Source organism: Cellulomonas sp. P4_H4 (assembly GCF_056400865.1).
This window is the reverse complement of the sequence record NZ_JBFUKL010000006.1, coordinates 57672-115342: the sequence shown is the minus strand read 5'-3', so window position 1 is coordinate 115342 and position 57671 is coordinate 57672. Positions and strand designations below refer to the sequence as shown.

At 68.6% G+C, this 57671-nt stretch carries 49 protein-coding genes and 1 other RNA gene (1 of these 50 only partly in view); 38 read left to right on the top strand and 12 right to left on the bottom strand.

Annotated elements, in window-relative coordinates; translation table 11 throughout:
- The 3 genes from AC1DPN_RS16765 to AC1DPN_RS16755 form a co-directional block, all read left to right on the top strand.
- Positions 1 to 1318, top strand: the 3' portion of a protein-coding gene (locus AC1DPN_RS16765) for a hemolysin family protein (RefSeq protein WP_477085909.1). Its footprint begins 8 nt before the window's first position; only the last 1318 of its 1326 coding nucleotides appear in the window; the start codon falls outside the window, past its left edge; it ends in the stop codon at positions 1316 to 1318.
- A complete protein-coding gene (locus AC1DPN_RS16760) occupies positions 1315 to 2358 on the top strand; it encodes a hemolysin family protein (protein ID WP_477085908.1) in 1044 nt (347 codons plus the stop codon). The genes AC1DPN_RS16765 and AC1DPN_RS16760 overlap by 4 nt, the downstream gene beginning before the upstream one ends.
- Before the next feature lie 179 nt (positions 2359 to 2537).
- Positions 2538 to 4211, top strand: coding sequence for a M15 family metallopeptidase (locus AC1DPN_RS16755; RefSeq protein WP_477085907.1), 1674 nt, complete (start codon positions 2538 to 2540; stop codon positions 4209 to 4211).
- A 69-nt stretch (positions 4212 to 4280) separates the two neighbouring features.
- On the opposite strand, the gene AC1DPN_RS16750 is transcribed toward AC1DPN_RS16755, so the two are convergent.
- Positions 4281 to 5201: an aldose 1-epimerase family protein gene (locus AC1DPN_RS16750; protein ID WP_477085906.1), complete on the bottom strand. Its 921-nt coding sequence runs from the start codon at positions 5199 to 5201 to the stop codon at positions 4281 to 4283.
- A gap of 166 nt (positions 5202 to 5367) precedes the next feature.
- Between AC1DPN_RS16750 and AC1DPN_RS16745 the strand changes: the two genes are divergently transcribed.
- The 9 genes from AC1DPN_RS16745 to AC1DPN_RS16705 all read left to right on the top strand — a co-directional run bounded on the left by AC1DPN_RS16745 (position 5368) and on the right by AC1DPN_RS16705 (position 11835).
- A complete protein-coding gene (locus AC1DPN_RS16745; RefSeq protein ID WP_477085905.1) occupies positions 5368 to 6642 on the top strand; it encodes a CpaF family protein in 1275 nt (424 codons plus the stop codon).
- Positions 6642 to 7505 (top strand): type II secretion system F family protein, encoded by an 864-nt coding sequence (locus tag AC1DPN_RS16740; RefSeq protein ID WP_477085904.1) that lies wholly within the window; start codon positions 6642 to 6644, stop codon positions 7503 to 7505. Before AC1DPN_RS16745 ends, AC1DPN_RS16740 begins: the two co-directional genes overlap by 1 nt.
- The gene (locus tag AC1DPN_RS16735; RefSeq protein WP_477085903.1) at positions 7502 to 8434 is read left to right on the top strand and encodes a type II secretion system F family protein; all 933 of its coding nucleotides are present in this window, start codon (positions 7502 to 7504) and stop codon (positions 8432 to 8434) included. The genes AC1DPN_RS16740 and AC1DPN_RS16735 overlap by 4 nt, the downstream gene beginning before the upstream one ends.
- A gap of 57 nt (positions 8435 to 8491) precedes the next feature.
- Complete coding sequence (locus AC1DPN_RS16730) at positions 8492 to 8716, top strand: hypothetical protein (RefSeq protein WP_477085902.1); 225 nt, start codon at positions 8492 to 8494, stop codon at positions 8714 to 8716.
- Entirely contained in the window at positions 8713 to 9087 is a 375-nt protein-coding gene (locus AC1DPN_RS16725) for a TadE/TadG family type IV pilus assembly protein (RefSeq protein WP_477086003.1), read from the top strand. Before AC1DPN_RS16730 ends, AC1DPN_RS16725 begins: the two co-directional genes overlap by 4 nt.
- A complete protein-coding gene (locus AC1DPN_RS16720) occupies positions 9084 to 9533 on the top strand; it encodes a pilus assembly protein (RefSeq protein WP_477085901.1) in 450 nt (149 codons plus the stop codon). Before AC1DPN_RS16725 ends, AC1DPN_RS16720 begins: the two co-directional genes overlap by 4 nt.
- Positions 9530 to 9988 carry a pilus assembly protein TadG-related protein gene (locus AC1DPN_RS16715; RefSeq protein ID WP_477085900.1) on the top strand — a complete coding sequence of 153 codons (459 nt, stop codon included), beginning with the start codon at positions 9530 to 9532 and terminating at the stop codon, positions 9986 to 9988. The genes AC1DPN_RS16720 and AC1DPN_RS16715 overlap by 4 nt, the downstream gene beginning before the upstream one ends.
- A 375-nt stretch (positions 9989 to 10363) precedes the next feature.
- Positions 10364 to 11440: a hypothetical protein gene (locus AC1DPN_RS16710; RefSeq protein ID WP_477085899.1), complete on the top strand. Its 1077-nt coding sequence runs from the start codon at positions 10364 to 10366 to the stop codon at positions 11438 to 11440.
- Between the two features lie 206 nt (positions 11441 to 11646).
- Positions 11647 to 11835, top strand: coding sequence for a hypothetical protein (locus AC1DPN_RS16705; RefSeq protein WP_477085898.1), 189 nt, complete (start codon positions 11647 to 11649; stop codon positions 11833 to 11835).
- Positions 11836 to 12330: 495 nt separating this feature from the next.
- On the opposite strand, the gene AC1DPN_RS16700 is transcribed toward AC1DPN_RS16705, so the two are convergent.
- On the bottom strand, positions 12331 to 13002 hold the full coding sequence (locus tag AC1DPN_RS16700) for a hypothetical protein (RefSeq protein ID WP_477085897.1): 672 nt from the start codon (positions 13000 to 13002) through the stop codon (positions 12331 to 12333).
- 617 nt (positions 13003 to 13619) lie between these two features.
- Positions 13620 to 14591: an alpha/beta hydrolase gene (locus tag AC1DPN_RS16695; RefSeq protein ID WP_477085896.1), complete on the bottom strand. Its 972-nt coding sequence runs from the start codon at positions 14589 to 14591 to the stop codon at positions 13620 to 13622.
- Between the two features lie 278 nt (positions 14592 to 14869).
- Between AC1DPN_RS16695 and prfB the strand changes: the two genes are divergently transcribed.
- The 12 genes from prfB to AC1DPN_RS16635 all read left to right on the top strand — a co-directional run bounded on the left by prfB (position 14870) and on the right by AC1DPN_RS16635 (position 28256).
- Entirely contained in the window at positions 14870 to 15985 is a 1116-nt protein-coding gene (gene prfB, locus AC1DPN_RS16690) for a peptide chain release factor 2 (protein ID WP_477085895.1), read from the top strand.
- Between the two features lie 295 nt (positions 15986 to 16280).
- Positions 16281 to 17390, top strand: coding sequence for a sugar ABC transporter substrate-binding protein (locus AC1DPN_RS16685; RefSeq protein ID WP_477085894.1), 1110 nt, complete (start codon positions 16281 to 16283; stop codon positions 17388 to 17390).
- Between the two features lie 173 nt (positions 17391 to 17563).
- Positions 17564 to 18409, top strand: a complete 846-nt coding sequence (locus AC1DPN_RS16680) for an ATP-binding cassette domain-containing protein (RefSeq protein ID WP_477085893.1) — start codon at positions 17564 to 17566, stop codon at positions 18407 to 18409.
- Positions 18406 to 19683: a sugar ABC transporter permease gene (locus AC1DPN_RS16675; RefSeq protein ID WP_477085892.1), complete on the top strand. Its 1278-nt coding sequence runs from the start codon at positions 18406 to 18408 to the stop codon at positions 19681 to 19683. The genes AC1DPN_RS16680 and AC1DPN_RS16675 overlap by 4 nt, the downstream gene beginning before the upstream one ends.
- Positions 19684 to 19714: 31 nt before the next feature.
- Positions 19715 to 20992 (top strand): ROK family protein, encoded by a 1278-nt coding sequence (locus AC1DPN_RS16670; protein ID WP_477085891.1) that lies wholly within the window; start codon positions 19715 to 19717, stop codon positions 20990 to 20992.
- A gap of 155 nt (positions 20993 to 21147) precedes the next feature.
- Entirely contained in the window at positions 21148 to 21837 is a 690-nt protein-coding gene (gene ftsE / locus AC1DPN_RS16665) for a cell division ATP-binding protein FtsE (protein WP_477085890.1), read from the top strand.
- Positions 21837 to 22751: a permease-like cell division protein FtsX gene (gene ftsX / locus AC1DPN_RS16660; protein ID WP_477085889.1), complete on the top strand. Its 915-nt coding sequence runs from the start codon at positions 21837 to 21839 to the stop codon at positions 22749 to 22751. Before ftsE ends, ftsX begins: the two co-directional genes overlap by 1 nt.
- Before the next feature lie 2 nt (positions 22752 to 22753).
- Positions 22754 to 24061, top strand: coding sequence for a peptidoglycan DD-metalloendopeptidase family protein (locus AC1DPN_RS16655; protein ID WP_477085888.1), 1308 nt, complete (start codon positions 22754 to 22756; stop codon positions 24059 to 24061).
- Between the two features lie 39 nt (positions 24062 to 24100).
- On the top strand, positions 24101 to 24811 hold the full coding sequence (locus tag AC1DPN_RS16650; RefSeq protein ID WP_477085887.1) for a phosphatase PAP2 family protein: 711 nt from the start codon (positions 24101 to 24103) through the stop codon (positions 24809 to 24811).
- A 57-nt stretch (positions 24812 to 24868) separates the two neighbouring features.
- On the top strand, positions 24869 to 25339 hold the full coding sequence (gene smpB / locus AC1DPN_RS16645; RefSeq protein WP_028047638.1) for an SsrA-binding protein SmpB: 471 nt from the start codon (positions 24869 to 24871) through the stop codon (positions 25337 to 25339).
- A complete protein-coding gene (locus tag AC1DPN_RS16640; RefSeq protein WP_477085886.1) occupies positions 25336 to 27189 on the top strand; it encodes a DUF2207 domain-containing protein in 1854 nt (617 codons plus the stop codon). Before smpB ends, AC1DPN_RS16640 begins: the two co-directional genes overlap by 4 nt.
- Before the next feature lie 11 nt (positions 27190 to 27200).
- Positions 27201 to 28256, top strand: a complete 1056-nt coding sequence (locus tag AC1DPN_RS16635; RefSeq protein ID WP_477085885.1) for an ATP-dependent DNA ligase — start codon at positions 27201 to 27203, stop codon at positions 28254 to 28256.
- Here AC1DPN_RS16635 and AC1DPN_RS16630 read toward each other — a convergent pair.
- Positions 28223 to 28873, bottom strand: a complete 651-nt coding sequence (locus AC1DPN_RS16630; RefSeq protein WP_477085884.1) for a TetR/AcrR family transcriptional regulator — start codon at positions 28871 to 28873, stop codon at positions 28223 to 28225. The two genes, AC1DPN_RS16635 and AC1DPN_RS16630, sit on opposite strands and share 34 nt — an antisense overlap.
- Positions 28874 to 28969: 96 nt before the next feature.
- Between AC1DPN_RS16630 and AC1DPN_RS16625 the strand changes: the two genes are divergently transcribed.
- From AC1DPN_RS16625 to AC1DPN_RS16610, 4 genes are all read left to right on the top strand, one after another.
- Complete coding sequence (locus tag AC1DPN_RS16625) at positions 28970 to 29548, top strand: TIGR03086 family metal-binding protein (protein ID WP_477085883.1); 579 nt, start codon at positions 28970 to 28972, stop codon at positions 29546 to 29548.
- A 104-nt stretch (positions 29549 to 29652) separates the two neighbouring features.
- Complete coding sequence (locus AC1DPN_RS16620) at positions 29653 to 30852, top strand: S1C family serine protease (RefSeq protein WP_477085882.1); 1200 nt, start codon at positions 29653 to 29655, stop codon at positions 30850 to 30852.
- An 82-nt stretch (positions 30853 to 30934) separates the two neighbouring features.
- Positions 30935 to 31302: a transfer-messenger RNA gene (gene ssrA, locus AC1DPN_RS16615) on the top strand.
- A gap of 76 nt (positions 31303 to 31378) precedes the next feature.
- Entirely contained in the window at positions 31379 to 32557 is a 1179-nt protein-coding gene (locus tag AC1DPN_RS16610; protein ID WP_477085881.1) for a tyrosine-type recombinase/integrase, read from the top strand.
- Between the two features lie 400 nt (positions 32558 to 32957).
- Here AC1DPN_RS16610 and AC1DPN_RS16605 read toward each other — a convergent pair whose 3' ends face one another.
- Positions 32958 to 33941 (bottom strand): hypothetical protein, encoded by a 984-nt coding sequence (locus AC1DPN_RS16605; protein ID WP_477085880.1) that lies wholly within the window; start codon positions 33939 to 33941, stop codon positions 32958 to 32960.
- A gap of 246 nt (positions 33942 to 34187) precedes the next feature.
- Between AC1DPN_RS16605 and AC1DPN_RS16600 the strand changes: the two genes are divergently transcribed.
- The 4 genes from AC1DPN_RS16600 to AC1DPN_RS16585 all read left to right on the top strand — a co-directional run bounded on the left by AC1DPN_RS16600 (position 34188) and on the right by AC1DPN_RS16585 (position 35845).
- Positions 34188 to 34940, top strand: a complete 753-nt coding sequence (locus AC1DPN_RS16600) for a pentapeptide repeat-containing protein (RefSeq protein ID WP_477085879.1) — start codon at positions 34188 to 34190, stop codon at positions 34938 to 34940.
- 274 nt (positions 34941 to 35214) lie between these two features.
- Positions 35215 to 35439 (top strand): hypothetical protein, encoded by a 225-nt coding sequence (locus AC1DPN_RS16595; protein WP_477085878.1) that lies wholly within the window; start codon positions 35215 to 35217, stop codon positions 35437 to 35439.
- Positions 35439 to 35672, top strand: coding sequence for a hypothetical protein (locus AC1DPN_RS16590; RefSeq protein WP_477085877.1), 234 nt, complete (start codon positions 35439 to 35441; stop codon positions 35670 to 35672). Before AC1DPN_RS16595 ends, AC1DPN_RS16590 begins: the two co-directional genes overlap by 1 nt.
- Positions 35672 to 35845 (top strand): hypothetical protein, encoded by a 174-nt coding sequence (locus AC1DPN_RS16585; protein WP_477085876.1) that lies wholly within the window; start codon positions 35672 to 35674, stop codon positions 35843 to 35845. Before AC1DPN_RS16590 ends, AC1DPN_RS16585 begins: the two co-directional genes overlap by 1 nt.
- Before the next feature lie 463 nt (positions 35846 to 36308).
- Here the strand turns inward: AC1DPN_RS16585 and AC1DPN_RS16580 are convergent, their stop codons facing one another.
- A complete protein-coding gene (locus AC1DPN_RS16580; RefSeq protein ID WP_477085875.1) occupies positions 36309 to 36983 on the bottom strand; it encodes a hypothetical protein in 675 nt (224 codons plus the stop codon).
- 306 nt (positions 36984 to 37289) lie between these two features.
- Here AC1DPN_RS16580 and AC1DPN_RS16575 point away from each other — a divergent pair, with 306 nt between their 5' ends.
- Positions 37290 to 40310: an ATP-dependent helicase gene (locus AC1DPN_RS16575; protein ID WP_477085874.1), complete on the top strand. Its 3021-nt coding sequence runs from the start codon at positions 37290 to 37292 to the stop codon at positions 40308 to 40310.
- A gap of 27 nt (positions 40311 to 40337) precedes the next feature.
- Here AC1DPN_RS16575 and AC1DPN_RS16570 read toward each other — a convergent pair whose 3' ends face one another.
- From AC1DPN_RS16570 to AC1DPN_RS16555, 4 genes are all read right to left on the bottom strand, one after another.
- Positions 40338 to 42983 carry a DEAD/DEAH box helicase gene (locus AC1DPN_RS16570; RefSeq protein ID WP_477085873.1) on the bottom strand — a complete coding sequence of 882 codons (2646 nt, stop codon included), beginning with the start codon at positions 42981 to 42983 and terminating at the stop codon, positions 40338 to 40340.
- Positions 42980 to 45079 (bottom strand): site-specific DNA-methyltransferase, encoded by a 2100-nt coding sequence (locus AC1DPN_RS16565; RefSeq protein ID WP_477085872.1) that lies wholly within the window; start codon positions 45077 to 45079, stop codon positions 42980 to 42982. Before AC1DPN_RS16565 ends, AC1DPN_RS16570 begins: the two co-directional genes overlap by 4 nt.
- Positions 45080 to 45226: 147 nt before the next feature.
- On the bottom strand, positions 45227 to 46738 hold the full coding sequence (locus tag AC1DPN_RS16560; RefSeq protein WP_477085871.1) for a DEAD/DEAH box helicase family protein: 1512 nt from the start codon (positions 46736 to 46738) through the stop codon (positions 45227 to 45229).
- 2 nt (positions 46739 to 46740) lie between these two features.
- Positions 46741 to 48156 (bottom strand): hypothetical protein, encoded by a 1416-nt coding sequence (locus tag AC1DPN_RS16555; RefSeq protein ID WP_477085870.1) that lies wholly within the window; start codon positions 48154 to 48156, stop codon positions 46741 to 46743.
- A 30-nt stretch (positions 48157 to 48186) separates the two neighbouring features.
- Between AC1DPN_RS16555 and AC1DPN_RS16550 the strand changes: the two genes are divergently transcribed.
- From AC1DPN_RS16550 to AC1DPN_RS16540, 3 genes are all read left to right on the top strand, one after another.
- The gene (locus tag AC1DPN_RS16550; RefSeq protein WP_477085869.1) at positions 48187 to 48735 is read left to right on the top strand and encodes a hypothetical protein; all 549 of its coding nucleotides are present in this window, start codon (positions 48187 to 48189) and stop codon (positions 48733 to 48735) included.
- Between the two features lie 60 nt (positions 48736 to 48795).
- Positions 48796 to 49371, top strand: coding sequence for a hypothetical protein (locus tag AC1DPN_RS16545; protein ID WP_477085868.1), 576 nt, complete (start codon positions 48796 to 48798; stop codon positions 49369 to 49371).
- 1124 nt (positions 49372 to 50495) lie between these two features.
- Positions 50496 to 50717, top strand: a complete 222-nt coding sequence (locus AC1DPN_RS16540; RefSeq protein WP_477085867.1) for a hypothetical protein — start codon at positions 50496 to 50498, stop codon at positions 50715 to 50717.
- 98 nt (positions 50718 to 50815) lie between these two features.
- Here AC1DPN_RS16540 and AC1DPN_RS16535 read toward each other — a convergent pair whose 3' ends face one another.
- Together AC1DPN_RS16535 and AC1DPN_RS16530 are read right to left on the bottom strand one after the other, a co-directional pair.
- Positions 50816 to 52234, bottom strand: coding sequence for a hypothetical protein (locus tag AC1DPN_RS16535; protein WP_477085866.1), 1419 nt, complete (start codon positions 52232 to 52234; stop codon positions 50816 to 50818).
- On the bottom strand, positions 52231 to 52749 hold the full coding sequence (locus AC1DPN_RS16530) for a hypothetical protein (protein WP_477085865.1): 519 nt from the start codon (positions 52747 to 52749) through the stop codon (positions 52231 to 52233). Before AC1DPN_RS16530 ends, AC1DPN_RS16535 begins: the two co-directional genes overlap by 4 nt.
- Positions 52750 to 52939: 190 nt before the next feature.
- On the opposite strand from AC1DPN_RS16530, the gene mobF reads away from it, so the two are divergent.
- Together mobF and AC1DPN_RS16520 are read left to right on the top strand one after the other, a co-directional pair.
- Positions 52940 to 56497 (top strand): MobF family relaxase, encoded by a 3558-nt coding sequence (mobF, locus tag AC1DPN_RS16525; protein WP_477086002.1) that lies wholly within the window; start codon positions 52940 to 52942, stop codon positions 56495 to 56497.
- Positions 56494 to 56889 carry a hypothetical protein gene (locus tag AC1DPN_RS16520; protein WP_477085864.1) on the top strand — a complete coding sequence of 132 codons (396 nt, stop codon included), beginning with the start codon at positions 56494 to 56496 and terminating at the stop codon, positions 56887 to 56889. The genes mobF and AC1DPN_RS16520 overlap by 4 nt, the downstream gene beginning before the upstream one ends.
- Positions 56890 to 57671 lie beyond the last annotated feature (782 nt).

The following is a 57671-nucleotide window of genomic DNA, read 5'->3' as shown; positions in this document are numbered from 1 at the left end:
CGAGTGGCTCCTGGTCGGCCTGGGCATCCTGCTCACCCTGGGCACGGCCGTGTTCGTCGCCAGCGAGTTCTCCCTGGTGACGCTCGACCCCGGCGTCGTCGAGAAGCAGACGTCCCCCGACGACCGCCGCAGCCAGTCCGTGCTCAAGGCGTTGCGACGGTTGTCGACCGAGCTGTCGGGCGCCCAGGTGGGCATCACGCTGACCACGGTCCTGCTCGGCTACACCACCCAGCCGGCCGTGGCACGCCTCCTGCGGCTCCCGCTGCAGGACTCGGCGCTCGGGCAGGCGGTCGGCGGTGTGGTTGCGGCGCTCCTGGCGATCATCGTGGTGAACGGGTTCTCGATGGTCGTCGGCGAGCTGATCCCGAAGAACCTCGCGATCAGCAAGCCGCTCAGCACCGCGCGCGCGGTCGCACCCCTGCAGCGGGCGTTCACGAGCGCGCTGCGGCCGCTCATCACGTTTTTCAACGGCAGCGCCAACGCCCTCCTGCGCCGGGTCGGCGTCGAGCCGCGCGAGGAGCTGTCCGGCGGCAGGTCGCCGCAGGAGCTGGCCGCCCTCGTCCGGCGGTCCGCCGAGGTGGGCACGCTGGACGAGTCGACGGCCACCCTGCTGACCAACTCGATCGACTTCACCACCCTGACCGCCGTCGACGTCATGACCGACCGGCTGCGGCTCGTCGTGGTCGGGCGCGGTGACTCCGCCGCCGACGTGATCGACCTCTCCCGGCGCACGGGTCACTCGCGCTTCCCGGTCATCGGCGACGACAGCGACGACATCGTCGGGCTCGTTCACCTGCGTCGAGCGATCGCGGTGCCGTACGAGCGCCGGGCCGACGTCCCCGCGGGCGCGCTCATGGTCGAGGCGCCCCAGGTCCCCGAGACCGTGCACCTCGGCCCCCTGCTCGTCGGCCTGCGCGAGCAGGGGCTGCAGATGGCCGTCGTGGTCGACGAGTACGGCGGCACGTCGGGAGTCGTCACACTCGAGGACGTCGTCGAGGAGCTCGTCGGCGAGGTCTCGGACGAGCACGACCGGCGCCGGGCCGGCGCCGCTCGCACCGAGGACGGCTCGTGGCTCCTGCCGGGCGTGACGCGACCCGACGAGCTGGCGGAGACCACCGGCTTGGAGGTCCCGGCCGAGGGGCCCTACGAGACGCTCGGCGGGCTGCTGATGTACGTGCTCGGCCGCATCCCCGAGGAGGGCGACGAGATCGTCGTCGACGGCGTGCGGCTCCAGGTCGACGCCATGGCGGGCCGGCGCGTCGAACGCGTCCGCGTCACCGAGGCGGCCCCCGTCGCTGACGAGGAGGACGACCGATGAGCGCCGGGGTGGCCTTCGCGCTCGCGGTCCTGCTCCTGGCGGCCAACGCGTTCTTCGTCGGCGCGGAGTTCGCCATCATCTCCGCGCGACGCTCGTCGATCGAGCCTTTGGCGCGCGCGGGAAACCGCCGTGCGAGCACGGTCCTGTGGGCGATGGAGCACGTGTCGCTCATGCTCGCGTGCGCGCAGCTCGGCATCACCGTCTGCTCGACGAGCCTCGGCGTCGTCGCCGAGCCGGCGATCGCGCACCTCATCGCCGAGCCCCTCGAGTCGTGGGGCGTGAGCCCGGAGATGACCCACGCGATCGCGTTCGTCGTCGCCCTGGGGATCGTCGTCTACCTGCACGTGGTGCTCGGCGAGATGGTGCCGAAGAACCTCGCGGTCGCCGGTCCCGAACGCGCCGTGCTCATGTTCGGCCCGCCGCTGGTGTGGGTCGCCCGTGTGGTCCGGCCCGTCATCGCGGCGCTCAACTGGATCGCGAACCACACCCTGCGCCTCTTCGGCGTCGAGCCCAAGGACGAGGTGTCGTCGGCGTTCACCGCCCAGGAGGTGCACTCGATCGTCGAGCGCTCGCGGGCCGAGGGGCTGCTGGACGACGCGCAGGGGCTGCTCACGGGTGCGATCGAGTTCTCGGACCGGACCGCCGGCGACGTGATGCTCGCGCCTGACGCGCTGATCACCGTGAGCCAGGGGAGCACGCCCGAGGAGATCGAGCGGCTCGTGGCCAAGACGGGGTTCAGCCGGTTCCCGGTGCTCGACCCCGACGGTGTCCCGACCGGGTACGTGCACCTCAAGGACGTCCTGTACGCGCAGGAGGGCGAGCGTTCACTCCCCGTGCCCGGGTGGCGCGTCCGGCCGCTCGCCGTCGTCGCGCCGGGGGACGAGGTGGAGGACGCGCTGACCGCCATGCAGCGTTCGGGCTCGCACGTCGCGCGGGTCGAGGACGACGGCACGACCGTCGGGGTGGTGTTCCTCGAGGACATCCTCGAGGAGCTGGTCGGGGAGGTCCGGGACGCGATGCAGCGTGAGCAGCTCACCTGATCGCAGGCAATTCGGGCGGGTCGCGCAGCGTGTTGCCCGAATTGTCCCGATACCCGGACTGGACGCCCGTCCAGGGACTTGGAAGCCTCGCCTTCACCCGTTATGGTTTCGTGACCGCAAGAGTCCCGGGGTGTCTCCCGCGCGACGGTTCAGCAACGCACGGATGGACGGGAGGTGTCGTGGGATCGCACAGCGCCGAGCCGTCCGCCACCCCGCAGACGCGTCGCCGCATGCGTGAGGTCGAGCGCAGCACGGATCCCACCCCGGAGATCAGCGGTTCCGTTCGAGCCGCCACGAGCGAACCGGTCTCGCGGTACGTGTCACGTCCGACCGCCGAGCCAGCTGTCGCCACCCCGGTCCGGCCGATGGTCGTGCAGCCGTCCGTCGCCCCGCGGACTCCCGCCTCGACGGACGCTCGTCCGGAGTCGACGCCGCCCGGTCACTCGACTCCGGCCGATCCCACGACGAGGCCGACCGGTCGCAGGGCTGCCCGCGCCGCGACGTCCTCCGCGCCGGCACCGTCCGTCGAAGCCCGTCCCGTTGCCGTACCCGCGAAGCAGCCCGTCGACGACGGATCGACCCCGTCGCGTCGGGCAGCGCGCCAGGCGCCGACCGCTGAAGCCTCGTCGTCGCCCGTGCGCCGCGTGCGGCCGCGAGCGCAGTCCACCGTCGCGATCCCGGTTCTGCCGGACCACGTCTCGCCGTCCGCCACCGCGCCGGTCCTCGAGCCGGCGCCACGCCCGACCAGCGTCCTCGTGCGGGCGTCGCCGGCTGCAGCACCCGCCGAGCCCGCGGCCGTGCGGCCCGTGCCGGCGTGGACGGCCGCGGCCCCGGCACCCGGGATCGCCGCTGAGGTACCCGCGGCCGCCGCTTCGGCCGTCCACTCCGCGCCCGTCATCGAGCACGAACCCGAGCTGGTCGTCGAGCCCGTCACGGCCGTCGCCCCGGAGGCGGTCCCGCACCAGCCCGCCCGGGCGATCCGGACGGCACGCGCAAGCGAGTCGACGGCGACGATCTCGGCGCCCGAGGCGAAGCCGTGGGAGCTCGCGGACACCGGCGAGGTCGCCCTGACACCCCGCCCGGAGAGCGCGTCGCACGACAACGTCCCGCACGGAACGTCTCGCAAGCGAGCCGGGCGTTCCACCCGGCTCGTCGCACGTCTGGGCGTGCTCGGGGTGCTCGCCGCCGTCACCGTCGCGGTCCCCGTGACGCAGGGCATCGTCCCCGACTCGGTCGCGTTCGGCTCCGACGCTCTCGCGGACTCCACGCTCCCGAGCACGGTCACGGCGCTCGCCGGGTCGGACCTGTCCGCGCTGCCGCCGGCCTCCCTGGTCTCGGCCGACGGATCGCGCGCCGCACGCGAGGTCGCCAGCGCCAGCCGCAGCGACGCCCGCTCGGCCCTGCCGGGGTGCGAGGGCACGGTGCAGAGCGCGGGCCTGAACGGCCAGCTCACGGCCGCGAACCTGTGCACCCTCTGGGACAACCACACGCAGCTGCGGATCGACGCAGCTCAGTCGCTCGCCGAGTTCAGCCAGGCGTTCGCGGCCCAGTTCGGCGCCGACCTCTGCCTGAGCTCGGGCTACCGCACGCTCGCGCAGCAGCGCGTGCTCAAGGCGACCAAGGGTGGGCTCGCAGCGGCGCCCGGCAAGAGCAACCACGGCTGGGGTCTCGCCGTCGACCTGTGCAGCGACCAGACCTCCGGCGCGAAGTGGACCTGGCTCAACGAGAACGGTCCGGCCTACGGATGGGTCAACCCGGAGTGGGCCAAGCCGGGCGGCAGCGGTCCCCACGAGAAGTGGCACTGGGAGTTCATCAAGGGCGTCATGGCCGACGGCGAGTACTACGACGGCTGACCGGGCCGGACGAGCACGTGCTCGTCGACCCGACGGCCCGCCGTTGCAGCGGGCCGCCGAGCCTCGTCGTCAGACGAGCTGAAGACCCCACACGAGCTCGCGGCTCTCGCCCGGCTCCAGCCGGATCAGGTCGTCGCCGGTGCGGAACGCGTCCGCGATGCAGGTCATGGGCTCGACGGCGACACCGCGGCGCTTGATCGCCTCGACGAAGTCGCCCGTGCACACCTGCCAGGCCCGGAAGCTCTCGTCCGCCCACATCGCGGCGGTGCGTCCGTCGGTGCCCCCGAACCGCACCCACGTGAGGCCGTCCTCGTCGCGGGTCGGCTGGACCCACGCGTCGTCGAGCGCGATCCCGCGCAACGGCGTCACGGTGCGCAGGTCGAACGGGCCGACGAGGGCCTCGTTGCCGGTGGGCAGCAGCCGCGTGTCGACGGTGACGTGCCGTGCCGCGTCGACCTGCAGCGTCGTGTCGTCGACGATCCCGTCGCCGGGCGAGAGCCACGGGTGGAAGCCGAGACCGAACGGCGCGGTCGTCGTCCCGAGGTTGGTCACGTCGGTCTGCACCCGAAGGCCCGTCGCGCTCAGGCTGTAGGTGAGGCGCAGGCGGACCGGCCACGGGTAGCCGTGCGTGGGCACGACGACGTGCTCGAGCGTGACGGAGTCCGTGCTCTCGTCGACCGTGCTGAACGTCGCGTGCGCGACGAGGCCGTGCAGAGCGGTCTGGCGGTCGTGCTCGTTCAGCGGCACGTCGTAGTTGGCGCCCTCGAACCGGAAGGCGCCGTCGCGCAGGCGGTTGGGCCAGGGGGCGAGCACCGTGCCGGAGAACGCGGGGGCCATCTGGTCCTCGCCGTAGGGCAGGACGACGTCGCGCCCGCCGACGGAGTACTGACGCAGGCTGGCACCGACTGCGGCGACGGTGGCGCGCTGGTCGCCGAGCTCCAGGACGTGCTGACGTCCGGTCGGCAAGGGGGTAGGGAGTGTCGAAGTCACCGGACCACGCTAGTGCCCGCGCCGATGTTCGTGGGACGGTCCGTGCTCGACAGGGTGAACCGGTGCCCGTGCGAGGTCCACCGACGGGTGAACGGGCTCGGTCTGTGGACAACGGGCTGCAGATACGTGCCCCATCGCCTATCGTTCCGCGGACACGGATTCGGACATGTCGGACGAATCGCGCATCGTGATGACGAGCTGGGGGGCTGCGCCGTTGGACAGTGTGGCGATCCTGGAGTCCGAGGTCCGGGAGCTGATCCGTCGGCGGGGGATGGACCCCGTGCGGGACCGGCCGGGAGTCGTGGCGCTCGTCGCGGACGTGATCGCGGACTACGACGAGCGGTCGGTGGTCGGCGCCGTCCCACCGCTGATCGACCACGCCGAGGCGCACAAGGCCGTGCTCGACGCGGTCGCCGGCCTGGGTCCGCTGCAGCGGTACCTCGACGACCCCGAGGTCGAGGAGATCTGGATCAACGCGCCGACGCAGGTGTTCGTCGCCCGGCGCGGTGAGCCCGAGCTGACGACCACGATCCTCACGGACGGGCAGGTGCGGGACCTCGTCGAGCAGATGCTCAAGATCTCGGGCCGGCGGCTGGACCTCAGCAGTCCGTTCGTCGACGCCTCGCTGCCCGGTGGCGAGCGGCTTCACGCGGTGATCCCCGACGTCACGCGCCGGCACTGGTCCGTGAACATCCGCAAGTACGTGGTGCGCGCGACGAACCTGGACGACCTGGTCGGTCTGGGGTCGATCACGCCGCACGCCGCGGCGTTCCTGCACGCGGCGGTCCGGGCTGGTCTGAACGTGCTGGTCTCTGGCGCGACTCAGGCGGGAAAGACGACGATGTTGAACGCGCTCGCCGGGGCCATTCCCGCGCGCGAGCGGATCATCACCTGCGAAGAGGTCTTCGAGCTGCAGCTCGTCGCGCGTGACTGGGTGGCCATGCAGTGCCGGCAACCGAGCCTCGAGGGCACCGGCGAGATCCCGCTGCGCAGGCTGGTCAAGGAGGCGCTGCGCATGCGGCCGAGCCGGCTGCTGGTCGGCGAGGTGCGCGAGGCCGAGGCGCTCGACCTGCTGATCGCTCTGAACGCGGGCGTTCCCGCGATGTGCACGATCCACGCGAACACCGCTCGCGAGGCGTTGACCAAGCTCTGCACGCTCCCGTTGCTCGCGGGCGAGAACATCTCCGACCGGTTCGTCGTCCCGACGGTCGCCTCCGCGGTCGACCTGGTGGTGCACTTGGGCGTGGACGTGACCGGACGCCGGCACGTACGCGAGATCGTCGCTGTCCCCGGGCGCGTCGAGCAGGGGATCGTGGAGACGGCGGACGTCTTCGTCGCGCGTGAGGGGCACCTGGTCCGCGCCGACGGGTTCCCGCCTCATGCCGAGCGCTTCGCGCGCACCGGAACCGACCTCGCGGCTCTGCTGCGCGTGCGCGGCTGATGGGCGTCGTCGTCGGGCTCCTGCTGGGCGCCGGGGTCGCGTGCGTCTGGTGGTCGTTCTGGGTGCGGCCGTCGGCGCCCGAGGTGCGCACGCGCGACGGGTGGCACGCCCGGACGCAGGACATGCTCGTGCAGGCCGGGGTCACCGGCGCCACGCCGGGCGGGCTCGTGGCGGCGTGCGTGGTGGTGTCACTGCTCGTCCTCGTCCTAGCGCTGGCGTTCACGCGCACGCCGTCGATCGCCGTGTGCTTCGCGGCGTTCGCCGCAGCCGGCCCGTGGGCGCTCGTCCGGGGCCGGGCTCGTCGGCGCGTCACGCGGCTGCGTCAACTCTGGCCCGAGGTGGTCGACCACCTGGGTTCGGGCATCCGTGCGGGCCTCGCGCTGCCTGAGGCCGTCGCGCAGATCGGGGAGCGTGGGCCGGTCGAGCTGCGCCCGGCGTTCACGGCGTTCGCCGAGGACTACCGCGCGACCGGGCGGTTCGGCGACTGCCTCGACGCGCTCAAGTCACGTCTCGCCGACCCCGTCGCGGACCGGATCGTCGAGGCGTTGCGGCTGACCCGCGACGTCGGAGGTACCGATCTCGGGCGTCTCCTGCGCACGCTCGCGAGCTTCCTGCGCGACGACGTCCGGACGCGCGGCGAGCTGGAGGCGCGGCAGAGCTGGACCGTCAATGCGGCCCGGCTCGCGGTCGCCGCACCGTGGATCGTGCTCGCGCTCCTGTCCACGCGCCCCGAGGCGGCCGCCGCCTACAACACCCCGGCGGGCTTCGTCGTGCTGGTGGGCGGCGGGGTGTGCACCGTCGTCGCCTACCTGCTCATGCTCCGGATCGCCCGGCTCCCCGACGATCCTCGGGTGCTGCGATGAGCCCGGTGCTGCAGGGCGCGCTGATCGGGCTTCTGGGCGGCCTCGGGCTCCTTCTCGTGGTGGCGCGGCTGCGTGCACGGCGCGTCAGCCTCGATCAACGGCTCGCGCCGTACCTCCGGCCGCAGCGGACCTCGTCAGGCCTCCTGCGCTCACCGACAGTCCGAGGCCCGTTCGCGACGATCGAGCGGCTCGTCTCACCTCTGATGTCCGACGCCGTCCGCCTGGTCACCCGGCTCGGGTCGCCCACCTCCGAGCTGCGTCGACGCCTCGTGCGCGCCGGCCGAGCCGAGACCGTGGAGCAGTTCCGCGCCGGACAGGTGGTGTGGGGTGTGCTGTCGCTCGCCGCGGGCCTCGCGCTGGCCCTCCTGATCGCCGCGACGCGTGGCGCCAGCCCGATCGCGCTGGCCCTGCTCGTCGGCCTGTGCGGAGTTGCCGGGGTGCTGGTGCGTGACTGGTTGCTGTCACGCGAGATCACGAAGCGCGAGTCGCGGATGCTGGCCGAGCTGCCGACCGTCGCGGAGCTGCTGGCGCTCGCGGTCGGCGCCGGCGAGGGGGCGATCGGCGCGCTCGAGCGAGTCGTCCGCAGCGCGCACGGGGAACTCACCGGGGAGCTCGCCCAGACGCTCGCGGACGCCCGCGCCGGGATGCCGCTCACGGGTGCTCTCGACGGGCTCGCGGACCGCACCGGGCTCTCCGCGCTCGCACGGTTCGCGGAAGGTGTCGCGGTTGCGGTCGAGCGGGGCACGCCGCTGGCGGACGTGCTTCGCGCACAGGCGCAGGACGTGCGTGAGGAAGGGCGCCGCGAGCTCATGGAGACGGGTGGGCGCAAGGAGGTCGCGATGATGGTTCCGGTGGTGTTTCTCATCTTGCCCATCACCGTCGTCTTCGCCGTCTTCCCGAGCATGGTGGTGCTGCGGGTCGGCCTGTGAGCCGTCCGCACGAGGACAACCGCGACGAGCGGATCGAGTACGACGAGAGGACGACGGATGAGCACCAACGCAGGGGGCGGCTCGGGCGCCTGGCGTCATCGCCTGGTCGGGGCCGTGCTGCAACGGGTCGAGGGTACCGACCGGGAGCGCGGCGACGTGCCCGGCTGGGTGCTCGTCACGCTGATGACGGCGGGTCTGGTCACGGCGCTCTGGCTGGTCGCCGGGCCGGCTCTGAGGGACGTCTTCACCGACGCGATCAAGGGTGTCAAGGGCACACCCTGACGGGGCAGAAGGGGTCAGCGATCGTCGACTTCACCCTGATCGGTGCGCTGGTCACGGTGCTGTTCGTCGGAGTGCTGCAGCTGACGATCGTGCTGCATGTGCGCAACACGCTGATCGACTCCGCGTCCGAGGGTGCCCGCTACGCCGCACTCCTCGGGCATCAGCCCGGGGACGGCGCGGCACGGACGCGGCTGTTGATCGGGCAGTCGCTGTCCGACGGCTACGCCCAGGACGTGAGTGCGCGGACGACCCGCATCGACGGGCTCGACATGATCGAGGTCGAGGTCGTCGCGCCCTTGCCGCTGCTGGGTCTGCTGGGGCCGGCAGGCTCGCTGACGGTGCACGGGCACGCGCTGGTGGAGGCACCATGAGGCGGTTCCGCGACCTCGGCGACGACAGTGGCAACGCGATCGTCGAGTTCCTCGGCCTCGCGCTCGTGCTCCTGGTGCCGCTGATCTACCTGGTCCTCGTGCTCGGACGGCTGGAGGCGGCGACCTTCGCCGCCGAGGGTGCGGCGCGCGAGGCAGCGCGAACGTACGTCGTGGCGGACACGTCGGCGGAGGGCTCTGCGCGGGCGGTGGCGGCTGCGGGAATCGCGCTACGTGACCAGGGCTTCGACGACGACCCGGTGGACGCGCTGACGTTGAGCTGCTCGTCGATGCCCTGCCTGGAGCCGGGCAGCGACGTGGCTGCGCGCGTGGACCTGCGGGTTCCGCTGCCGTTCGTCCCGGGGTTCGTGCGCGACGTCGTGCCGTTGGAGGTCCCGGTGAGCGCGGAGCGCGTGGCGCCGGTCGACGCGTACCGGGTGCACGGATGAGGGCCCGGCTGGACGCGCCCCGGGACGAAGGGCAGATCATGCTCCTGACGCTCGGGTTCGTGGTCGTCGCGTTGCTCCTGATCACGGTCGTCGGGTCGGCAGCGGGCATGCACCTCGAGCGCAAGCGGTTGCTCGCGCTCGCGGACGTCCTGGCCTTGGAGGGGGCCGATGCCGTCGGCGACGACCGCTACTACGCGCGGGGCTCCGGCCAGGAGCAGGGTCTGCCGCTCACGGATGAGGCGGTCCAGCGGGGGATCGCGGAGTACCTGCGTGACAACCCGGACGCTGCGGCGGGGTGGGACCAGTTCACGGTGCTGTCGGCGACGACGCCCGACGGTCGCTCGGCCGAGGTGCGTCTGGGGGCCGTGACCCATCCCGTGCTGATCAGCTGGGTGCTCGCACCATGGCAGGACGGGATCGCGCTCGAGGCGGAGTCGACGGCCCGCGGCTCGTAGACGAACGCCGTCCGCCTGGTCACCCGGCTCGTGTCGCGGACGCCCGCGCCGGGATGCCGTTCACGGGTACGACCGCAACAACGCTGACCGACACCCTGCCGCGCAAGGCCGGGCCGGCCAGACCGCGCAGATCAGGACAATGCGCCCGACCTGCGCAGACGCCGGCCGATGGGCCTCCGCGACCCCCATTCCGGTCATCCCGGACACACCGCCGGAGTGCGGCGTGCAGTTTGACGGGTTCGCCCGCAGTGCACAAGGGCCAAACGAGTGAACGGCGTCGATGTGCCTCAACGTTCTAGGACCGTGTACCGATGACTGATGCGGAACCACATCGGGGCACGAGCTCCGACCCTTCATCGAAAACAAGGATGCTTCGTGAACCGCAGACTTACCGCGTGCGCTACTGCCCTGGCCGTTGCCGGCCTCTCCCTCGTCGGCGTCGCCGCCGCGAACGCCGACACGGTCCCCTCCTTCGCCCCGTACGACGAGGAGAACCCCAACCCGCTGCCGGCCATCGACGGCCTGGTGTTCTTCAAGAACGCTGACCTCGGCTGGGTCGTGAGCACCCCGATCGCCGACGTCGCCGACATCGACTACACGGTCGAGTCGAGCCGGCACTCCGACATCACGCAGACGGCCTACGCCCCGTCGTTCCAGCTCGTGATGAACCGCGTGGCGCCCGGGACGACCAGCAAGTACGCGCGTCTCGTGTGGGAGCCGTACATGCAGAACAGCGGCCTCGACCCCGAGAAGGGCGAGTACACCAACCTGCAGGACGGCCTGTGGTGGACGAGCAAGATCGCCAACCCCGCGCCGGGCTCGCAGAGCTCCCCGCAGCCGCTCTCGTTCTTCGGCGACGGCGCCGGCGCCGGCTGGAGCAACGTCGTGGTCGGTGCGATCGACGTCCACCAGGGCAGCACGTCTGACGTCGCGAGCCTCGTCACCAAGGTGTCCTTCAACGGCCACGACGTCGCGCTCGGCACCCCCGACGCCACGCCGTTCGACCAGGCCGACATCGACGGCGCCACGGCGCCGCTCACCGACGCGAACGCGGCCCTGACCGCTAAGGTCGAGGCTCTGACCGCTCAGGTCGCGACGCTCAATGCGTACAAGAGCACGCACTCCCACACGGACGCCGCCTTCGCGGCGACCGCGGACCAGGTGCTCGCGTTCAAGGCGAGCTTGATGCCCTGGATTTCAGGTACCACCAAGGTCGGCTCGCTGGTCTCGGTCTCCGGCACCAAGTACGCCGCCGTGACCTACCACTACCAGTGGTTCGTTGGCAGCAAGAAGGTTGCAGGCGCCACCAAGTCCACGTACCTGCTCCCGAAGTCGGCGGTGGGTCAGTCTGTCTCCGTCGTGAGCACGCGGTCGTACACGGACTCGAAGGGCGTGGTCCACTCGGTCGAGCGGACCGTCAAGGCCGTCGCGTCGGTGAAGGTCGCCGGGTGATCGACTGATCTCCCCGCGTGACTCCGGTCGCGCAGAACGACGGTCCGGGTGCTTCGGCACCCGGGCCGTCGTGCGTGGTTGCACCGACAACGCGACGCCTGATCAGGGGACCGCCCGGCCTGTCTGACGCGCGATCTGCACAACGCCCGCCCAGGGCCGCAGGGGAAGCCGCCCGGAGCGCGCCCCGCCGTTGGTGGGTTGAGCCCGTGCTGCGACGCCTGGGGTTCATCGGCCCGCCCGGAGCCGAAGATGGCCTGACGACGGTCGAGCAGCGCGTCGACGCGTGGGCCAACCGCCGGCTCGTCGACGCCCCCTCCGGCGGCCCGCGCGCGGTGCTCGCCGCGTTCGTCGTCTTCGCGCTCAAGCAGGGCTGGGCGTGCTGTTCATCGGGTTGATGCTCGGTGCGCTCCTCGCCGCCCGGCTCTGGTACCCCGACGAAGCGTCCTCGGCGCGCAACGAAGGGCTGCTCGCGCTCGCGGACGGCCTGGCGTTGGAGGGAGCGGACGCGGTCGGCGACGACCGGTACTACGCGCGGGGCTCCGACCAGGAGCAGGGTCTGCCGCTCACGGATGCGGCGGTCCAGCGGGGGATCGAGCAGTTCCTGCGTGACAACTCGACGCCGCTGCGGGGTGGGACCAGCTCACGGTGCTGTCGGCGACGACGCCCGACGGACGCTCGGCCGAGGTGCACCTGGGCACCGGGACTATCCCGTGCTGATCAGCTGGGTGCGCGCACCGTGGCAGGGCGGGATCGCGCTCGAGGCGGAGTCGACGGCCCGAGGGAGCTGACGCGACGGGGTTTGTTGGGCGCACCTGGTCCGCATACCTGCGCCTGCTGTACGGCAGCACGTGCGAGCGCGGACGCCGACGCCGCGCATCACGATCCCGTCGTCAGCCCCCGTTCGGACGACAATCCACGCTCATGGAGGCCACCTCGCCGAGGAACTCGTCCGTGAAGGTCGCACTGGGGACAAGTGTTTGCGAGCAGTAGGCGAAGAGATGCTCCACCCAGTTGTCCATGAGGTCGAATACATCCAGGCCGGGCGCCGGCTGCTGGCCGCCGTACGGATCATCCAGACAAGTCCAGATCGCACCGTCGGCGGTGTTCTCGGTCAGGATGCCGCCCAGCTCGGTGCAGGCCTCTTCCAGCGTTGGCACCGTATCGATCGTGAACAGTGCGGTAGCGGTCGCAGTGCCCCCATCGGTCAACGTGAACCTGACGGCGAACACGTGGACACCGTCGGGGAGACCGCTAAGGCTCAGTGCGTACGACGTGAGCTTCTTCGTCGACTCGGTCGCTCTGCCACAGGGAATGGTGACGGTTTCCAGGGTGCACATGACCGACGGGCGCACCTGCTTCAGCGCACGGTTGACCGAATAGTTGATGGTCACCGAGTCGTCCACCGGCTCGCTGGCCGTTGCCGTGGCCACCGGCGCGCGGCTGAACGCGGGGGGTGCCGCATTCGCAGGACCGCCGAATCCGACAATCGCCACAGTGAGGGCCGCGACTGCGCCCCACACCGACATCTTCGACGTTCGTTCTGCTGGTCGCATGGTGCGCACCAATCACCCGTCACTAGTGATCGGCGCGAGGCCCCTAAAGCCCTCGGAACGCTTCACCGCAATCCGATCTGCTCGGACGCTACACCCCACCCCGGCCACCCGACAGGCCCGGATCCCTGGCCGAAAGGGACGATGCGCCGCGCGGAATTGAGTGTCTGGAGCACTACCGAGCGTCATCGCAACCGTCGCCACGGGGAAACTGCGGACGATGGCCGGCGAGCTTTGCACGCACGCTCGCTTAACCCCACAGCCAGCCGCCAGGGTCGCTGCCCCACGCTCTGGCATTCACGCCCGCGAATTCCCTTCGTGCGTTACGCCATGCCTACATCGCATCGCGGGGAGACGTGCCCCGGCGCTGCCACTCGAGCACGCGTAGCTCCGGGGGAACGCGTCCATGTCGATCCGACGCCGCCTCATGGCCGTCCCTCGGAGTACAGGGGTACGGCGGGCTGCGCAGTTGACGCGTCGGGAACTGGGCGGCATACCTGCGTGGCGCCAGACCAACAGTGACTGCCTGGGTACGACGATTGCCTGGTACGACGACGACCGCCTCGCGATGAGCGGCGACCCGATGCGTCACCCGGACGGGCCGACCAGTTCCGACCGGTGGGACCGGGTCAGCCGATCCGGCGGCGCAGAAACGCCGTCATCCGATCGAACGACTCGGCGCCCGCATCGGTGTCGAGTGCGAACTGGTACTCGTGGCCGAGACCCCGCCCGCGCTCGAAGAAGAGCGCGTCGACCTCGACGCCGGCGTCGGTGAGGTGGGCGACGAGCGACGACGAGTGCGGCAGCAGCGGGTCGGCGTCGCCCGCCGAGACGAAGACGGGAGGGAAGTCTGCGGTGAGGTGGTCGACGAGCGAGAAGTGCTCGGCGCCCGGCAACCGGTCCCAGTGCCGCGTGCCCAGGTAGGCGCGCAGGACGGTGGCGATGAACCAGTCGCCGGTGCGCGACGAGCCCCTTGTGAGCGACAGGTCGTACGCACCGCAGAACAGGACCGTGCCGACGACGGGTCCGATGGTCGGTTTGACCCCGACCGCCCGCGCATACGCGGGATCGGCCAGGATGTTCGCGGTCTGAGCGGCGATCTGCGCGCCCGCCGAGTCGCCCGCCAGGACCACCCGGGACAGGTCGATACCGAGCGAGCCGGCATGCTCCGCGAGGTGTCCGAGAGCCGCCATGACCTGACGCACGGGCGTCGGGTACGTGGCCTCGGGAGCACGCGTGTAGTCGACGCCGACGACCGTGTACCCCAGCGAGGCGAGGGTCGTCAGGTACCCCACCAGCTCGTCCTTGCTCCCGGCGACGAACCCGCCGCCGTGCACCCAGACGACGGTCGGCAGGTCCCCGGTCGCAGCCGTCGGCCGGTAGACGTCGAGCCTGGCGTCCCGGTCGCCAGGCGCGTACATGATGTCGGCAGTGCGCGTGACGGTCGACGGAGCCCGTTCACGCAGCCTGGCGTCAGTCTCGCGGCCGCCCTTGGTGAACGCCGCCCGGATCACCAGGGCCGAGGGCCACGGGCTGCGCAGCGCCGCGACGATCGCGCCGACCCCGACGACTGCACCGATCGCCCACCGCCGTCGCGTCACGTCGGCCATTCTGCACGGCTCGTCAGAGGGAACCGCCGCTGACTGGGTCGGGTACCGGCCATTGCCGCGAGCGTCGCCGCCACCTGAGAAACGGGCCCGGAGACTGTCTCCCCAGGCCCGCTTCTCTGGTCGCACTGAGCTAGCCGGTGAAGCGGGGCAGTGACTGAGGTCCGGGTGAGCGCTCGTCCGTACGCGTGGAAGTCGTCGACGACCGCGACGGCGCCCCGGCTGCAGTGGGCGGCTCGACGCCCGGTGCCGCTCCGGTAGCCTGGACGGTTGTGGCCACCACCGACTTCAGCACTGCGATCCACGACCTGCGCACCACGCTCGGCACGATCGAGGCGGTGAGCGACCCGACGGCGCTCCAGGCGAAGGTCGAGACGCTCTCGGAGCAGGCGTCGGCGCCGGACCTGTGGGACGACCCGGACGCGGCGCAGAAGATCACCAGCGCGCTGTCGGCCACGCAGGCCGAGCTGGACCGCATGAGCAAGCTGAGCGGCCGGATCGACGACCTCGAGACGCTGGTCGAGATGGCCGCGGAGGAGAACGACGAGGACACGCTCGCCGAAGCCGAGGCGGACCTGCTCAAGATCAAGAAGGACCTCGGTGAGCTCGAGGTCCGCACGCTGCTGTCGGGGGAGTACGACCAGCGCGAGGCCGTCGTCACCATCCGCTCGGGCGCAGGTGGCGTGGACGCCGCCGACTTCGCCGAGATGCTGCTGCGGATGTACCTGCGCTGGGCGGAGCGGCACGGCTACCCGACGACGGTGCTCGACACCTCCTACGCGGAGGAGGCAGGCCTGAAGTCGGCGACCTTCGAGGTCAAGGTGCCGTACGCGTTCGGGAACCTGTCGGTCGAGGCCGGCACGCACCGCCTGGTCCGCATCTCGCCGTTCGACAACCAGGGCCGACGCCAGACGAGCTTCGCGGCCGTCGAGGTGATCCCGCTGATCGAGTCGAACGACTCCATCGACATCCCCGAGTCCGAGATCAAGGTCGACGTGTTCCGCTCGTCGGGCCCGGGCGGCCAGTCCGTCAACACGACCGACTCCGCGGTGCGCATGACACACATCCCGACGGGCATCGTCGTCTCGATGCAGAACGAGAAGTCGCAGATCCAGAACCGCGCGGCCGCGCTGCGCGTCCTGCAGTCCCGGCTGCTCCTCGTGAAGAAGGCCGAGCAGGACGCCAAGAAGAAGGAGCTCGCCGGCGACGTGAAGGCCAGCTGGGGCGACCAGATGCGCTCGTACGTCCTGCAGCCGTACCAGATGGTCAAGGACCTCCGTACGGAGCACGAGGTGGGCAACCCGGCGGCCGTCTTCGACGGCGACATCGACGACTTCATCGAGGCCGGCATCCGCTGGCGCCGGTCCGCGGAGAAGTCCGCGTCCTGATCTGCCGAGCTCGGTCGCCGCACCGTCGGAGACCGGGAACGGCACGGAACGAGTGCGAGCCCGAATTGTTGTGGGCTCGCACATTTTCCGTCACGGCCGCACAGAACAACCCGTTCGGGCGACCTGTATAGGGCCTAAGGTCACGGTTTGACCACGAATACAGCCGCTGACCTTGTCCTTCGCGGCGCCGGGCTCATATGTTGTGGCCCGCAACATAGTCCGAGCGCCCGTAAGCGCCGGGTGGAGACGAGCGCAACGAGGCGTCGTCACGAAAGGGAGCACAATGCGACGGAGCATGATCCTGGCGTCGGCGGCCGTGATGGCCACCGGACTCCTGCTGGCCGGTTGTGGCAGCAGCGACACGCCCAGCAGCGATGACACGGCGAGCAGCAGCGACAACGCAGCACCCAAGGCGAAGGTCGGCGTGATCCTCCCGGACACCAAGTCCTCCGCCCGGTGGGAGACCGCTGACGCGAAGTACCTGGCGGAGGCCTTCGAGGCCGCCGGCGTGGACTACGACATCCAGAACGCCCAGGGTGACAAGCAGGCGTTCCAGACGATCGCGGACGGCATGATCACGAGCGGCGTCAACGTCCTCATGATCGTCAACCTGGACTCCGGGTCGGGCAAGGCTGTGCTGCAGAAGGCGCAGGCCCAGGGCATCGCCACGATCGACTACGACCGGCTCACGCTGGGCGGGGGCGCGGACTACTACGTCTCGTTCGACAACACCAAGGTCGGCGAGCTCCAGGGTGAGGGCCTCGAGAAGTGCCTCACCGACGCCGGCAAGACGACGGCGAACATCGCGTACCTGAACGGCTCGCCGACCGACAACAACGCCACGCTGTTCAAGGCGGGCGCCGAGAAGGCGCTCAAGGCGAAGGAGGACAGCGGCGACTACACGCGCGTCGCTGACCAGGCCGTTCCGGACTGGGACAACCAGCAGGCCGGCACGATCTTCGAGCAGATGTACACCGAGGCCGGCGGCAAGATCGACGGCGTCCTCGCCGCCAACGACGGTCTCGGCAACGCCGCGATCGCCATCCTGAAGAAGAACGGCGTGAACGGCGTCGTTCCCGTGACCGGTCAGGACGCGACGGACCAGGGCCTGCAGAACATCCTTGCGGGCGACCAGTGCATGACCGTCTACAAGGCCGTCAAGAAGGAGGCGGACGCCGCCGCGGCGCTCGCCATCGCAGCCGCCAACGGCGACGACACCGGCAGCCTGGCGACGGGCGAGGTCGAGGACACCGACACGAAGAAGAAGGTTGCGGCGGTCCTGCTGGACCCGCAGGCGATCTACTTCGACAACGTCAAGGACGTCATCGCCGACGGGTACACCACCAAGGAGAACGTCTGCACCGCCGACTACGCCGCCAAGTGCGCCGAGGCCGGCATCTCCTGATCACGACACCGGGGTGGCCGCAGCACTGGCCACCCCGGTTCCAGGCGGGGCCGGTCCGCGAGAGCGACCGGCCCCGGCCTGGTGCCTGGCGCACGAACGCGCTCGCCCCACGAGCGTGAACGCACAGACCCGCAGTGACGCGGGGTGAACCGAGTGACACGACGAGGTGGACGATGACCCAAGCAGCGCATGCCGCACCCGACCTGGCCCCGCCCCCGACCCTCGAGGTGCGCGGAGGCCGCAAGAACTTCGGCGCGGTGCACGCGCTGCGCGGCGTCGACCTGATCGCCCGGGCCGGTGAGGTGACGGCGCTCGTCGGCGACAACGGCGCCGGCAAGTCGACGATGATCAAGGGCATCGCGGGGATCTTCCCGTTCGACGCCGGCGAGGTCTTCTTCGAGGGCAACCTCACGCACATCGCGTCCCCGGCCGACTCGAACGACCTGGGAATCGAGGTCGTCTACCAGGACCTCGCGCTGTGCGACAACCTGGACATCGTCCACAACATGTTCCTGGGCCGGGAGCTCAAGAAGGGCTTCCGCCTGGACGAGTCGGCCATGGAGACGCGGGCCGCCGAGGTGCTCGCCTCGCTGTCCGTGCGCACCGTGCGGTCGATCCGTCAGCACGTCGCCAGCCTGTCGGGCGGCCAGCGTCAGACGGTCGCCATCGCGCGCGCCGTCCTGTGGAACTCCAAGCTGGTCATCCTCGACGAGCCGACCGCAGCCCTGGGCGTCGCCCAAACCGAGCAGGTCCTGCAGCTCGTCCGCCGCCTGGCCGACGCCGGCCTCGCGGTCGTGCTGGTCTCGCACAACATGAACGACGTCTTCGAGGTCGCGGACTCCATCAACGTCCTCTACCTGGGCCAGACGGCCGCGCAGGTCCGCACCAAGGACGTCACCCGCAGCGAGGTCATCGAGCTGATCACGAGCGGTTCGGCCCCGAACGGGTCCGCCCCAGGGATCGCCCCCGCGCCCGCCACCACCACCACCGACGCATCGAACGGGAGCACCCCCGCATGAGCACGCCCACCGCTTCCCGCAACGACGCGCCCCCGTCGCTCCTGGCCGGTTCGGTCGAGCAGCCGACGTTCAGCGAGGCCGTCAACAACTACGTCAGCAGGGTCCGCGGCGGCGACATGGGGTCGCTCCCGGCCGTCCTGGCGCTGCTCGTCCTGCTCGCGATCTTCGTGATCATGAAGCCTGAGACGTTCCCGTCGACGCTGAACATCGCCAACCTGTTCCAGCAGGGCGCGGTCGTCGCGACGATCGGCATGGGGCTCGTGTTCGTCCTGCTGCTCGGCGAGATCGACCTGTCGGCCGGCTTCACGTCGGGCGTCTGCGGAGCCGTCCTGGCCACCGCGCTCATCTCGTACGGGTGGCCCTGGTACGCCGCACTGGGCGGCGCACTGGTCGCCGGCCTGGTGATCGGTCTGATCAACGGCATCCTCGTGGCCCGGATCGGCATCCCGTCGTTCATCGCGACGCTGGCGGCGTTCCTCGCGCTGCAGGGCGTCGTGCTCCTCATCATCGGGAGTGGCGGCAACATCTCGATCAACGACCCGGTGATCCTCGCGATCCAGAACAAGAACGTCCCGCCGCTGCTCGGCTGGGCGATCGGGATCCTGGCCGTCGTCGCGTACGGCGTGTCAAGCCTTCGCACGTGGCAGCTGCGCCGCAAGCGTGGCCTGCTCGCCGTGCCCATCGGGGTGATCGCCATCAAGATCGGCGCGCTCGCCGTGCTCGTCCTCGGCATGGTCGCGATCCTCAACCAGGAGCGCAGCCTGAACCCGCTGCGGACGTCCATCATCGGCGTCCCGATCGTGGTCCCTGTGATCGTCACGCTCGCACTCGTGCTCGGGTTCGTGCTCACGCGGACGGCGTTCGGACGGCACATCTATGCGGTCGGCGGCAACGCCGAGGCGACCCGCCGGGCCGGTATCAAGGTGGCCAGCGTCCGCATGGCGTGCTTCATGATCTGCTCGTCGATGGCGGCTGTGGCAGGCGTGTTCGCAGCGTCGCGGGCCACGTCCGTCGACCCGAACGCAGGCGGCTCGAACGTGCTGCTGTACGCGGTCGGTGCGGCGGTCATCGGCGGTACGTCGCTGTTCGGTGGTCGCGGTCGGATCATCGACGCCCTCATCGGTGCCGCGGTGATCGCCGTGATCGACAACGGGATGGCACTGCTGGGTTACTCGTCCGGCGTCAAGTACGTTGTCACCGGCGCCGTGCTGGCAGCCGCTGCGGCAGTCGACGCGATCTCTCGGCGACGGGCGCGGTCCACCGGCCGCGGTTAGTCCATCGGCTCGACCATCGAGGGAGGCGCACGTGCGTCTGGGTGCTGGTCCGCCGGTCCGTCGTGCGGACGCGTCGGCACAGGACGACGTCCGGCGCGCCAACCTCTCGGCGATCCTGCGGCTGCTGCACTTCGACGGGCCCGCCACACGGTCCGACCTCGTCGCCAGCACCGGCTTCAACCGCTCGACCGTCGGGTCGCTCACCTCCGAGCTCGTCAAGCTCGGGCTCGTCCGTGAGCGACCCGGCGTCGTGCGTGGCAAGGGCCGCCCGTCCAACGTGGTCGAGCCGGTCAGCACCAGCGCGCACGTCCTGGCGTTCGACGTCACCCCGTCCACGGTCGGAGCCGCGCGGGTGGGTCTCGGCGGCTACATGCTCCAGGTGCGGCGCCGGCTGCACAGCACGTCACCGCACGACGTGCCCGGGGTCGTGGCCCTGATCGCCACCCTCGTCTCGGAGATGCAGGCCCGTGCGACGCCCGGGTCCGTGTGCCTGGGCATCGTCGTGTCGGTGCCCGGAAGCGTGCGCCAGCCCGACGGGCTCGTGCGGCGCTCACCTCCGCTCGGCTGGTACGAGGTGCACCTGGCCGACCTGCTGCGCGAGGCCATCGGCGACGACTACCCGATCGCCGTAGGCAACGACGGCGACCTCGGAGTCGTCGGCGAGTACCTGCGGGGTTCGGCGCGTGGCGAGCTCGACGTCCTCTACGTCCGCGGCGAGGTCGGCGTCGGCGGCGGGGTCGTGGTCGACGGGGAGCTCCTCAAGGGCTCCGGTGGGTACGCCGGCGAGGTCGGGCACCTGCTGGTCAAGCCCGGCGGCCGGGTCTGCTCGTGCGGCGCCCGCGGGTGCTGGGAGGCCGAGATCGGCGACGCCGCGATCATCCGGGCGGTCGGGCGTGACCCTCGGGAGTCGGACATCGAGGACGTCATCAGCGACGTCGCCGTCGGCAACAGGCGCGCGATCGCCGGGGTCCGCAAGACGGGGGAGTGGGTGGGCCTCGGCCTGGCCAGCCTGGTGAACCTGTTCAACCCGCGGGTCGTCGTGCTGGGTGGGACGCTCGGCGCGCTCTTCCCGACGATGGAGGCGACGCTCGTCCAGGCGTACGCCCGCACGCTCGGTCCCAACCGGGAGCAGGCGAGGCTGGTGCGCTCCGAGCTCGCGTCGGACGCGCAGCTCGTGGGGGCGGCGGAGGTCGCGTTCGCGGACGTCCTGGAGGATCCCGCAGGCACCCTGGAGGCGCGACGCGAGCAGCTCGACCCGCGGCCCGTGGAGCTCGGCGAGGTGCACCGGATCCGGGCCCACGGCAGCTGACCGACGGGACACTTGGGGCATACCGCCCACCGGCCCCGGTTCTCACAGGCAACGGTCGGCGTGTCACCACCGGGTAGCACCCGGGTGCCTGCCTACCCTCGACAAGGCCAGCGCTGTACCCCCTCCGTCGTCCCCGAATCCTGGCCGCGAGCACTGTGATCAGATTCGAGAACGTCACCAAGGTCTACGCGCGAGGCGCGCGACCCGCACTCGACCGCGTGTCCCTCGACGTCGAGCGCGGGGAGTTCGTGTTCCTCGTCGGCGCCTCAGGCTCCGGCAAGTCCACCTTCCTGCGCCTCGTGCTGCGCGAGGAGCGGGCGTCGGCGGGCCGGGTGTTCGTCGCGGGCAAGGAGCTGGGCACGCTCTCGTCGTGGAAGGTCCCGCAGCTGCGCCGCCAGATCGGTGCGGTGTTCCAGGACTTCCGGCTGCTGCCCAACAAGACGGTGTTCGAGAACGTGGCGTTCGCGCTGCAGGTCATCGGCAAGCCGCGGCACCACATCCTGACCACCGTGCCGGACACGCTCGAGATGGTCGGCCTGGCCGGCAAGGAGAAGCGTCGCCCGCACGAGCTGTCCGGCGGTGAGCAGCAGCGCGTGGCCATCGCGCGCGCGTTCGTCAACCGGCCCAACATCCTGCTCTGCGACGAGCCGACGGGAAACCTCGACCCGACGACCAGCCTGGGGATCATGCGCCTGCTCGACCGGATCAACCGCACGGGCACCACGGTCGTCATGGCGACGCACGACGACGAGATCGTGGACCAGATGCGCAAGCGCGTCATCGAGCTGTCCACCGGTGAGCTCGTGCGCGACCAGTCCCGCGGCGTCTACGGCTCGGACCGCTGATGCGACTCCAGTTCATCCTCTCCGAGATCGGGCTCGGTCTTCGTCGGAACCTGTCGATGACCATCTCGGTCATTCTCGTGACGTTCGTGTCGCTCACCTTCGTCGGCTCCGCTGCCCTCCTGCAGGTGCAGATCGGCAAGATGAAGGACGACTGGTACGACAAGGTCGAGGTCTCGGTCTTCCTGTGCCCGCGCGGTTCGAGCGAGCCCACCTGCGCCAGCGGTGAGGTGACCGAGGACCAGCGCGCCGACATCGAGGCGGCGCTCGCGTCCCCGGAGATCAAGCCGTACATCGAGCACATCTACACCGAGTCCAAGGAGGACGCCTTCAAGGCGTTCCAGAAGCAGTTCAAGGACCAGGCGTGGACGGCCGCGGTGACGGAGGACGACATGAACTCGTCGTTCCGCATCAAGCTCACCGACCCGCAGAAGTACCAGCTCGTGGCAGACGTCGTGTCGGGCCGGCCCGGCGTCGAGGACGTGCAGGACCAGCAGCGGCTGTTCGACAAGCTGTTCTCGGTGCTCAACAAGGCGACGCTGCTCGCGGGCGGGCTGGCCGCGGTCATGCTGCTCGCGGCCGTGCTGCTCATCACGACCACGATCCGGCTGTCGGCCCTGAGCCGACGACGCGAGACGGGGATCATGCGCCTCGTCGGCGCCTCGACCTTCTTCATCCAGCTGCCGTTCATGCTCGAGGGCGCCATCGCGGCGACCGTGGGTGCGCTGCTCGCGGTCGGCGGGCTCTGGCTCGGCGTCGAGTACCTGGTGAGCGACTGGCTCTCCGAGTCGGTCAACTGGATCCCGTACGTCGACACGGCCGACGTGCTCGCCATCGCGCCGATCCTCATCGTCATCGCCATCCTGCTGGCCGCGATCTCGTCGCTGGTCACCCTGTCCCGCTACACCAAGGTCTGACGATGCAGAAGATCCAGAGGGTCCGGTTCTCGGCGATCGTCGTGACGCTGGTTCTTCTCGTCACGGCACTCTTCATCGGCCCCGCCCAGGCGGACAGCATCGACGACCGTCGCAAGGCTGCCGAGCAGCGTGCCGCGGCCGCGGAGAAGCTCAAGGGCGACACCGAGGCCGCGATGGAGGGGGTGACGGCGAGCCTGCAGGTGCTCGCCGGACAGCTCGCCGACACGCAGTCGAAGATCCCCGCCGCGCAGGCCAAGGTGGACGCCGCGAAGGCTGCCCTGGAGAAGGCCCAGCGCGAGGCGGCGATCATCGCGGCCCGGCTCGTCGACGCGAAGGACCAGCAGGCGGCGATCACGACGACGATCACGCAGGACGCCGCGAACGCCGACGCGATGCGCGCGGCGATCGGCCAGATGGCGCGCGAGGCGTACAAGGGCGGCGGCGGCAGCGTCTCGGGGTTCGACGTGATCCTCGACTCGCAGAGCACCGACGACTTCGTGGAGCGCTACGGCCTGCTGAGCACCGCTCTGCGGACGCAGTCCCAGATCCTCGACGCCCTCAAGGCCAGCGACGCGCTCAACAAGAACGCCGAGGCTCGGCTCGACGCCGTCAAGAACAAGATCACCGAGCTCAAGGCCGCCGCCGACCAGAAGGTCGTCGAGGCGGACGCCGCCAAGCAGGAGGCTGCCGCAGCCAAGGCCGCCCTCGACACGCTCCTGGCCCAGCAGGTCAGCCAGCAGCAGAAGCTGGACGCCCAGAAGGCGGCGCTCGAGGCGCAGTACGCGGCGGCGGATGCCGAGGCGGCTGCCGTGGAGCGCGAGCTGCAGGCGGCGATCGCGGCACAGAAGGCGCGGGACGCCGCGGCGGGCACCCCGCACGGACCGGCCGGCCCGATCGGACGGGCGCTGTTCGCCAACCCGACCAGCGTCAACCCGATCTACGTGACGTCCGAGTACGGCATGCGCTTCCACCCGATCCTGCACTACGTGCGACTGCACGCCGGGATCGACCTGCGCACCTACTGCAACACGCCTGTCTACGCGGGCCGCGCAGGGACGGTGCAGTGGGCCAGGCCGCGCTCCGGCTACGGCAACCAGATCATGATCAACAGCGGCTTCGTGAACGGCAACGCCCTGTCGGCCAGCTACAACCACCTCACCAGCTTCGCGGTGGGGGCGGGGCAGCACGTCGAGCAGGGGCAGCTCATCGGGCGCTCGGGCAACACCGGGACGTCGGCCGCGTGCCACCTGCACTTCGAGGTCTACGTGAACGGCGCGACGACGAACCCGAGGCCGCTGCTCGGTCTCTGAGCCCGCTCGGAGCTCTCGGCGAGGCGCTAACGTGACCGCGTGGTGACGCGGCCCGAACAGCGCAGGCGTCCCGTCGTGCTGGTCGAGCTGGCCCTCCTCGCTGTGGTACTCCTGGCGTTCCTGCGCCTGCATGCCGCGGCGGGTCACGACATCTCCGCCGCCGAGATCCACGCCACGACGCTGCAGACGATCGAGCGAGCGCTCGGTGTGGACGTCGAGCTCGCGGTCAACGGATGGCTGGCCGGGCAGCCGGTGCTGATCACCGTGGCGGTGCTCGTCTATCGGTCCTACTACCTGGCCGTCCTCGGCGTCCTGGTCTGGGTGTACGTGCGGCACGCCGACGTCTACCTCGTCGTCCGTCGGACCCTGGTCGCGATGCTCGTCCTGATCCTGCCCGTGTACTGGGCGTTCCCCCTGTCGCCGCCGAGGTTCGCGCTGCCGGGGGTGGTCGACATCGTCGCCGAGAACGACCTCGTCGACGGCCACCGAGCGACCGGCTACACGGCCATGCCCAGCAACCACGTCGCCCTGTCCGCCTGGTGCGCGTACGCGGTCTGGCTCGCCCTGCGGCCCGCGCACCCCCGGCTGGCGCTCCTCGCCTGGCTGTTCCCCCTCCTGATGACAGCGGTCGTGCTCACCACCGGAAACCACTTCGTGCTCGACGTCGTCGGGAGCGCGGTGCTGCTCGGTGCGTCGATCGGCGTCGCGGCGCTGTGGGGGCGCCTCAAACCGCTGGCCTTGCACAGGTAGGCTCGGGCGGCGGTACATCGGGTGCCGACGACGTTCAGAAGGCGGGGTTCGATCACTGTGGCCAAGGAGTCCGGGCGCAAGCTGATCGCCTCGAACCGCAAGGCACGCCACGACTACGTCATCGAGGACGTGTTCGAGGCGGGGCTGGTGCTCGCGGGCACCGAGGTCAAGGCGCTGCGCATGGGTCGGGCGTCGCTGGTCGACGGCTGGTGCGAGGTGACCAACCACGAGCTGTGGCTCGAAGGCGTGCACATCCCCGAGTACAGCCAGGGCACCTGGACCAACCACGCGCCGCGTCGCAAGCGCAAGCTCCTGCTGCACCGCGACGAGATCGACCGCCTGGAGTCCAAGACACGGGAGAAGGGGCAGACGATCATCCCGCTGTCCCTGTACTTTCTCGATGGACGCGCCAAGGTGGAGATCGCCCTGGCCCGCGGCAAGCGCGAGTACGACAAGCGCCAGGCACTGCGCGAGAGGCAGGACAACATGGAGGCCACGCGGGCGATCCGCGAGAAGCGCGACCTGTGAGGGCGCGTCTCGCCGGCATCCTGCTGGCCCTGGGCCTTCTGCTCTCTGTGGGGGCGCCGGCGTTCGCCGCCGTCGACCAGACGAGCGGCCGTGAGATCACGCGGTACGACGTCACGACCGTCCTCGGTGCCGACGGCGTCGCGCGGGTGGACATCGACTTCGACTTCGACTTCGGCAACGACCCCGGTCACGGCCCGTACCTGAGCTACCCGACGCGCGTGTACTACGACGACCAGCACGACCGGGAGTTCCACTTCTCCGACATCTCGGCGTCGAGCTCGACGGGCGCTCCCGCGCAGGTCAACCAGGAGAACACCGACACCGCGCTGATCCTGCGCATCGGCGACCCGGACGTCGACGACGTCTCGGGCGTGCAGACCTACCACGTGTCGTACACCGTGGACGGCTGGCTCAACCCGGCCAACGCCCAGCACTCGGGCGACGAGCTGTACTGGGATGTCATCGGGGTTGGCTTCGAGGTGCCGGTCGGTGCGATCACCGCGCAGGTCACCGGCCCTTCGGCGGTCCAAGGCGCGGCGTGCTTCGCCGGCCCTCAGGGGTCGACGACGCCGTGCACGTCCGCCGCGATGAACGGCGACTCCGCCAGCTACACGCAGGACCTGCTCTCGCCGGGCGACCCGCTCACCACCGTCACCGGCTGGCCGGGCGGGACGTTCCCCGGGGTGGAGCCGATCCTCGTCGCCAAGCCCGACCCGCTGGCCCCCGTACAGCCCGTCTCGCCGCTCGGCATCGTCGCGCTGGTCGTCCTGGTCCTGGGCACGGTCCTCGCTGTCCGACGAGTCCGCCGGGCAGGGCGGGACATCGCGTACCTCGGACTGACCCCCGGTCTGCGGCCCGCCGACGGCCAGCCCGGCAACACGGGCTTCCGCGACAAGCGCGGCCCGGTGTCGGTGCAGTTCCAGCCGCCGACCGGGATGGTGCCGGGGGAGATGGGCACGCTCATCGACGAGAAGGCCGACCCCGTCGACGTCACCGCCACGCTCGTGGACCTGGCCGTGCGAGGGTGGCTGCGCATCGAGGAGGTGCCGCGGTCCAACCCCAACAAGAAGGCCAAGGACTGGACCCTGGTGCAGCTCAAGAACCGCGACGGCACCCTGCTGCCGTTCGAGGACACGCTGCTCCTGGAGATCTTCTCCGGCCGCACGTCTGTGAGGCTCTCGGACCTGCGGACGACGTTCGCGTCGTCGATGGCCAAGGTGCAGACCGGGCTCTACGACGAGGTCACGTCGCGCGGCTGGTTCCGCGCCAACCCTCGTTCGGTGCGGTCCGCCTGGAAGGCCGCCGGCATCGGCCTGCTGGTGCTGGCCGGCATCCTCGGCTTCGTCGCGTTCAGCGTGCTCTCCGACGTCCGCGGCAGCCTGCTGATCCCCATCGCGATCGGGATCATCGGGATCGCGGTGTTCACGATGTCCAACGCCGCCCCCGCTCGCACCGCCGACGGCACGGCCGCCCTCGCGCAGTCGATGGGCTTCCGCCGGTACCTCGCCACCGCCGAGGCCAACCAGCTGAAGTTCGAGGAGGGCGAGGACATCTTCAGCCGGTACCTCCCGTACGCGATCGTGTTCGGCCTCGCCGACCGCTGGGCCCGCGTGTTCAGCGAGCTCGCCGCCCAGGGGCGTGCCGTCGCGCAGCCCGGCTGGTACGTGGGCGGCTACTACCCGGGTGCCAACATCTACTGGGCCTCGGCCTTCGCCAGCTCGCTCGACCGCTTCGCCAGCGTCGCCACCGAGTCCATCTCCGCCCCGACACCCGGCTCGTCCGGCGGCTCCGGGTTCAGCGGTGGGTTCTCCGGCGGCGGCGTCGGCGGCGGTGGGGGCGGCGGCTGGTAAGACTGGGTTCCATGACGCTCCCCGTGATGCCGCCCGTGGATCCCATGCTCGCCAAGTCGGTCCCCATGATCCCCGCGGGCAAGCTGTACGAGCCCAAGTGGGACGGCTTCCGGGCCATCGTGTTCCGCGACGGGGACTCCGTGGAGATCGGGTCGCGCAACACGAAGCCGATGCAGCGGTACTTCCCGGAGGTCGTCGAGGCCGTCCTCGCGCACCTGCCTTCACGTTGTGTCGTGGATGGCGAGATCATCGTGCCGTCGTCTCGCCACACCGGCCTGGACTTCGAGGCGCTGCTGCAGCGGGTGCACCCGGCGGCATCGCGCGTGAAGCTGTTGTCGGTGGAGACGCCCGCGCGGCTGGTGCTGTTCGATCTGCTCGCCCTCGACGACGAGGACCTGACGGGGCTGCCGTTCGCCTCACGACGAGCGCGGCTGGAAGGGATCGTCTCTGGTGACGGTCCGGTGTCGGTGACCGCCCAGACCTCCGACCTCGAGGTGGCTGAGCGGTGGTTCTCGCAGTTCGAGGGCGCAGGGCTCGACGGGATCGTCGCGAAGGACCCCGCCGGCCTGTACGAGCCCGGCAAGCGGACCATGCAGAAGATCAAGCACGAGCGGACCGCCGACTGCGTGGTCGCGGGGTACCGGCCGCACGCGTCCGGGCCGGATGCCGTCGGGTCGCTGCTGCTCGGGCTGTACACCTCCGAGGGCGTGCTCGCCTCCGTCGGGGTGGCGGCGTCGTTCCCGATGGCTCGTCGCCGTTCCTTGGTCGAAGAGCTGGCGCCGCTGGTGACGTCGTTGGACGACCACCCCTGGAACTACGCGGCCGAGGGGCGCACCCCGCGCGAGGCCGAGGGCAGCCGCTGGTCGCGGGGCAAGGACCTGTCGTTCGTGCCGCTGGAGCCGTCGCTGGTGGTGGAGGTCGCCTACGACCACATGGAGGGCGACCGCTTCCGGCACACCGCGCAGTTCCGGCGCTGGCGTCCGGACCGTGACCCCTCGTCGTGCACCTATGCCCAGCTCGAGGAGCCGGTGAGCTACGACCTGGCCGACGTCCTGTCGGCGGGCTGACGCGGCACCCACCGGACACCGAGCTCGGCCGGGGTCGGCGGGGTCTCGGGAAGCGTCGTGGGGGAGGGGCGCAGGCCTTCGAGCTGGATGTCGACGTAACGACGGCGGAGCGCGGCGGTGCGGTCGGCGTCGCCAAGCCGGATCGCGGTGAGCTGTTCCCAGATCATCGCGAGGTCCAGCGGGTCGAGGTCGGCCCGCACGACGCCGGCCTCCTGGGCCTTCGCGAGGATCTCCGCGGCCCGCTGGCCAGACTCGGCCGCCAGCTGCCGGTGCTCGTCGGACGGGACGAAGGTGCCCGCGAGATTGACGGTGAGGCCGTGGACGTCGGCGGCGACGATCTTCCGCACGAAGGTCGCGAACGCGTCCCACGGATCGGGACGTTGCTGCGCCTCGTCGGCGATCACGAGGTACTCACGAAGCCCGTCGAGGCAGAGCTGCGCGAGCAGTGCCTCCTTGCTGGGGTAGCGGCGGTAGAGCGCGCTGATCCCGACTCCTGCTGCTTGCGCGACCGCCGAGACCGGCGCGGTGGGGTCGGCCGTCAAGACCGTGCGGGCTGCGTCGAGGATGGTGACGTCGTTGCGTGCCGCCTGTCCTCGTCGTCCGCTGAGTGCCTCCATGGGGCCGACGATAGCACTTGAACGGAACGGATCATTCCGCTACGGTGATTTAGAACGGAATGAAGCGTTCCGTTCCTGACTCTGGAGGTTCTTTCGATGAGCACCTGCTTCGATGTCCTCGACCGCGCCCACGCCGCCCTGCGCACCGTCGCTTCCGCCGTCTCGGTGTCCGACCTGACGCTCGCCACCCCGTGCGAGCAGTGGACCGTGGCCCAGGTCCTCCAGCACGCGGCGGGGGACCAGCGCGCGTACGCGTACTTCCTCACGGGCGCCGACGGTCCGTCGGGAGACCCGTTCGCCCCCGACGGTGCCCTGGACGGCACGCCGCTGGAGCTCGTCGGCCCTGCCCTGGATGCCAGTGGTCTTGCCTACGCCGACGTGGACCCGGACGGCGAGGCCCCGACGCCGCTCCCGCAGGGCGTCCTGCCGGCGCGTACCGCGGCCGGCGCCGCGGCGTTGGATGCCGCCGTGCACGCCTGGGACATCGCCATGGCGACCGGTCAGGAGTCGCCGCTCGACGACGGTCTCGCTGCGCTGATCCTGCCGACCGCCCACGCCCTCGTCGAGCCGCTGCGCCAGTGGGGCGCCTACGCCGCGATCGTGCCGGGGGCCGCCGACGGAGCCGCCGACGAGCTCCTGCGCTACCTCGGGCGCGACCCGCACTGGACGCGCTGACACCCACAGGTCCCTCACGGGTTCGGTCCAGGGCCCTCCCCGGTTCGCGCAGTTGTCTGTTCCCAGTAGCCACCACCGAGGTGGCGATCGGGAGGGCAAGGACCATGGACGAGATCACGACTTCCGCCGCACCGGCCGAGCCTGCGGCTGCGTCGACCGGGCTGCGTCGCCACCGTCTGCTCTTCGGGCTGGCGGGCGGCACCCTCGTGCTCGGCCTCGCCGCCGGAGCTGGCACCGCCTACGCCCTGGACGGCCGGGGCTCGTCCTCGACGGCCTCGCCCGCGAGCGCTTCGGTGGAGGGCGCGTCCTTCTTCCCGCCGGGATACGACCCGCGCACAGGCTCGGGCTCGGGCTCGGTGGGCTCCGGCTCGTCCGGCTCGACCGCCACCGTCCAGGACCCCGCGGTCGCGGCGTCCGCGGACCAGCAGGTCGGCGTCGTCACCGTCGACACGGTCCTGGGCTACCAGGGCGCCGCCGCGGCCGGCACCGGCATGATCCTGACGTCGGACGGCCTGATCCTCACCAACAACCACGTGGTCGAGGGTTCGACGGCCATCCAGGTCACCGACGAGTCGACCGGCAAGACCTACGTCGCGAAGGTCGTCGGGACCGACGCCACCCACGACGTCGCCGTCCTCCAGCTCGAGGACGCGAGCGGCCTGACGCCGGTGGCGTTGGACGACGACAACGGCGTCACGACTGGTGACACGGTGACCGCGATCGGGAACGCCGACGGCACCGGCACGCTGGTCGCCGCGGCCGGATCGGTGCTCGCAACCGAGCAGTCGATGACCGCCTCGGACTCGTCCGGCTCGAACCCCGAGACGCTCACGGGTCTGATCGAGTTCGCCGCGTCCGTCGTCGGCGGCGACTCCGGGGGAGCCCTGGTGGACGACGAGGGCGAGGTGGTCGGTATGACGACCGCCGCCTCGACCGGCAATGGCTCGGTGGTCGCCTACGCGATCAGCATCGAGGACGCCCTGGCCATCGCGATCCAGATCGAGCAGGGCGTGGACAACGCCGACATCGTGCTGGGCTACCCGCCGTTCCTTGGGGTGTCCCTGTCGCAGGACGGCTCGTCGACGCTGGCGGGCGTGTTGGAGGGCACGCCCGCCGCGTCGGCCGGGCTGGTGGCGGGCGACACGATCACGTCCGTCGACGGCGTGGCGGTGTCGACTGCGGCGACGCTCTCGTCCGAGCTCGCGGCGCACGCCCCGGGCGACGCGGTGGCGCTGACCTGGACGTCTCCAGACGGAACGTCGTCGTCGGCCTCCGTGACGCTCATCGAGGGCCCGGCCGCCTGACGGGGGAATGAGCGCGAGGCTGGCCCAGTTGGGAGGTAGGCTGACGGGGCTGGCCTCGGCTAGCAGTTTGATAACTGAACATGGGGGTGATCGGTTTCGACGGTGATCGTCGAACCAGGAGAAGCGGGTCGAGGACGCACGGTTATCTCGTCAACGCTCCGTGCAAAACCATAGGTGCCGATTCCAACCGCACCGACTTCGCCCTCGCCGCCTGAGCGAGCCCCGAAGTCCGTTGGCCTGAGTACGCTCTCGACTCAGTAACCAGCGTCATCTAGAGAGCCACTGCTGGAAATCCTCGTTGGTGGGGTTTCCGGGACTTTTAGCCAACTGAGCCCGTCCACGTACATGCCTGTGTGAGCGTGGGGGCCGAGAAATTCACAGCAGGCTGCACCCGGAGAATCCCTGGTACTGCGTCACCGGACGCGGGTTCGATTCCCGCCACCTCCACCCATCTGACCTGCGGATACGCAAGGTCATGTTGACAGGAAGTAGCCCCTCGTTGACACGAGGGGCTATTTTCGTATCTATGGCCTCCATTCGGGAGCGGGTACGGGCCGATGGGACGCGGTCGTTCGCGGTGCTGTGGCGCGACCCGGACACGAAGCGGCAGAGCTCGCTGACGTACGACGACGAGAACGACGCCCGCGTCGCGAAACACCTCCTCGAGGTGACCGGTGGGCACACTGACGAGGCCGCCCAGATCGCCGATGCTGTTCGCCACCACGGCCCGTCTGTCGCCGAAGTCGTCTCGGAGCACATCGACCTTCTGACCGCGGTGGGTCCGGATACCCGCGCGAGCTACCGCACCCAGCTTCGCCGCCACATCGCGCCGACGCTCGGGTCGTATCCGGTTCCCGTGATCTCCTACCGGCACGTCGCCGGATGGGTTCGCTCGCTGAGCGACAGTGGCCTGTCGCCTAAGACGATCGCGAACATCCACGGACTGCTCTCTGCGTCGATGTCGACGGCGGTCCGGCTTGGGTACCGCACAGACAACCCTTGCGTCGGTGTGCAACTCCCCAAGTCGCAGCTAACGCAGGACGAGATGACCGTGCTGACTCGAGGCGAGTTCGCCCTACTGCTGTCTCATGTCCAGCCTCACTACCAGCCATTAGTTCTGCTGCTCGTGGCCACCGGCCTGCGGTGGGGCGAAGCAACAGCTCTGACGCCCGGGGACCTCGACCTCTTCGTGAGTCCACCGACGTTGCGCGTCACTAAGGCCTGGAAGCGTGACGGCGACCGTCACTGGTACGTGGGGCCGCCGAAGACCAAACGAGCACGTCGGACAGTTTCACTTCCGGACGAATTGGTTGACGTACTTATGCCCTTGGCCGTTGGAAAGTCTGCGGACGCGCTCCTTTTCACAAACACCGTGGGTCAGCAGATTTCTTCGTCGCGGTTCTGGACTACGACGTGGACGCCAGCATTGGATGCGGCGACCCGCCCGCTGCGGGCCGACGGCACGCCGGACCTCGACGCTCCACGGCTTACGAAACGTCCGCGAGTGCACGACCTGCGGCACACGCACGCGTCGTGGATGATCGCGGCGGGCACGGACTTGTTCGTCCTACAGCGCCGACTAGGTCACGAGTCAATTACCACTACAACGGAGACCTATGCCCACCTCTTACCGGACCAGCAGGCCGCGGCCGCGGCGGCAGCAGGACGGGCGCTCGGCGGGCTCACACTCACGCCTCGGACGTGAGGAGCCTCCGGGCGTGACGCGGAGGAAGCGTTGACCCCTTCCGTTCAGTGATCGGAGCGAGGTCCGCTAGCGTCCCGCATCGTCCATCTGTGCAGGTCAGAGCGTTGCGCGGCCGTCGATGGATGTCGCGGGACACACCCGGACCGAAGTTGGTTGGCGTACGCAGTTGGCGTACGACCGGCAGCTAGGGGTGCGGCACCGCCGTCACCCGAATCCTTCCACCCGTCTCCCGATTCGCTCCCGGCGGCGACCACGGGGAGAAGAAGCAGCGCGTGCTCGACAAGCTCTCGGCCTTCTTCGAGAGGTACTTCGGGCTCGGCGACGGTGCGAGCGGCGCCGAGTAGGCGAGGACCCCATGCACTGCAAGTGGAGATCCGGCTATTGCCCAGCGCAGGCGGTGTCACTGTGGATGTTTGTACCCGACGCTGCTGTCAGGCACAGCGGAGGCCACGTACCCCCACTGCTCGTTGAGCGTCCGCTCGGCGTCAGTGTCGATCGGTTGGGGCAGGTGTAGTTGTTGATACAAACGGAACCTGTTGAGGTCGCTCAGCGCCACAAGTGCACGGCCGTAGTCCGCTGCCACGGTCACTGCACCCCGATAGCACAGCCAGGCGCCGAGATAGGGAACGAGTGCTGCAATCAGCCATAGCCCATGGGGTACGTACGCTGCGAAGGTGACGGCGGTGGCGACAAGGAAAGTGGCTGACATCCGGACCGCCAAGTCGAGGTCGCTACGGCGGTCGTTGAGGTATGCGACATGCGATGGTTCGGCGACGAGGACGAGGGCGGTGGCGCTTTCGAGGAGAGACAGGCCGTAACCGCTCCCGGTCCGGAGCTCATAGCGTCGCAACACGTTGCCGAGCCGGGTTGGCAACGTCGCGGCCAGGGCATCCGGGTATCCGGCTTGCAAGGTGGAGTCGGTCTCTACGCGGATGGCTTCATCGAGAGCGACGCGAACCTGGGCATCGGTCACGCCCTCCTTCGCCAGCGTCGCCTCTGGGTCGGCAACACTCGTACTGTCCTCTTCTAACCGGGCCCGGATGCGCAGATGAGTCATCGTTCGACGTGCGCGCAGAAGGCGACCCACGCGCGACGGACCCCAGTAGCCTTCTAGCAGCTGAACGAGCGCGAACTGGATGGGATGCACGGCGAGGGCGATGATGATCGCGACGCCCGCCAACGCGACAGCGCCGCCGATTCCCAACTTGCCGAATGCCGTAGGAATCTCTTCGAGTTCAGGTTCCCCAGTCCATGCACCCGTTGCGGAAATCAGGAACGTCCAACCGACGAGAACAAACGACGGCACGACCGATACGACTGTGAAGTACCGGCCGATCGTTCGGCTGGCACCGCTCGTGATGTCGGCAACGGCCGCCATTGCCATCGGTTAGGCCGTATCGTCCTGCCCGACTGGCGCGGCGTTCGCCCGTCGGATCTGTTCGGCAGTGAACAAGTGGCGTCCCCCCTCCGGACACCTCCACACGTGCTGCGAGACGAAAAGCCCTTTGCGGTGGTGTTTCGGGCACATCGCTGACTCCCCCTTCGGGTTTCCCGGAGGGGGAGCCGCCGGAGTGTCGCCCATTTCTGCTCCTATGGCGTGCAGACCACGCGCAGTGACTCTCAAGAGTAGGTGAGGGCAGGTTCGGCGTCGAGGGCAGCGGCGCGGCAAACCAGCACCCTGAGGTCGGAATGCGATGCTTACCGAGTGGGCGATGACCACCCGTCGACTGAGCATTCAGGCGCATCGACGGCGCCTCAACTTGCTGAAGCGCAGGTCGAGTCGACCATCGACGCCGGCCGCCCTGCGATCGGTCTATGGCTCTGGCCAGTCGTCTCTATCGTCACGATCGCAGTTGCAGGCCAGATCGCGGGTGCCGTCGCAGCGGTTCTCGTCACTGCTGCCCTGATAGCGATCGCCTCCGCGCAAGTCCTCTACATTGGATTGCAAGCCCGATGGCGCACTGCGGCAGCGCCCCTTTCGACAGTTGTCGCACTCGTGATCCTTGCTCTCGCTTACTTTTGGGTGCATTCGAACGAGGTCGACTCTGCTCTGCCTAGCGCACGAGCTTCAGTCCGTCCCGGACCAAGTGAGTCGGCTAGTCCGCATGGACTCGACCTTTCCGGCTCCGACCTGTCTGGTGCAGACCTTGCGGGTGCGGACTTGAGCCATGCGGATCTGTCCGGTGCCCTTCTTATCCGTGCTGACTTGCGTGGAGCTGACTTGGCTGGCGCATGTCTCGACGGTGCCGACCTGACTGGGGCTCGAATCGATGGAGTCGAAGCCGCAGGCGCGAGCGTGGCCGGGACGATCGTTGGTGCTGATCAGACGGACCGGGCAGAGACTTGGCCTACGGAGTCCGGCGATCGAACAGCCTGCGGGTGAGCTGCAACAATTGAAACGGCCGCGCGTCGGCGAGGCCGCTGGCGGCCTCAGGGCGCGGCGTGCCACCGCGCCTGGGACGTACGTCCCGGCAACGCCCGCTGTTCGCCCCATAGCCTGATCAGTTGGGATTCGGAGACCACTGAATCGGATGAGAGGAGAGCACGATGGCAATGCGCACGTTCGAGCAGAGCGCGTTGCTTGTCATGCTCCTCGAGGAGCAGCGCGAGACGAACCGGCTGCTGAGGGTCCTCACTCAGCGGGGCGGGTCGCACGCATGAGCATCGCCGTGACCCCGGCCAACCAGGCGACGGTGCGGGTCGGCAAGAAGAAGCGCCCGCTGCCCACGCTGGCCGTCACGCCGCCGTACACGAAGCGCCGGGTCCCTACCCCGACCGGTGCGCCGAACGGCCCCAACCGCAAGGGCCGTCAGTCGAAGTGGCCGTCGAAATCGGCGGGCACGCCGTGGAAGACCCGCCCGATCGCGAAGGTGGGGTTCTGATGAGCACCAAGCGCCAGGACCGTGAGGCCTGCAAGGCCCGTCAGGAGATCGGCGCCGCGTGGCGCGCGGCGGGCAAGCCCCAGGTGTCCAAGGGGTCGGCCTACAAGACCACCCGGCAGGGCGGGGTCCGCACGGTGGCCCTGGGGCCGCCGGTCGTGCGTCGCGGGGCCTACAGCCCGGCGCGGTCCGGTCGGCCGTGGGCGTCGCGTCCGATCGCGAAGGGTGGCATGTGATGGACCCCGCGACCAGTGGCACCGTCGACCTGCTGAACTACGCCTGGATCGGGATCGTCGTCATCGGCGCGGCCTGGTGGCTACTCGGCTTCCGCAAGCCGAAGCCGCCCTGCCGCTGCGGACCGGGCGGGTTTCCGGTCCTGCAGCCCCACACCTGCAAGCCGAAGAAGTAGTCGAACGGACCACGCACACACCACGTACTACGTCGACCTCGAGACGCGCTCGCTGTGCCTCGACGAGGTGCGCGAGACCGCCCCCGAAGATTCCTAGACGCGGTTCTGCGTCAGCCGGCCGCCCGCAACGAGGCGGCTCAGGCGACCGGCGTGAGCTAGAGGCGCGCCGCCTTCCAGGCGCCGCCGCCACCCTTCTCGGACTCCTGGACCGTGACGCGTAGCACCGCTCGCAGGACGGCCCGCTGCACATCGAGCGGGGCCCACGACCTTGCGCGTGAACGCGTCCAGCACCGCGGCGCAGTAGACCTTCCCGGTGCGCGTGGGGGTGCTCGGTGATGTCCGTGCACCACAGGTACGGACGGGCCGTCATCGCGCACGAATGTTCGCCGAGACCCAAGACACCGGAGTCTTCAGCGAACGGGTGCGAAGATCTGCGGGGCCCTGGGACGTGTGGCGGCACCGGCTACCCGCCCGGCTTGAGCCGGCCCGATTGGTACAGCCATGCGCGATGGTCCAGCGTGCTGGCACTCACCCCGAGCTCTCTGGCCGCCGCAGACAACAGCGTCTCCGCACGCTGCGCGCTGTCGCGATTCAGTTCGAGCGCGGCGGTCACGAGGATGATCATCCGATCTGCCTTGACGCCATCGGCCCCTACGCGCATAAGCAGATAACGGCACGAGACCCACTTGAGCCCGGTACCCCGCCAGGCCGCATAGACCGTCTTCGGGTCCTCGTCGCGTAACTCCTGAGCCGTGTCCAGCCCGGCCGCCACCATTCGCCCCGCGGCCGAGTAGAGGACCTGGGTCTTTAGGAACGGTGGCCGGAGGTTCGGGACTCTGTGGAGGCAGTCGAACATCACCTCCCGGGAGGCGTCGACAGGCCCTCCCTGAGCGTCGATCGCGGCGATGAGATCGGAGAACGAGTCCCGCTCCGGGTCCGCGCCCGTAGCGCGGCGCACGCTTCGGTACCTCTCGATCACCTTGAGCACGGTGCCGAAGCGCACCGCGAGGGAGAATACCGAGTTGACGGCGGCCAGCGCCGACGAATTTCGGTACGCGCCTGGTTGCACCCAGGCGTCCCTCGGGCCGAGACGCCCGTCGATGGCGTAGTCCCTGACCCGGAGAACCTCGTTGTCCATAAGCCTCAAAATAGCGGCCTGCGCGGGTCGCTCAGCGTGCTTCTACCGGCCTGAGCGGGGTCGGTTTGTGCCAACTCAGGACTTGGCGTGGTCGGGCAAACCGTTGACGTACCGAATTTGCGTACGAAAGATTTGACAGTGCGTACGCGAACCCTTCACGGGTCTCCCATAGTCGCGTGCGCGAACGATCGGCCGACCCTGGTTTGAGGCTGCCAGGCCAGGCGGACCACAGGTGGGATGACACTCGCCTGGTGATTTCCCCAAAGTATCGCGCGAGACAACCTCCGTTATACGCCGCCGGGCCGCGTGCCGTGCGTACGCTGCGATCGAGGGGATTGGAGGCCAGTGTTGAAGTTCAAGTGGGTGCCGGCGCCCGGCACGAAAAGTGCTCGACAGCCTGCGCCGTTCGTCGTGAAGTCGGACTCGGTTGCGCCAGCCACGGACACACCGGCCGAACGGCCTGTGCCTGTGGCCACCGCCCCAGCCACGCCACCAACACCCCCAGCACCGGTGCCACCTGACTTCGACGTTCCGTCGCCCCAGTCCCCAAGAACACCGCCTCGGCGTCCCGAACCGGTCGCCGCTGACATTCCGGAGCTAGATGGGGACGCGGCAGCCGCAGTGGTTCACCGCGGCGGCCACATTCAGATCATCGCCGCCGCAGGTTCTGGCAAGACCGAGGTGGTCTCCCAGCGGGTCGCGTCCCTGTTGTCGACCGGGGCGCCGCCCGAGTCGATCGTCGCGTTCACCTTCACCGAGAAGGCCGCGAGCGAGCTCAAGGAGCGCATCCGCGAGCGCGTCACCGCGCTGCAGGGCCCACAAGCGAGCGACCAGCTTGGCCGACTGTTCGTCGGGACAATCCACGCGTACTGCTTTCGGATGCTCCAGACGTACGTGCCGCGGTACGAGACCTACACGCCGCTCGATGCCAACCAGCTCACGAACCTCGTCTATCGCGACAACTACCTGCTCGGGGTCAAGCACGTCGCACCGGACCAAGGCACGTTCCGCACCATCGCCATGTTCCAGCGTGGCATCGACGTCATCGAGAACGAGCTCATCCCGCTTGGGAGCCTGCCAGACGACGAGTTCAAGCACGCGGCCACCGAGTACCACGCGATGCTCGACAGGCACCAGTTCATGTCGTTTGGCACCCAGATCGTCCACGCCGTCGCGGCACTCGAGAACCCAGAGATCCACGCGATGGTCACTGCACCGCTGCGGCACCTGGTCGTGGACGAGTACCAGGACGTCAACCCCGCCCAGGAGCGCCTGATCGAACTGCTCGCCAAGCCGCACGGCACCGCCGATGTCGTTGTGGTCGGCGACGACGACCAGGCGATCTACCAGTGGCGCGGCTCCGCGGTCGAGAACATCGTGACGTTCGAACAGCGATACCCGGATGTCACGCAGTTCAAGCTTCTGACCAACCGGCGCTCGCGGCCCGACGTCGTCGAACTTGCCAACACCTTCGCGAAGACGATCCCAGGCCGGATCGACAAGGAGATGCGCCCCTTCCGCCCAGCAGAGGGGCCCGCGGTCGCGTTCGCCCGTGACCCGGGAACTGAGCAAGACGAGGCGGCGGCGCTCGCGCAGCAGATCCACACGTTCCACGGGCAGGGTGTTGCGTACAAGGACATCGCGATCCTGGTGCGCGGTAAGGCGGCCTATCCCGCCATCCTGGCGGCGCTAGCGTCGCTGCGGATCCCCGTGCAGCCGGGCGGCCGCACCGGCCTGTTCGCGCAGCCAGAGCCGGAGGTGTTCGCGGCGACGTACGCCTGGATCAGCGGCGTTGACTGGTCGCCCCACCAGTACTCCTACAACCGCGAGACGGTCACGATCGACCGCCTCCTCGCGGACTACACGCGAGTCTTCGGACTGACCTCCGAGCACCGCTCGCGTCTCGCCCTGCACCTGCCGGCGTGGAAGGCGAAGGCGCTCGCGAGCACGTTCAACGAGAGCCTCGTCGGGGACTTCTACGACCTGATGGCGATCCTCGGCGTCAACACCTGGGACCTCTCGGACGACCTCACACGCAACAGACTCGGGACCATCGCACGGTTCACGAATGTCCTCGCCGACTACGAGGGGATCGGATGGCGGTCGCGACGTGACCCGAACGCGCCCGGGGAGCAGGTTGCCGCGCGGAGCGGCGGCGAATGGTTCTACAAGAACTTCGCGATCCTGCTCGCGAACTATGCGGTAGGTAGCTACGACGACTTCGCCGGCGAGGAAGACCTGATCCAGGATGGTGTCGCGCTCGGCACGGTTCACGGGTCGAAGGGCCTCGAGTGGCCCGTCGTGTTCATGCCGTCGCTGGTCACGACCCGGTTCCCGTCGAGTAGGAACGGTACGAAGCAGGACTGGCCGTCTTCGCTGATCGGCCGATTCGACCGGACCCGCTACGAGGGGACGGATGCCGACGAGCGTCGGCTCTTCTACGTTGCCATCACCCGGGCACGCGACGCTGTGCTCCTCTCGGGCTTCTCCAAGATTGGCGGCAACAAGAACCGCGGAGCATCGCGGTACTACGACTACCTCGTCAAGGAGTTCACACGCGACGCGGTTCCGACGGCGATCTCAAGCAAGGGCGCCGGCACGGATTCCGAGCTCGCGATCACGTATAGCGACCTGGCCGCTTTCGAGACGTGTCCGCGCAGCTACCTACTTAAGAACGAGCTGGGCTTCATGCCGACCATCCAGGCTGAGCTCGGCTACGGCAACGCCGTGCACCACACGATGCGGGTGCTCGCCGAACGCACCAAGGCGACGGGTGCCCTTCCGACGCCGTCGGACATCGACCAGCTGCTGGACTCGGAGTTCTTCCTGCCGTATGCGAACAAGCCGGGGCACAAGGAGATGCGGGAGAAGGCGCGCAAACTCGTCCAGCGTTACGTCAACGATCAACCCGGAGACCTGCTTCGCACCTGGGCGACAGAGCGCCCCTTCGAGCTCTATCTCGACGGTGCGGTGGTGTCCGGCCGTGCGGACGTCATCTACGACGAGCACGACGGCCAGATCGGCAAGCTCGCCATCGTCGACTACAAGACGTCGACGGGCGGCAAGATCGAACCGCTCCAGCTGCAGATCTACACCGACGCCGGCCGCCGCGAGGGACTCGACGTCGCCGCGGCGTTCATCCACGACATGGGAACGACACAGCGGCACAGCGTGGCCGTCGATCCCGGGACCATCTCGAAGGCCGAAACGCAGGTCATCGCCACCGTGGAGGACCTGCGCCGGCGCAAGTTCGAGCCGCGGCCGGAGCGGGCCAAGTGCCGGGCGTGCGATGTGCGGAAGGTGTGCAACGCGGCGGTGGTGCGGTAGCCGACTACCGCACCACCAGCTCCGGTCCTAGAAGCCGCCGGACTCCGGGTTGCGCCCGCCGTGATGGAGCTTGTCGACGTCGTCGAACTCGATCGCCAGATCAGACCGATACAGCTCGACCGCCGACTTGACCCCGTTCCGGACCTCGTTGCGGACCTCCGGATCGGTCATGTCGAGCACGTACATCGAGTGCGGTGCATCTGGGTTGGCGGACAGGGCCTCGATGCGATGGAACGCGGCACCGAATGTCTCGGCGAAGTCCGCCAGCGCCTTGAGCTTGATCGTGGCGTCGTCTAGGTGATGGCCGTGCGGGTCGACGATCGACGCCCGCACGACGCCGTTGACCTCGTGGAAGAACACAAAGTCCGGGTACATGGATGCCCAGTTTCCTTGCACGTTCCGGTAGGCGATCGCCAACGAGTCCGTCGCGCCTCGCGGCGGGTTGCGGTACCAGCCGACGATGCCGGATCGGGCGAGCTCGGCCGCGACGACGCGGCGCTCCCAGTTGTTGAGCGATGACAGCGGGAACTCCCCGTGTTCGTCCGACATGAGGTGAAGGCGCTCGATTGGTGCGATTGACTGCTGCCCGTGTCCATCGATCTCGGCGAAGTCCTCCATCCGTGAGCGTGGGCGCCCGAGGCTGCCAAGCTGTGGATCGATGGCCAACGCTCGGATCTCTTCGTAAAGCGCCTGGCGTACGTCCGGGAGGGACTTGATCGCGACGCGGTGCTCGGCGAACCACCTCGAAACGAGCTCGTTGGCCTCCTGATCGACCTTCTCCCGCACCTCCTTGATGGTGGCGAGCGCCGCGGCCTTCACGAACGCGTCACGGAGACCGTCATCATCCGCATCCTCGTCGTCCGCGCCAGCGAGGTGGTTGACGTACGACTGCGCGATGTCGGCACCGAATGCCTTCTTCGCGTCCTCGAAGGCCGAGCGGATAGCGCGGTCGTCCGCTCGGACCGAGAACTCGCGGTAGGAGAGCTTGGCCGAGCCGGCACGCCCTTGGATCTCCTGGACGTCAACGCGCAGAACCTCGGACACCTCGGCATCGAAGAGGTCCCGGTAGCGGATGGCGTAACTGTCCAACACCGCGTGCATCTCGGACTCAGCCTGGGCGAGGGCGCCGGGGCGGACGCCGTCGGCCGCGAGCTCGTGCGCCAGGGAAACGAGCCTCTTGACCGGGCGCGCACCCCGCTTTGGGATCGTCTGCGTGGGTAGGGAGTCCCACACATCCCAGACAGCCTCCGGGATGCTCGGGTTGGGCAACAGTGCCTTGCCGTCGAGCAAAACCTTCTTCGTGTCCGTTCCCGGCATCTCCTCGAGGTGCCCGGTCAGGTACCGAACGACCTGAACGGCAGTGGTCCGGTCGAAGAACGGCAAGATGCACTCAACGGCGTTCAGGCGCTCGTCGCCGGGGACACGGCGTGCGAGTGGGTTGCGCACCATGCGGCCGAGAAGCTGAGTGATGTGCGTGTTCTCACGCGCGGGCCGGAAAGACACCATGACCTCGGCGCGGGGGCAGTCCCAGCCGGTCGAAATGGCGTCTTTTGCCAGGAGGACACGGATCTTGGTCTCGTCCTGAACGCGCTGCGGCTCGATCCAGTCGACCTCCCACGCGCCGAACCGCTGCGTTGAGTGTTCACCAAATACGTGCGCGACGTTGTGGCCATAGAGGTCGGGGTACACCTCGGCGATCGCGTCGAGGGCACGACCGATGTCGTCCGGGTCGGGCGTGTTTGGTGTCTGGAGCACGAGCAGCGGAACAACAGTCTCAGAGAGGGCCTGCGCTTGCGAGTAGTCGGCCCAACGCCTAGTCGAGTCGACGAGCTCCTGAGCGCCGAGCTTCACCAGGGCAGATTCGAAGTTGCCGGCCTCGTTCGGGATCTTGAGGCTGACTACGTCCTTCACGAGGCCCGACTCCTGGACGCGGCCAGGGTCTACATTCACGGGCTGGAAGCGAAGACGTGCCTTGGACTCGTCAGCCTCCTTCATTGCCGACTCGAAGCGCTCGATCGTCGCGGAGATTCCCCAGACGACGGGGATCGCGGGGTAGCCGGCGTGGCCCTGGACGAGCCGACGCACGATCGTCGGCTTATCACGCGTGACGGTCTGATTGAACCCACGGTGCGCCTCGTCCAGAACGAGGTAGAGCGTCCGGTCCTTGTCCTGGATCGTGTTCGCGATCGTTTCCCAGATCGTGTACCCCTGCATGTCGGGTGTCGCGACCACGTCGAGCTGGTTCAGGGCATCGTCGACGTGGCCACGCGTCAGCAAGGAGTTCTTGGTGAGTTTGCCCGTATTGAGGAAGTACACCTTGCCAGGGTCGAGCTTCGGTCGCGAGAACGGAGGCTGGATCGTCACCAAGTCCGACGACGTAAACTTCTCCGAGGCGTCCATCAGACGGGTTCGAGTCTGGTCGTTGAGGTTCGGGTCGTCGGAGAACCAGATGACGACCGCTCCGGGGTCCGCCTCGAATTCAAACTTCTCCGAGCCGTAAAAGAGCGCCTCGATGGCGGCAGCCGCCATCACGGTCTTGCCTGCTCCGGTAGCCGCGGTTAAGGCGAGTGACGAGACCTTGCCATCGCGCTCCCAGACGGTCTTGCCGCTCTCGAGAGCTGACAGCACATCCGCGACCGCGTCCTCCTGGTAGTCCTTGAGCGTGAACTTCACCGCGTGCTCCTACCCGTCTCGATCTCGAAGTTTCGTAGGTACGCCTCGTAAAGGCGGACCGGCTCCACGTGTGCTGGCAACTCCCGAACCACGGCCTCGAAAAGGCGGTCTTCGTCCGTAACGATGAACGCCGCGGCCGCGGACTCAGACTTACGCATTGCGTCGACGAAGGCGCCCGCTTGGTTCAGATCGCGAATAACCCCGTATTGGTCTACGACAGCCCAGCCCTCTTCCAGATCGGACGCGGAGATACGCCTCCCCTGCGACCCTGCCCGAAGCCACAGAATGGCCGCGATTCGGTCGAAATCCCGATCCGTCGCCACGCGGAGTGGCGATTCGTAGGTAAGTGTGAAGAACTCCGCATTGGCATCAAATCCATCCGCAATCGGGAACTCGTCCGTGAACTTATAGTCGCCCGCGATCGGAATGCCGCCTGGGGTTACTCCCTCGATCGCTGCCCGAATGCGCGGCTTCGTCGCATAGTCGCAGATTCCCAACCGCTCCCATTCGGGGTCGCCCGGTCTGTGCCCCTTAGCGCGAAGCGCGACTTGCTCGTCGGCGGATACCTCGTTGTTGGTGATCGAAATTGAACGCCTTCGACCGCCATCCTGCTTGTTAAGGCGGAGGACGGCGTGCGCCGTGGTGCCCGATCCGGCAAAGAAGTCCACCACCAAGGCGTCACGCTTGTTGCCGACTGCGAATCTCAGGGAATCTTCGACAGCATATAAGGACTTCGGAAAATCGAATCGTTTGCCGCCCAACAGAGAGTTGATAAGGTGAGACCCGTGGTCGCGCGCAAAGTGGCTCGTTTGGCTCCAAACGGAGCGTGGCGCAACCGTTTTCGCGCCACCGGCAGCCATCGTCAGTTCAACTGCACCTTCGGGCGTCCTGCCTTCTACTACAAAGGTCCCGTTCTCGATGTTCGTGATGGTTCCTGGCTGCAGGTATGTCACGGGGCGCAGCCCGGTCGCGGGGTCACGTTTACCCAGGCGTGCCGTGCCGTCCGCGAAGTACTTCCGCATGAGCTCGGCGGAGAATCGCCAGCGGTTTTCTCTGCCGTCGGTTGCGAGGGGCCAGATCGGCAGTTCGCCCGGGCCGAACGGAATCGTGTTCCGATCAACGTTTCGGGGAATTGGGTCCCCAACACGAATATACCTGCCCGTGCTTCTGTCGATTACCAGAGGGTAGAAAAGGTTCTTCGACTCCTCGCGCGATGCCCCCGATCCTCGCCTTACTGCGGTAAACCAGACGGTCGGAATGGTGGTCGTCGAAACCTCCGAACCATCGGATAGCATCGTCGAGGTCCAAGGGGTAATCTTGGCGTCGCCCATTAGCACATAGAAGATGTATTCATCAACTCGCGAGAATCGGCCCGCGCGGGGCGACCCGGCTCGATTTATGACATTGGAGACCATCTGGATCGATGCTTCGGGAAACATCTGCTCGAGCAGAAGTCCGAGCCTGAGATACTCCTTCTCGTCAATCGTGACGATCAGAATTCCGTCATTCGGGTTGAGAAGATCCTTTGCAAGGTCGAGTCGTCGCTCCATGAATGCCAACCATTTCGAATGGCGGTACAGATCGTCGCCTTCGACGTAGTCGTTGTTGTACTTCCAGTCCTTCGCGCCGGTGTTGTATGGGGGATCGATGTAGATGCAGTCGACCTTGCCGCGGTGTGCGAAGAGCAGCGTTTGGAGCGCGTGGAAGTTCTCGGCATTAATAACCGTGTGGAACGGCTTGTCCCCCCCGCGCTCGACCGTGCCTGTCGAGAGGAGGCCGGGGTAGATGGGGTCGCGGAACTCGGCGACGACGACGAGGTCGTCGACATCGGCGTCGCTGAGTTCATCGCCATCGATGAGCTCGATGGTTGCGAGCCGAGCACCGACTTCGTCCTTGGCGATGTCCGTCACGCGCCACAGGCGCTGATCGCTGTCGTTCGGCCGATGGCCGCGCGGGGGCAGGATCCGGACCTTGTCACCCTTGCGCACCGGTCGACCGGGGAGCTCGACCGCTTCCGGGACATGCCGCTCGAAGTTGAGGCCGAAGGAGCGGCGATCGGCGAGAGCGTCCACCTCGCGGCGAAGGTCCTTCGCCAAGCCTGGGTCGTTGTTCTCGAGTCGTCTCAGGAGGTCGTTTATGCGGGACACGGAACTTCCTTGTCGGAGTGCTTTGGTAGCGGGGGCGAGTATTGCAGAAGATCCTGCCATTTACGGTGCGGACGGGCAGCCGCCTAAGTTGGCTCTTCAGTCGTCAGACACGTCAATTCGGCCGCGGGCAAAGGTGGCGAGAATGCGTTGGTGGGTCTGTCGAGGAAGCTGCCGATTGCCGGGTTCGCCGAACGGCGTTCCCGGTCGCGCGGGCGCCTCGCCGAGGAGGTCGTCAAGGCCTGGGCGGGCGACCATGAGAAGGCCGTGAGTGGCTCGCGTACATGCGACGGCCAGCCGTCCGAAGGCCGAGTTGAACGCGTCGAGCTCAGCGGCGCCGTTGAGCGGGTGGACGGCGATCGTGATGCCGTTGGTCTGGCCTTGCCATTTGTCGACCGTTGAGGCGACAAGGTCGTGCTCAGTCAGGTCGTACTTCTCGCGTAGGCGTTCGACGGCGTCCTCAGCGTCGTCGACGGATTGGTTGCGGGTCGCGAGGATCGCGATCAAGGGATCGGCGTGGTCACCGCCAGGTCGTTTCTCGGTCCAAGTTCCTGCCGCCCGCCCAGGGACTTCCTCGTCGTAAACGGCCTCGACGAGGGCTGGTGACGCTGCGAAGAACTCGTCTAGGAGTTCCTCGACGAACCGGGTGAGGGGGAGATCGACGTCGGCGGCCTCGGGTTCCGGGAGCCCGTCGACCTCGAGGAGAGTGGGCACGCCGCTCCCGACCTGGCGCCAGATTTCTGCGACGGGTCCGTCCATGGTACCGAGGTCGATTCGTCGGTCGCCCGGTGCGGTGACGCAGTCGAGCGAGCTCCACTCAGGGTAGAAGGCGCGCCACAGCCCCAGGTGCCCAGCCGCGGGGCGCCATACGGACGGCAGCTCTCGTGTCCAAGTGCGCGGGTCGTCGTTGTAGTCGGTCGGCCAGGCGCGGTACGGGTTGTATCCCGGGTCGCCCCGCCAGGGGTTCTCGCCTATCTCGAGTGGGGGAAGCTGGCCGACGTCGCCGACGCCGACCCACGTCGGGGCGAGCCAGGTGACCTGGTCGAACAGGTGGTGGGCGATCTCCCAGGCTTCGTCAACGAAGAGGACGTCGAATGGCGCTGTGCCGTTGGCGCCGGCGCCGAGGTGGTCACGGAACCGGGTGCGTTCGAACGAGAGGCGGGAGACCGTCGCAAGCACCACCGTGGCTAGGGCCGGGATCTGGCTCGTCGTCGTCACGACCGTGGCGTGCTCGTGGGCGTCGTCGGGGACGTCCGCCCAAGCGTCCTTGCTCGCGAGCAGGCACACGGACTCTTTGCCGAGAGCTTTCCCGAGCGCCACCGTGAGCGGCCACACCTGCCGGTTCTTGAACGCCGTGATTGCGACGCGGGCGCAGTTTGGGTGTGCGGCGGCCTCGGCGACGAGGCGCTTGATCGCGTACGACTTACCCGCGCCCGCGGCGGCCTTGAGCAGGATCCGCTGTATGGGCGAGACGCCGGAGAGAATGTCATGCAGTTCGTTGGAGGCGTCGTCGGCGACGCGGGCGTTGAGGGCAGCCGCCAGCTCGTGGTGGGCGTCGCTGGTCTCGAACCGGACGGGAGGGTCGAAGTGATCGGAGGCGGCCTGGTCCATGGTCACTCGAGGTCGTCGATCGTCTGGTCGCCAGGTGCTACGGACTGCACGCCTTCATACGGATTGCCGGTGGCCGCGCCCGCGGGAGAAACCTCGAAGGCGTCACCGTCGCGGACCGGAGGCCACGTCTGGGGGTTGAGCTCGCCGCGTGCACGGCGTGCGGCGAGCTGGTCAGACCACCCGGCCTCGCGGCTCTCGTGCGATCGGCAGCACCACTGGTGGCTGGCCGGCGCTTCCTCATACGAGTTCTGATCACAGTCGATCTTGGGTGCCCAGGTTTGGTCGGGCTTGGGCTTGTCGACGCTGAGGTATCGGTTGCCCTTCAGCTTCGAGAACCATGAGAAGTCGGCGATCACTAGCGCGTCGCCGACACCGAGTGGCGGCCGGACCTGAGGGGTCCAGATCAGGTGGGTCTCGGGCGCTGTCTCGTCGACGCCGGTGCGCTGTAGTTGTCCGATCGCGAGGCCATCGATCTTGAACGCACCCTTCGGGGCCGTGTCGACGTTGGTCGTGGGTGCGTCGACGACGGTCTGGTCGTTGAGCGTGAGCAGTACGATGCGCGACTCGTCTGCGATGCGACGGGAGTCGACGTCGATGATCAGTGGCTCGAGAGAGACAACCTCCGCGAACGCGACGAACCGATTGCCTGCGTCGGTGGCGAGGTCGTGTGCTGCCTGCGGGTTCGCGAGCGCGAGAAGGTGAGTGGCAGTCGTCTTGTCGCTCTCGATCATCGGGACCAGGCCATTGCGCCAGTGCCGGTACGTGCGGCCGAAGCGCACGAGGTCAGAGGCGTGGAGCTCGAGCCGTCGCCGCCAGACCACCTGCGCGTCGGATTCGATCGCGCGGTATGCAGGGCGAAGCTTCGAGTCAGGCAACCCGTTAAGGACATCGATCGCGCGGCTGAGGATGTCTGCCTTGTACTCGAGTTCCTCCGCCGTGACGGCCTGGTACGCCGCCGGGTCAGCGGCGCCACCGCCGGGCGCTCGGCCGCGCTCGCCTACGAGGGCCTGGTGGAGCTCGTCCGACTTCCGGTTCGTGAGCCGAGCACCCGGCGTGTGCTCGCTCTGCTCAATGGCGTCAGCGAACTCGCGGTGGTTTAGCGATGTTCCGGGATCGGCCTCTGCCCATCCGACGAGGTAGTCGAGACGGCCCGCGCTGCTGGGGGGACCACCGGCAACGATGTGTCTGGCCAGAACAGTGCGCACGTCGATCACCGGGTCGCGCAGCGAGAAGGCGCGGGCTCGGTCGTCTTCGAGGAGCAATGCGATGGCCGTGCGCTCGGTCTCGCTGATCCTCTGCGGGACGTTCGCGGGTTCGCCGTCGAATGTTAGAGCGGGTCGGCCCATCTCCTTGTCGCGCTGCCACCCCAGGCGGCTGATCTCGATGCCCGCGAGGTTGTCGGCGATCGACGCCAGCACGTCTGCCGTTGTCGAGTCGGGGACGACGAGGTGGACGGCGTCGGGCACCTGTCCATCAGCTGCGGCCTGACGTCGATCACGCATCGCGGCGTTGACCGCACGGCCGACGCGGCGCATGACGTCGCGTCGGGTATCCGGGGACTGCGGATCCTCGTACACGTGGAACTCCCACGTGCCGCGGCCGTCGTCGGACACCCGCTGGATGCCGATCCCGTGGACTCCGAGTGCCGCGGCGTCGGACTTGGCGAGGACGAGGTTCACGGTGCCGGGGGCACCCGCTTGGTCGACACGACGCTGACCCGTCGGCTTGGCAACGCCGTCGAGCGTCGCGCTGATGTTCGCCGCGACCGAGGCGGGGACGCGGCCAAGCTTGGTGGTGCCGTCGACCAAACCGAGCGCCTGGCGGCGCAGGTCGCGGCTCAGCCCCAGCTCGATCAGCAGATCGGCGGGATTAGTCGAGCGACGCAGCTCGGACCGGCAGTACGAGAAGAGGGTGCAGGTGGTGCAGGCGGTCGGATCGAACGTCGCCTCCAGGTGGGCGACCAGTTCTTTGACCGGGTCGGTGGCAGCCTCGTATGAGGTCTCCTCGGCCTCGCGGAGGCGTTCCTCGATCCGGAGCAGTACCTCCTCCTGGTAGTCGTGAAGGTGCTCGATCACTGGTTCGGGTTGCAGGAACGAGTTCCGGGGGACCGCCAGGACGCCGTAGTGGTGAACGTTCATGCCGTCAGGGAGCTTCGACCAGCTGCGGGCGGACGCGGCGCCAACTGCGACCTGAAGGAACCCCTTGAGCATTCGAGAGTCGTCGATGCGGGAGCGGACACGCTCGTAGTCCTTGGCGTCGCCCATGATCAGCCAGGAACCGGGTGCATCTGCCTTCGGGGCGACGACGGCGAAGTCGGGCTTCACGTCGGTCGCGCGAGTGTTCTCGAAGCCGACGAACGGGACCGCGAGCTGGTACAGCAGCGTTACATGGTTCTTGGCGGTGGCGCGGGTGTGCGCTTCGGCGAGGAGGTGCGCCGTCGTGTCGACGCTGACGTGGGCGTCGACAGTGATGACCTCGTCGGGTCGCTTCAGTCCAAGATCGCCGACGGTCCGGGTGGCGACACGGCTCGCGAAGTTCTCGTGGCGGACCAGGCGCTCGAACGTCATCGCGCGCATCCACCGTGCCTGCGGGATGCCGCCAGAGTTGTCTCGGAAGCCGACAGCCTCGGCTAGGTGGCGGCGGGTTAGTCCAGTGATTAGGGGGTCGGTACCGCGGAAACGTGAGCAGGCAGCATGGGCAGATGATGCGACAGCGCTGGACCCGCCGCCTACGGCCTTCAGAGGCACGCCACTTCGCTTTCCCCCAGAAACTACGTTTAACGGCTCTGACGTGCATCAGAACCTCTCATGACCATACCGGCGAGCGGACCGTCTAGGCAGTTGTCGCGGCATCCTGCGCGAGTCTCACCCTCGGCGAGCCTGATCCGCAGGCCAGGGGCGATTGCGTCGAGCAAGTCACGATCGGATCTCGCTCAAGACCGGCCTGGTCAATGCCGAGATCGAGAGAAGTCCGGTGAGGACGGGCACGACTACTCGGGATGGTGCAGGAAGTGCGGACCGCGAGCGACTCGGGCAGCCAGGGCACGGACCGACGCAATACCCGCCGGGACGCACCCCCTGCGGCAGCACGGGAGCTAATTGCGCTGCGGCGGGCGATTCTCACCCTCATGACCGAGCTCGCGGATGGGACCGCGGTCGAACGCCGTGTTGCCCGTCGCTTCCGCGACATTCTGGAGGCCGGCGGCGGATCACGGGCCGTCGCCCCGCCGATCGGAGAGCCGGAATTACTTGTGCCGGCGCCCCCAGCAACTCGGCCGATCGGCGGGTGTTCGTCAGGCTTCCTCCGTGACGGTCTCTTGATCCCATGCACCGATCGAGAGGGCCACGCCGGGCCACATCGCACCGTCTGGATGGACCTGTGGTCCGAACCAGCCATTGTCGCGCGCTCGAGTGCGACCCCTACGCCAGGTACGACCCCACTACCGTCCGCACGGCGGGCGGGACGTAATGCAGTAGCCCAGGAGTCGATACGAGGCGCAACGACGATGGTCTACGTGTTTCGGGGCGAGGAAGCCTTCCACACCGTCCGTGACTGTTCGGCCGGCCGCCGCAGCATCCGCGGGCGATACCTGGCTACGGAGACCTGCTCGGCGGTCACCGCTTATCGCTCCCGCCTGTCACCGTGCTCCGCGTGCACCAAAGCGCTAATCGAAGAGCTTCGCGCTGAGCTCGGCTCGGTCCCGAGTGGCGAGCGTCGGCGTCTGCCGATGCCGAGACTCCGATCGATCGCACCGGACATGCCTTCGTCGAAGACCGGCCAGCGCGGCACGCCGTTCGAGACTGCTAGCGATCCTGATCTGCCGTACGGCGCACCAACCGACGCCGACGATCTCCGCTTCTCGAATCAATCGCGCGCAGGATGGGGGATCGCATCGTACGGTCAGAATCACGACGAGTACCTGGGTGAATCGACGGACGACGACAATGACTGGCGCGGCGGAAGCCGCTACCTCGACTAGACAACAGAGTTATGAGATCAGCGGGCGACGACATGAGTGCCGACAGCTGCGTTGCAGGACTGGTTCGTCGGATCTGAGTCCGGCCGGCCACCGCGGAGCTATGAACGAGCGAGCGTTGGACGGTGCTCGACGGGAGGTTGCGCTGGCGCGGGCCGAGTCGACGTGGGCCTGGCCGTGGCGGCTTGGATGGCCCGATAAAGGGCAACGGTGCTGGCGCTAGTACCGGACGGGATATCGACTCGCGTGGCCGGCGGAAGTTGAAGTTTCGTCGCAGCGAGTTCTGGGTTGTCGGTGATCTCGTCGCGGGTGATGTCGCTGATGCGGACTTGCACGGCCCCGGATCTGGCCATCGCGGAGAAGGTGGTTGCGTTCCACTCGGCGACTCGGGCCATGCTGGCAACGGCGCCGTTCACCACCGCGGCGAGGCGACGTGTGACCGCGTCGTGAAAGCCCGTGAGTCGGATCGGTGTCTGCAGTGGCAGGAGGTCGTTGAGCAGTCGGCGCACTTCCATGACGTCTTCACGGATGCCGGGATCCGGTGCAGCGGGGGCGAGGTAGCGGTGCAGGTCGGCGCCGACGTCTTGCCACGCTCGTCCGCCGGCGCGGATCCAGTTGGTGTCGACGGGTGCCGGGGAGACGTCGACGGTGACGTCCTCGAGGCGCGGCTCGGTTCGGCTTGAGCGGGCCGTCACGTCGATGCCGTAGAGCGTGGCGGCGTGAGCGTGCACGGCGACACCCAGGCCGGCCAGGTCCCGCAGGGTGGCCATAGCGTGCTCGGGGTGGGTGCTCAGTGACCAGGCTGCGTGCCGCAGTCGTGCGAGACGGTCGGTGAGTTCGTCGATGGGTTGGCCGACGCGCACGGTGTGCTGGTTGAGCGGGATGTCCCACAGTCCGTGGCCGGGGGTTGTCGTGTCGACGAGCTGGCGGAGCTGCCTTGCGCGGCGCAAAGGTTCCTGGATTCCGGGAAGCCAGTCGTGCAGGGTCGTCCAGGGGATGCCGGCTTGGATCGCGCGGTGGCCGAGGGGTTGCTGCGCGGCGAGCTGGAGCTCGGTCAGTTCGGCGACCGTCGCTAGCGCTGACTGGCGGCGTTCGTCCTCTAGGACGAGTCGGGCGTATTCGCTACGCGGAGAAAGGTGCGGGCCGATGTGGGTCGCGAGCAGGTCCGCGGCGGCATTCAGTTTTTGGTTGGCGTCGAGCCAGGGGTGGGTGAAGTCGAAGTCGGGGTAGGGGGCCTCGATCCGGCGCGGGTTAATCGCTTGGATGGAGGTGAACACTCCTGCCGCGGTCCGGTCGATGTCGTCCGGCGCGTCGGCCTGTTCGATCAGGAGGTTCGTTCGGACGTGCTGAGGGTCGATCAGAGTCCAGGTGTGTGACCGTAGGGTGCACAGCGTGTCGTAGTAGGCGCCGATGACGTTGCGCGCGTGGTCGGGTGAGTCGAACCCGTTGATCATGAACTGCAGGAATCCGGTGTGTAGGTCGGCGGCTGCCTGGCCGACGAGGTCGCCGTAGGTCGTCACGACAGTGGCCCCAGGATGGCGGTGCGTGCCGTGTAGACCTTCCCGGCGACGCGGCGAAGACAGGCGGTCTCGGCGGGGGTGGTGCCGGCGTCGATGAGCGAGTAGGTGCGCTGCAGGATCGCGTCGGTGAGCCGGCCGAGGATTTGGCGGGCGTCGACGTGTTGGTCGGTGGGGCGAAGTGGGCCGAGGTCGACGGCGACCGCGCCGGTGGTGAGGTGTTCGCGTAGCCATTCGAGCTCGTCGCGAGCTTCGCGGATGTCCATGGCCGCGAACGTCAGGTCGAGGCTGGCGGTCAACGGGACGCTCAGGCTCAGCTTCACGGTGGCGTGGCTGGCCGCGTAGAGAAGCGACCACAGCCCTTCCCACCCGTCCGCAACATGCTCGATGAGTGCCGCGGCCGGGGTGTCCCATGTCGTGCTCATCGCTGCTGCCTTTCTCGTCGCCCTGCCCGATTCATCCACCGTGCCCCGACCCTCGTGATCGATCGGCCGGATGTGTGGATGAAGCGCGGTCACAGGAGTAAGTGCGCCCGACGGTGTGTAAGACGCGAGGTCGGTTTCGACCGGGGTCGTCGGGACGGACGAGGGCCATGACACCTCTGGCACCACCGGATTGATCACGCGAGGTTCAGATCGCGTGTTACACGTTCTCCGGCGCACTACTACGCATGAGCGACAGGGCACGGGCGTCGGCGCGGTCGACGCGATGGTGATGACGTTGCACCGGCTGACCGCCGGCGCCGGCTACCAGTACCTGCTGCGGCACACCGCGACCGGCGACTGCGATCGCGCCGGTGCGACGTCGTTGACGGCGTACTACACCGAGTCGGGGAACCCGCCTGGTCGGTGGCTCGGCTCGGGCCTGGCAGGTGTCGGGGGGGGCGAAGCGGTCGAGCTCGCAGTGGGTGCGCAGGTGGAGCAGGAGCCGATGGCTCGGTTGTTCGGTCGGGGCTGCGATCCGCTGACCGGTGGTCCGCTCGGGCGGGTCTATCCAGGCTGTGAGCCTGTCGCGATGCGTGTCGAAGCGCAGGTGCGAGCACTTCCGCCGGAGATGGACGCGGCGGAAAGGCATTCGGCGGTCGCGGTGATCACTCGGGTCGAGCTCGCGCGAGGTGCACCGAAGGCGGTGGCGGGGTTCGATCTGACCTTCACGCCGCCGAAGTCCGTCTCTGCCCTTTGGGCGGTGGCCGATGACCGCACACAGGCGACGGTTCTTGGGGCGCATCGCGCGGCCGTGGGTCAGACGTTGGCGTTTTTGGAGGACCGCGCCGTGTTCACGCGGACCGGGCATGCCGGGTGCCGCCAGGAGCGCACCCGCGGTGCGGTCGCGGTCGCATTCGACCACTGGGATTCCCGGGCGGGCGATCCGAACCTGCACACCCACCTGGTGGTCGCGAACAAGGTGCAGGGTCTTGATGGCGCGTGGCGGTCGCTGGACTCGCGGGCACTGCACCACGCGACGGTGGCGATCTCCGAGGTCTACGACGCATTGATGGCCGACGAGCTCGCCCGGCGGCTGCCCGTGCGGTGGGGGTGGCGGCACCGCGGTGAGCGGCGCAGCCCGCGCCTGGAGGTCGAGGGCATCGGCGATGCGCTGATGGGGGAGTTCTCCTCGCGTTCGACCCGGATCGATGAGGCGATGACCGACGAGGTCGCCAGGTTCGCTGGGGCCCACGGACGCACCCCGAACCGGGTCGAGATCACCAGGCTGCGCCAGACGGTGACCCGGGCGACCCGACCGGCCAAGCACGTCCGCCCGCTCGGCGAGCTTCTGTCGGCTTGGCGTCGACGAGCATCGGTTCTGACCGGCCGGTCACCGCAGGAGCTCACTGAGACGGTCCTGGCCCGCGGACGAGCGGTGCCGCTGCGCGCGGACGCGGTGCCAGCGGCCGTGATTGAGAACTTGGCCGAGGTCGTGCTGGCGGGAGTGATGGAGCGGCGCTCAACGTGGACGCGGTGGAACGTGCTGGCCGAGGCCGCCCGGGTCACCCGTGGGTTCGTCATGGCCAGCCCGAACGACCGGCTGGCGCTTCTCGACGTCGTCACAACCACGGTCTTGGCGGGAGCAAGTACGACCGCACCACCAGCGTTGTTCGTTCCGGGACCGACCTATGAGCGGCCCAATGGGTCGTCGGTGTTTGACCGTCCTGACGAGGAACGGTTCACCAATCGCCAAGTCCTGGCCGCCGAGGCCCGGCTCCTGGACTCGGCCAGCTTTCTGGACGCACCGGTGACCTCGCCTGCCGCACTTGTCGCCGCCGCTGGTGAGCATCGGACGATGCTTGCGTCGGATCAGGTCGAGGTCGTGCGGCACGTCGTGACCTCCGGGCGTCGCATGGACGTGCTCGTCGGGCCCGCGGGGTCAGGCAAGACGACCACCCTGCGCGGCGTTCGCCGAGCTTGGGAACACACCTACGGACGCGGATCGGTGATCGGGCTGGCGCCGTCGGCGGCGGCCGCGGCCGAGCTAGCTCGAGCGTTGGGGATCACGTGCGAGAACACAGCCAAATGGAACTTCGAGTCGACCGGAAAGGGCGCCCAGCGGCGCAACCTCATCCGCGCACGGCTGGCCAGTGCCCGAGCACTCGCCGCGCGACGGGGGGACATTCGAGCGGTGCGCACGATCGAGACCGCGTTGACCGGGTTGGACCGGCAGGAAGCGCGATGGGCGATGCGGTCCGGGCAACTCGTGATCGTCGACGAAGCATCCCTGGCCGGAACACTCACCCTGGACTCGATCGTCACCCAGTCGGGACTGGCCGGGGCCAAGGTGCTGCTGGTCGGTGACCACGGGCAGCTCTCCGCCGTCGAGGCCGGCGGCGCGTTCGCGCTGCTCGCCGAGCGCACCAGACCCGCCCGACTTACCTCCCTGTGGCGATTCAGCCACCCTTGGGAGGCCATGGCCAGCCTCGGGCTGCGCGACGGCGACCCCACCGTCCTAGGCGAGTACATCGAGCACGACCGGGTGCACGCCGGTGCGGCAGAAGCGATGCTCGAGGACGCCTACGCCGCCTGGGCCGCCGACATCGACGACGGCGCCGACGCGATCCTGCTCGCCCCCGACGCCCGAACCGTGGTGGCGCTGAACGCCCGCGCCCACCGAGACCGCGTCGCCGACGGGCTCGTCGCACCAGCCGGGGTGACAACTGTGGCCGGGGAACAGATAGGGCCGGGGGACCGGATCGTGACCCGCCGCAACGACCGCACCCTTCATCCCGACGGAGCTGGCCCCCACGCCTACGTGCGCAATGGGGACCTCTGGACCGTCACCCTGACCTACCCCGACGGGTCGATCTCTGCGACGCGGACGCGATCCGCCACAGGCACCGCACCTGTCTCAATCCTGCTGCCGTCGCACTACGTCGCCCACGACATCGAGCTCGGCTACGCGTCCACCACCCACCGCGCCCAGGGCACGACGGTGGACCGGGCGCATGTGCTGGCCCACCCTGGCATGGCCCGCGAGAACCTCTACGTCGCCATGTCCCGCGGGCGACACGCCAACCACGTCTACGTCGCACTCGACGCCGTCGACCCCGAGTGCGACGACCTACCTGACGTCCCGACCAGCAGCGCCGGCCACGAGGTCCTAGCCACGATCATCGCCACACCGAACGCCGAGCAGTCCGCCACCGCGCAGATCGCCACCGAGCAGAACGCAGCCGGGTCAATGCACCGCCTCGAGCCAATCCGACGCACCCTGCTCGCCGAGGCGTCCCGCACCCGGTGGACCGCAGCGTTGACCCGTGCCGGACTGGACGACCGCGCCGTGCAAGACCTGGCATCCGTCGAGGCGACTGGCCTGTTCACGACCTTGGACCGCATCGCCACCCTCACCCCGCAGACCACAACGGTCATGCGCGAGATCGTTGACGCGACTGGCGAGTACGGCACCATCGCCGAGTTGACGAGCGAGGCAACCAGGTGGCTCCGCGCCCACGCCGAGCAGCCGCGAGACGTGCCCATCACCCGGAGCAGCGAGGGCCTCGACGAAGACGGCATCTCCCTGATCACCACGATCGATGAGCTCATCGCTCAACGCGCCGCAGCTCTGACCAGCGCCGTACTCGACGACCATCCGACCTGGCTCGACCGCCTCGGACCCGAACCACGCGACCCGAACGCGCGAGCAGCCTGGCTCGCGGAGATCACCGCCACGATCACTCACCTCGACCAACAACGACCCCAACACCTGCCCACCAGTGCACGCCAGTCGTACCTCGACGCCGTGAGCCTCCTCGCGCAAGGAACGTTGATCCGATGACCCGCCCCCGACGCCGACAGACGGCGCAGAATCAGGCGTTCTTCCCCAAGCGGGTGCTCATGGCGCCGATCGGACCACCCACCCCGGTCGTCTGGTCCGCATTCACGCCAGCAGACCAGGAGCTCCTGCTCGAAGACCTCGACCTGTGGGTGACCTGGCTTGCTGAGCGCTACCGCCTCGACCACCGCGTCGTGCCTCCGTGCTGGAGCCAGCATGGGGAACTCATTGAGGAGCTGTCCGCGCTGCAGCTGGCATGGCAGGGCGCATTCTCCGCAAGTGCCGTCGCAGATGCGCCACTGAACTGGCACGAGCGCTTCGCGATCGCGCGCCAGCGGATCGTCGACTGGGTATCTCGGACGGGGTGTCGGCCTGACGCACACCGCGAGCCTTGACCCCTCTGCCCATGGTTGTGTGCGACAAGGTGGCCAGACCTGAGACCCTCGGTGGAGCGGTGTCCGCTCTTCTACTTGGCCCATGCGCATCCGTATCCACCGGCGAGGTACATCCGGATGCTCCCTAGCAGTGTGGGAGCGCCCCAGGTCGTGATTCCAGCTGGCGGTCCGGTTCAGCGCGCCTGTGCCTGTCGCGGTTTGAGCGTAAGGATCCCCCGTTTAGGTCCGGACGTTCGAAGAGGTGCGAGCTCGCTTGTGCACTTCTGGACAGTGTCCAGTGGCGAAACGAGGTCGCCCGACCGGCGCTAAGGCGAGTAATCGTTCGATCGCCGCTACGGTCCAACGGCACACAGCCAACGCGAACCCACGCCCTCAGCGGTGTAGGGACTCATCGAAGTTGTCCGCGCGGCATGGCGGTGACCTGCATGCGGACACTGAGTGAGAGGACGGTCATCGCACCTTCTTGTCCGAATCCTCGAAGATGGTTCCACGCATGGCCCCGTAGGTCAGTGGGAAACTGGCGCGGTGCGGACCTGCGCCAAGGCGTTCTACGTGGACCAAGCACAGCGCACCTCGCGTTGGCCAGCATCCACGAGAAAGTGTCGAGATGCATGGCAGATTGACCGCTGCTGAGCGTCGTACTTTGCCCGGTCGGGCTGGTCTGGCCAGGTCCGGTCAATGTACGGAACGGTTGTCCCCGATGTCAGAAGCAGGTGTCGGAAGCCCCTCGTCGCCGGCGTTGGCGGCGCGAGGGGTCTGCATCGTGGAGTGGTCCGCGGGAA

Excerpts from the sequence above, each read along its gene's own strand:
- AC1DPN_RS16715 (WP_477085900.1), top strand. The coding sequence starts at position 9,530 with ATGAGGGCCCGGCTGGACGCGCCCCGGGACGAAGGGCAGATCATGCTC.
- AC1DPN_RS16620 (WP_477085882.1), top strand. The coding sequence starts at position 29,653 with ATGGACGAGATCACGACTTCCGCCGCACCGGCCGAGCCTGCGGCTGCG.
- AC1DPN_RS16630 (WP_477085884.1), bottom strand. The coding sequence starts at position 28,873 with ATGGAGGCACTCAGCGGACGACGAGGACAGGCGGCACGCAACGACGTC.
- ftsX (WP_477085889.1), top strand. The coding sequence starts at position 21,837 with ATGCGACTCCAGTTCATCCTCTCCGAGATCGGGCTCGGTCTTCGTCGG.
- AC1DPN_RS16560 (WP_477085871.1), bottom strand. The coding sequence starts at position 46,738 with ATGGACCAGGCCGCCTCCGATCACTTCGACCCTCCCGTCCGGTTCGAG.
- AC1DPN_RS16740 (WP_477085904.1), top strand. The coding sequence starts at position 6,642 with ATGGGCGTCGTCGTCGGGCTCCTGCTGGGCGCCGGGGTCGCGTGCGTC.
- AC1DPN_RS16745 (WP_477085905.1), top strand. The coding sequence starts at position 5,368 with ATGTCGGACGAATCGCGCATCGTGATGACGAGCTGGGGGGCTGCGCCG.
- AC1DPN_RS16610 (WP_477085881.1), top strand. The coding sequence starts at position 31,379 with ATGGCCTCCATTCGGGAGCGGGTACGGGCCGATGGGACGCGGTCGTTC.
- AC1DPN_RS16595 (WP_477085878.1), top strand. The coding sequence starts at position 35,215 with ATGAGCATCGCCGTGACCCCGGCCAACCAGGCGACGGTGCGGGTCGGC.
- AC1DPN_RS16605 (WP_477085880.1), bottom strand. The coding sequence starts at position 33,941 with ATGGCAATGGCGGCCGTTGCCGACATCACGAGCGGTGCCAGCCGAACG.
- AC1DPN_RS16655 (WP_477085888.1), top strand. The coding sequence starts at position 22,754 with ATGCAGAAGATCCAGAGGGTCCGGTTCTCGGCGATCGTCGTGACGCTG.
- mobF (WP_477086002.1), top strand. The coding sequence starts at position 52,940 with ATGGTGATGACGTTGCACCGGCTGACCGCCGGCGCCGGCTACCAGTAC.
- AC1DPN_RS16590 (WP_477085877.1), top strand. The coding sequence starts at position 35,439 with ATGAGCACCAAGCGCCAGGACCGTGAGGCCTGCAAGGCCCGTCAGGAG.
- AC1DPN_RS16635 (WP_477085885.1), top strand. The coding sequence starts at position 27,201 with ATGACGCTCCCCGTGATGCCGCCCGTGGATCCCATGCTCGCCAAGTCG.
- AC1DPN_RS16625 (WP_477085883.1), top strand. The coding sequence starts at position 28,970 with ATGAGCACCTGCTTCGATGTCCTCGACCGCGCCCACGCCGCCCTGCGC.
- AC1DPN_RS16720 (WP_477085901.1), top strand. The coding sequence starts at position 9,084 with ATGAGGCGGTTCCGCGACCTCGGCGACGACAGTGGCAACGCGATCGTC.
- AC1DPN_RS16675 (WP_477085892.1), top strand. The coding sequence starts at position 18,406 with ATGAGCACGCCCACCGCTTCCCGCAACGACGCGCCCCCGTCGCTCCTG.
- AC1DPN_RS16580 (WP_477085875.1), bottom strand. The coding sequence starts at position 36,983 with ATGGACAACGAGGTTCTCCGGGTCAGGGACTACGCCATCGACGGGCGT.
- AC1DPN_RS16730 (WP_477085902.1), top strand. The coding sequence starts at position 8,492 with ATGAGCACCAACGCAGGGGGCGGCTCGGGCGCCTGGCGTCATCGCCTG.
- AC1DPN_RS16760 (WP_477085908.1), top strand. The coding sequence starts at position 1,315 with ATGAGCGCCGGGGTGGCCTTCGCGCTCGCGGTCCTGCTCCTGGCGGCC.
- AC1DPN_RS16680 (WP_477085893.1), top strand. The coding sequence starts at position 17,564 with ATGACCCAAGCAGCGCATGCCGCACCCGACCTGGCCCCGCCCCCGACC.
- AC1DPN_RS16585 (WP_477085876.1), top strand. The coding sequence starts at position 35,672 with ATGGACCCCGCGACCAGTGGCACCGTCGACCTGCTGAACTACGCCTGG.
- AC1DPN_RS16685 (WP_477085894.1), top strand. The coding sequence starts at position 16,281 with ATGATCCTGGCGTCGGCGGCCGTGATGGCCACCGGACTCCTGCTGGCC.
- AC1DPN_RS16520 (WP_477085864.1), top strand. The coding sequence starts at position 56,494 with ATGACCCGCCCCCGACGCCGACAGACGGCGCAGAATCAGGCGTTCTTC.
- AC1DPN_RS16540 (WP_477085867.1), top strand. The coding sequence starts at position 50,496 with ATGCCTTCGTCGAAGACCGGCCAGCGCGGCACGCCGTTCGAGACTGCT.
- AC1DPN_RS16735 (WP_477085903.1), top strand. The coding sequence starts at position 7,502 with ATGAGCCCGGTGCTGCAGGGCGCGCTGATCGGGCTTCTGGGCGGCCTC.